General features: G+C 59.6%; 53 protein-coding genes (2 of these 53 cut by a window edge). 28 read left to right on the plus strand and 25 right to left on the minus strand.

Annotation, left to right across the window (positions count from 1 at the left end; all coding sequences use genetic code 11):
* On the plus strand, positions 1-230 hold the final stretch of the coding sequence (locus F6R97_RS19990; RefSeq protein ID WP_315866976.1) for an ABC transporter substrate-binding protein. The gene continues 547 nt to the left of window position 1, outside the view; only the last 230 of its 777 coding nucleotides appear in the window; its start codon lies beyond the left edge, outside the window; the stop codon is at positions 228-230.
* A 118-nt stretch (positions 231-348) separates the two neighbouring features.
* On the opposite strand, the gene F6R97_RS19995 is transcribed toward F6R97_RS19990, so the two are convergent.
* The 5 genes from F6R97_RS19995 to F6R97_RS20015 form a co-directional block, all read right to left on the minus strand.
* Entirely contained in the window at positions 349-990 is a 642-nt protein-coding gene (locus tag F6R97_RS19995; RefSeq protein ID WP_038981650.1) for a transcriptional regulator, read from the minus strand.
* Between the two features lie 92 nt (positions 991-1,082).
* Positions 1,083-2,210, minus strand: a complete 1,128-nt coding sequence (locus F6R97_RS20000; protein ID WP_315866977.1) for an FAD-binding oxidoreductase — start codon at positions 2,208-2,210, stop codon at positions 1,083-1,085.
* Between the two features lie 153 nt (positions 2,211-2,363).
* Entirely contained in the window at positions 2,364-3,311 is a 948-nt protein-coding gene (locus F6R97_RS20005) for an ornithine cyclodeaminase family protein (protein WP_315866978.1), read from the minus strand.
* Positions 3,312-3,450: 139 nt separating this feature from the next.
* A complete protein-coding gene (gene rhlB / locus F6R97_RS20010; RefSeq protein WP_217854429.1) occupies positions 3,451-4,938 on the minus strand; it encodes an ATP-dependent RNA helicase RhlB in 1,488 nt (495 codons plus the stop codon).
* Between the two features lie 85 nt (positions 4,939-5,023).
* Positions 5,024-5,680: an alpha/beta hydrolase gene (locus F6R97_RS20015; RefSeq protein ID WP_038981654.1), complete on the minus strand. Its 657-nt coding sequence runs from the start codon at positions 5,678-5,680 to the stop codon at positions 5,024-5,026.
* Positions 5,681-6,150: 470 nt separating this feature from the next.
* Here F6R97_RS20015 and F6R97_RS20020 point away from each other — a divergent pair, with 470 nt between their 5' ends.
* From F6R97_RS20020 to F6R97_RS20035, 4 genes are all read left to right on the plus strand, one after another.
* The gene (locus tag F6R97_RS20020) at positions 6,151-7,182 is read left to right on the plus strand and encodes an amino acid ABC transporter substrate-binding protein (RefSeq protein WP_038981655.1); all 1,032 of its coding nucleotides are present in this window, start codon (positions 6,151-6,153) and stop codon (positions 7,180-7,182) included.
* Between the two features lie 65 nt (positions 7,183-7,247).
* The gene (locus F6R97_RS20025; RefSeq protein WP_038981656.1) at positions 7,248-8,429 is read left to right on the plus strand and encodes an amino acid ABC transporter permease; all 1,182 of its coding nucleotides are present in this window, start codon (positions 7,248-7,250) and stop codon (positions 8,427-8,429) included.
* Between the two features lie 10 nt (positions 8,430-8,439).
* The gene (locus F6R97_RS20030) at positions 8,440-9,537 is read left to right on the plus strand and encodes an amino acid ABC transporter permease (RefSeq protein ID WP_038981657.1); all 1,098 of its coding nucleotides are present in this window, start codon (positions 8,440-8,442) and stop codon (positions 9,535-9,537) included.
* An 11-nt stretch (positions 9,538-9,548) separates the two neighbouring features.
* Positions 9,549-10,313, plus strand: coding sequence for an amino acid ABC transporter ATP-binding protein (locus tag F6R97_RS20035; protein ID WP_038981658.1), 765 nt, complete (start codon positions 9,549-9,551; stop codon positions 10,311-10,313).
* A gap of 64 nt (positions 10,314-10,377) precedes the next feature.
* On the opposite strand, the gene F6R97_RS20040 is transcribed toward F6R97_RS20035, so the two are convergent.
* Together F6R97_RS20040 and F6R97_RS20045 are read right to left on the minus strand one after the other, a co-directional pair.
* The gene (locus tag F6R97_RS20040; protein ID WP_038981659.1) at positions 10,378-10,860 is read right to left on the minus strand and encodes a type II toxin-antitoxin system MqsA family antitoxin; all 483 of its coding nucleotides are present in this window, start codon (positions 10,858-10,860) and stop codon (positions 10,378-10,380) included.
* On the minus strand, positions 10,857-11,168 hold the full coding sequence (locus tag F6R97_RS20045) for a type II toxin-antitoxin system MqsR family toxin (RefSeq protein WP_048395423.1): 312 nt from the start codon (positions 11,166-11,168) through the stop codon (positions 10,857-10,859). The genes F6R97_RS20040 and F6R97_RS20045 overlap by 4 nt, the downstream gene beginning before the upstream one ends.
* A 165-nt stretch (positions 11,169-11,333) precedes the next feature.
* On the opposite strand from F6R97_RS20045, the gene F6R97_RS20050 reads away from it, so the two are divergent.
* From F6R97_RS20050 to F6R97_RS20070, 5 genes are all read left to right on the plus strand, one after another.
* The gene (locus F6R97_RS20050; RefSeq protein ID WP_038981661.1) at positions 11,334-11,993 is read left to right on the plus strand and encodes a FadR/GntR family transcriptional regulator; all 660 of its coding nucleotides are present in this window, start codon (positions 11,334-11,336) and stop codon (positions 11,991-11,993) included.
* Positions 11,983-13,299, plus strand: coding sequence for a CynX/NimT family MFS transporter (locus F6R97_RS20055; protein WP_050681772.1), 1,317 nt, complete (start codon positions 11,983-11,985; stop codon positions 13,297-13,299). The genes F6R97_RS20050 and F6R97_RS20055 overlap by 11 nt, the downstream gene beginning before the upstream one ends.
* 100 nt (positions 13,300-13,399) lie before the next feature.
* Complete coding sequence (locus tag F6R97_RS20060) at positions 13,400-13,870, plus strand: nuclear transport factor 2 family protein (RefSeq protein ID WP_050681796.1); 471 nt, start codon at positions 13,400-13,402, stop codon at positions 13,868-13,870.
* Positions 13,871-13,909: 39 nt separating this feature from the next.
* A complete protein-coding gene (locus F6R97_RS20065; protein ID WP_315866979.1) occupies positions 13,910-14,230 on the plus strand; it encodes a GIY-YIG nuclease family protein in 321 nt (106 codons plus the stop codon).
* Positions 14,231-14,318: 88 nt separating this feature from the next.
* Positions 14,319-15,254 carry a glutathione S-transferase family protein gene (locus F6R97_RS20070; protein ID WP_038981664.1) on the plus strand — a complete coding sequence of 312 codons (936 nt, stop codon included), beginning with the start codon at positions 14,319-14,321 and terminating at the stop codon, positions 15,252-15,254.
* A gap of 135 nt (positions 15,255-15,389) precedes the next feature.
* Here the strand turns inward: F6R97_RS20070 and F6R97_RS20075 are convergent, their stop codons facing one another.
* Positions 15,390-15,740, minus strand: a complete 351-nt coding sequence (locus tag F6R97_RS20075) for a glutaredoxin family protein (protein WP_038981665.1) — start codon at positions 15,738-15,740, stop codon at positions 15,390-15,392.
* Positions 15,740-16,744 carry a nucleoid-associated protein YejK gene (gene yejK, locus F6R97_RS20080; protein WP_038981666.1) on the minus strand — a complete coding sequence of 335 codons (1,005 nt, stop codon included), beginning with the start codon at positions 16,742-16,744 and terminating at the stop codon, positions 15,740-15,742. The genes F6R97_RS20075 and yejK overlap by 1 nt, the downstream gene beginning before the upstream one ends.
* A gap of 396 nt (positions 16,745-17,140) precedes the next feature.
* Here yejK and F6R97_RS20085 point away from each other — a divergent pair, with 396 nt between their 5' ends.
* On the plus strand, positions 17,141-17,422 hold the full coding sequence (locus F6R97_RS20085) for an HU family DNA-binding protein (protein WP_007905514.1): 282 nt from the start codon (positions 17,141-17,143) through the stop codon (positions 17,420-17,422).
* A 213-nt stretch (positions 17,423-17,635) separates the two neighbouring features.
* Here F6R97_RS20085 and rlmF read toward each other — a convergent pair whose 3' ends face one another.
* From rlmF to F6R97_RS20110, 5 genes are all read right to left on the minus strand, one after another.
* Positions 17,636-18,658, minus strand: a complete 1,023-nt coding sequence (gene rlmF / locus F6R97_RS20090) for a 23S rRNA (adenine(1618)-N(6))-methyltransferase RlmF (RefSeq protein ID WP_007905515.1) — start codon at positions 18,656-18,658, stop codon at positions 17,636-17,638.
* A 228-nt stretch (positions 18,659-18,886) separates the two neighbouring features.
* Positions 18,887-21,733 carry a valine--tRNA ligase gene (locus F6R97_RS20095; protein ID WP_048395430.1) on the minus strand — a complete coding sequence of 949 codons (2,847 nt, stop codon included), beginning with the start codon at positions 21,731-21,733 and terminating at the stop codon, positions 18,887-18,889.
* A gap of 255 nt (positions 21,734-21,988) precedes the next feature.
* Positions 21,989-22,369 (minus strand): hypothetical protein, encoded by a 381-nt coding sequence (locus F6R97_RS20100; RefSeq protein WP_048395432.1) that lies wholly within the window; start codon positions 22,367-22,369, stop codon positions 21,989-21,991.
* A gap of 8 nt (positions 22,370-22,377) precedes the next feature.
* On the minus strand, positions 22,378-22,806 hold the full coding sequence (locus F6R97_RS20105) for a DNA polymerase III subunit chi (RefSeq protein ID WP_008072051.1): 429 nt from the start codon (positions 22,804-22,806) through the stop codon (positions 22,378-22,380).
* Between the two features lie 60 nt (positions 22,807-22,866).
* Positions 22,867-24,357: a leucyl aminopeptidase gene (locus tag F6R97_RS20110; protein WP_315866980.1), complete on the minus strand. Its 1,491-nt coding sequence runs from the start codon at positions 24,355-24,357 to the stop codon at positions 22,867-22,869.
* A gap of 295 nt (positions 24,358-24,652) precedes the next feature.
* On the opposite strand from F6R97_RS20110, the gene lptF reads away from it, so the two are divergent.
* From lptF to pdxJ, 8 genes are all read left to right on the plus strand, one after another.
* Positions 24,653-25,771 carry an LPS export ABC transporter permease LptF gene (gene lptF / locus F6R97_RS20115; protein ID WP_038981671.1) on the plus strand — a complete coding sequence of 373 codons (1,119 nt, stop codon included), beginning with the start codon at positions 24,653-24,655 and terminating at the stop codon, positions 25,769-25,771.
* Positions 25,764-26,825 (plus strand): LPS export ABC transporter permease LptG, encoded by a 1,062-nt coding sequence (gene lptG / locus F6R97_RS20120; protein WP_038981672.1) that lies wholly within the window; start codon positions 25,764-25,766, stop codon positions 26,823-26,825. The genes lptF and lptG overlap by 8 nt, the downstream gene beginning before the upstream one ends.
* 171 nt (positions 26,826-26,996) lie before the next feature.
* Complete coding sequence (lepA, locus tag F6R97_RS20125) at positions 26,997-28,796, plus strand: translation elongation factor 4 (protein WP_038981674.1); 1,800 nt, start codon at positions 26,997-26,999, stop codon at positions 28,794-28,796.
* Positions 28,797-28,801: 5 nt separating this feature from the next.
* The gene (lepB, locus tag F6R97_RS20130; protein WP_038981676.1) at positions 28,802-29,656 is read left to right on the plus strand and encodes a signal peptidase I; all 855 of its coding nucleotides are present in this window, start codon (positions 28,802-28,804) and stop codon (positions 29,654-29,656) included.
* A 184-nt stretch (positions 29,657-29,840) separates the two neighbouring features.
* The gene (gene rnc / locus F6R97_RS20135; RefSeq protein WP_010463056.1) at positions 29,841-30,530 is read left to right on the plus strand and encodes a ribonuclease III; all 690 of its coding nucleotides are present in this window, start codon (positions 29,841-29,843) and stop codon (positions 30,528-30,530) included.
* Entirely contained in the window at positions 30,523-31,425 is a 903-nt protein-coding gene (gene era, locus F6R97_RS20140; RefSeq protein WP_008073130.1) for a GTPase Era, read from the plus strand. Before rnc ends, era begins: the two co-directional genes overlap by 8 nt.
* A gap of 172 nt (positions 31,426-31,597) precedes the next feature.
* Positions 31,598-32,284, plus strand: coding sequence for a DNA repair protein RecO (gene recO, locus F6R97_RS20145; RefSeq protein ID WP_048395438.1), 687 nt, complete (start codon positions 31,598-31,600; stop codon positions 32,282-32,284).
* A 50-nt stretch (positions 32,285-32,334) separates the two neighbouring features.
* Positions 32,335-33,081, plus strand: a complete 747-nt coding sequence (gene pdxJ, locus F6R97_RS20150; protein WP_315866981.1) for a pyridoxine 5'-phosphate synthase — start codon at positions 32,335-32,337, stop codon at positions 33,079-33,081.
* A gap of 128 nt (positions 33,082-33,209) precedes the next feature.
* Here pdxJ and mltF read toward each other — a convergent pair whose 3' ends face one another.
* Positions 33,210-34,670: a membrane-bound lytic murein transglycosylase MltF gene (gene mltF, locus F6R97_RS20155; protein WP_038981679.1), complete on the minus strand. Its 1,461-nt coding sequence runs from the start codon at positions 34,668-34,670 to the stop codon at positions 33,210-33,212.
* A gap of 274 nt (positions 34,671-34,944) precedes the next feature.
* On the opposite strand from mltF, the gene purL reads away from it, so the two are divergent.
* The 4 genes from purL (at position 34,945) to F6R97_RS20175 (ending at position 40,975) form a co-directional block, all read left to right on the plus strand.
* Entirely contained in the window at positions 34,945-38,841 is a 3,897-nt protein-coding gene (gene purL, locus F6R97_RS20160) for a phosphoribosylformylglycinamidine synthase (protein WP_315866982.1), read from the plus strand.
* A 5-nt stretch (positions 38,842-38,846) separates the two neighbouring features.
* On the plus strand, positions 38,847-39,158 hold the full coding sequence (locus F6R97_RS20165; RefSeq protein ID WP_038981681.1) for a YqfO family protein: 312 nt from the start codon (positions 38,847-38,849) through the stop codon (positions 39,156-39,158).
* 742 nt (positions 39,159-39,900) lie between these two features.
* A complete protein-coding gene (locus tag F6R97_RS20170) occupies positions 39,901-40,539 on the plus strand; it encodes a DUF6036 family nucleotidyltransferase (protein ID WP_315866983.1) in 639 nt (212 codons plus the stop codon).
* Positions 40,523-40,975 (plus strand): hypothetical protein, encoded by a 453-nt coding sequence (locus F6R97_RS20175; RefSeq protein ID WP_038981687.1) that lies wholly within the window; start codon positions 40,523-40,525, stop codon positions 40,973-40,975. Before F6R97_RS20170 ends, F6R97_RS20175 begins: the two co-directional genes overlap by 17 nt.
* A gap of 591 nt (positions 40,976-41,566) precedes the next feature.
* Here the strand turns inward: F6R97_RS20175 and nagE are convergent.
* The 7 genes from nagE to F6R97_RS20215 form a co-directional block, all read right to left on the minus strand.
* Entirely contained in the window at positions 41,567-43,282 is a 1,716-nt protein-coding gene (gene nagE, locus F6R97_RS20185) for an N-acetylglucosamine-specific PTS transporter subunit IIBC (protein ID WP_315866984.1), read from the minus strand.
* Between the two features lie 43 nt (positions 43,283-43,325).
* Positions 43,326-45,842 carry a phosphoenolpyruvate--protein phosphotransferase gene (gene ptsP, locus F6R97_RS20190; protein WP_038981691.1) on the minus strand — a complete coding sequence of 839 codons (2,517 nt, stop codon included), beginning with the start codon at positions 45,840-45,842 and terminating at the stop codon, positions 43,326-43,328.
* Between the two features lie 190 nt (positions 45,843-46,032).
* Positions 46,033-47,055, minus strand: a complete 1,023-nt coding sequence (locus F6R97_RS20195; RefSeq protein WP_315866985.1) for an SIS domain-containing protein — start codon at positions 47,053-47,055, stop codon at positions 46,033-46,035.
* Positions 47,036-48,142 carry an N-acetylglucosamine-6-phosphate deacetylase gene (gene nagA, locus F6R97_RS20200; RefSeq protein ID WP_315866986.1) on the minus strand — a complete coding sequence of 369 codons (1,107 nt, stop codon included), beginning with the start codon at positions 48,140-48,142 and terminating at the stop codon, positions 47,036-47,038. The genes F6R97_RS20195 and nagA overlap by 20 nt, the downstream gene beginning before the upstream one ends.
* Before the next feature lie 54 nt (positions 48,143-48,196).
* Entirely contained in the window at positions 48,197-48,928 is a 732-nt protein-coding gene (locus F6R97_RS20205; RefSeq protein ID WP_038981696.1) for a GntR family transcriptional regulator, read from the minus strand.
* Between the two features lie 433 nt (positions 48,929-49,361).
* Positions 49,362-49,865 carry a murein L,D-transpeptidase family protein gene (locus tag F6R97_RS20210; protein ID WP_038981698.1) on the minus strand — a complete coding sequence of 168 codons (504 nt, stop codon included), beginning with the start codon at positions 49,863-49,865 and terminating at the stop codon, positions 49,362-49,364.
* A gap of 65 nt (positions 49,866-49,930) precedes the next feature.
* Complete coding sequence (locus F6R97_RS20215) at positions 49,931-50,482, minus strand: NUDIX hydrolase (RefSeq protein ID WP_038981700.1); 552 nt, start codon at positions 50,480-50,482, stop codon at positions 49,931-49,933.
* Between the two features lie 146 nt (positions 50,483-50,628).
* Between F6R97_RS20215 and F6R97_RS20220 the strand changes: the two genes are divergently transcribed.
* The 5 genes from F6R97_RS20220 (at position 50,629) to purT (ending at position 53,901) form a co-directional block, all read left to right on the plus strand.
* Complete coding sequence (locus F6R97_RS20220; RefSeq protein WP_038981702.1) at positions 50,629-51,228, plus strand: CoA pyrophosphatase; 600 nt, start codon at positions 50,629-50,631, stop codon at positions 51,226-51,228.
* Positions 51,229-51,291: 63 nt separating this feature from the next.
* Positions 51,292-51,816: a gamma carbonic anhydrase family protein gene (locus F6R97_RS20225; protein WP_003221962.1), complete on the plus strand. Its 525-nt coding sequence runs from the start codon at positions 51,292-51,294 to the stop codon at positions 51,814-51,816.
* Positions 51,813-52,028, plus strand: a complete 216-nt coding sequence (locus F6R97_RS20230) for a DUF1289 domain-containing protein (RefSeq protein ID WP_050681784.1) — start codon at positions 51,813-51,815, stop codon at positions 52,026-52,028. The genes F6R97_RS20225 and F6R97_RS20230 overlap by 4 nt, the downstream gene beginning before the upstream one ends.
* Before the next feature lie 134 nt (positions 52,029-52,162).
* A complete protein-coding gene (locus F6R97_RS20235) occupies positions 52,163-52,630 on the plus strand; it encodes a VUT family protein (RefSeq protein ID WP_038981705.1) in 468 nt (155 codons plus the stop codon).
* 89 nt (positions 52,631-52,719) lie between these two features.
* The gene (gene purT / locus F6R97_RS20240) at positions 52,720-53,901 is read left to right on the plus strand and encodes a formate-dependent phosphoribosylglycinamide formyltransferase (protein WP_038981707.1); all 1,182 of its coding nucleotides are present in this window, start codon (positions 52,720-52,722) and stop codon (positions 53,899-53,901) included.
* A 112-nt stretch (positions 53,902-54,013) separates the two neighbouring features.
* Here the strand turns inward: purT and F6R97_RS20245 are convergent, their stop codons facing one another.
* The 3 genes from F6R97_RS20245 to F6R97_RS20255 all read right to left on the minus strand — a co-directional run.
* Positions 54,014-55,330 carry an MFS transporter gene (locus tag F6R97_RS20245; protein WP_038981709.1) on the minus strand — a complete coding sequence of 439 codons (1,317 nt, stop codon included), beginning with the start codon at positions 55,328-55,330 and terminating at the stop codon, positions 54,014-54,016.
* Positions 55,331-55,673: 343 nt separating this feature from the next.
* Positions 55,674-56,918 carry an HlyC/CorC family transporter gene (locus tag F6R97_RS20250; protein WP_315866987.1) on the minus strand — a complete coding sequence of 415 codons (1,245 nt, stop codon included), beginning with the start codon at positions 56,916-56,918 and terminating at the stop codon, positions 55,674-55,676.
* Positions 56,919-56,930: 12 nt separating this feature from the next.
* Positions 56,931-57,671 carry the 3' portion of an inner membrane protein YpjD gene (locus tag F6R97_RS20255; protein WP_030129838.1) on the minus strand. The gene runs 72 nt beyond the window's last position, so 741 of the gene's 813 nt are visible here — the last part of the coding sequence; its start codon lies off the right edge, out of view; the stop codon is at positions 56,931-56,933.

Below are 57,671 nucleotides of genomic sequence, written 5' to 3' on the forward strand. Positions count from 1 at the left end.
CCATTCCATTGAATGACTTTCTGTCGATGCCTCGTGGCAAAGGCTACGCGTTTGTCGGGCCGGAACTCAAGGATCCGAAATACGTGGGCGAGGGCGCCGGCATTGCCGTGCGCAAGGGCAATACGCAGTTGGTGGCGGATCTGAACAAGGCGATCGACGAGATTCGCGCCAATGGCGAGTATCAGAAGATTTCGCAGAAGTATTTCAAGTCGGATATTTACGGCGATTGATTAATCGCCATCGCGGGCAAGCCCGCTCCCACAGGTTCTGCGGTGTATTTTGTGCACGACACGGACACTGTGGGAGCGGGCTTGCCCGCGATGAGGCCGGAACAGTCACTACAAATTTTTAGCCCTTCAATTCCTTCAAATGCTTGTACACCGTCGCCCGCCCCATGTTCAGCACATTGGCCACATAGTTGGAGGCGCTTTTGCCTTTGAAGGCGCCTTCGGCGTGCAGCGCCAGCACCAGTTCGCGTTTGTGGTCGCGGGTCAGCACGTTCAGGCTCAACTGACGTTCGCGCAACCAGGCGTGCAGAAAGGTGTTGATCCGTTCCTGCCAGTCATCGCGAAACAGTGAGTCCGGTTGCGGGATCAGCTTGGTCGGCGACAGGAACAAATCCAGCGCCGCTTTCGCGTTCTCGAACAGCGAGATATTCAGGTTGATGCACAGCACCGCCAGCGGACGACCCTCGCTGTCGCGCAGCACGCTGCTGAGGCTGCGAATTTTCTGGCCGTCCCAGTTGAGCTTTTCGTACGGCCCGATGTTTCGTTCGCTGACCTCTTCGCTGAGCATGTCTTCCAGCGAGGAGTCGTCGCCGATTTCCCGTTTGGACAGGTTGTTGGCGATGTAATCGACCTTTTGCGTGCGCAGGTCGTGCAGCACCACCTCGGCGTGGGGGAAGAACAACGTGGCGATCGCATCGGCAATCGCGCGGAAGTTGTCCATGGACGTAGCGTCCAGGGCCGAGTCTTTTTCAGGTGCGTTCATACAGTGGAACTCCAGGCAGCGTCAGCGCCCCGTTAAAAAGGGGGCGCTGGAAGTTTGCCGCAATCGTGTGGACACGTCACCTGAGGGGAGGATCAGCCCAAGCGGGCGGGGGAGAGCATCTCGGCGTCCAGGCCGAAACGGGTGAGTTGCTCGGGCAAGGCTTCACCGCGTACCAGTGCAGCGCTGGCCTGGCCCATGGCCGGTGACGTCTGGATGCCGTAGCCGCCTTGCGCCGCGACCCAGAACAACCCCGGCACCTGCTGATCGAAGCCGGACAGCAAATCCCCGTCACGCACGAAACTGCGCAGGCCGGCCCAGGTGCGGGTCGGGCGGCGGATGGTCAGGGTGGTGGCTTCTTCGATCTGGTAAATACCCATGGCGATGTCCAGCTCTTCGGGCTGCACGTCGTGCGGTTCTACCGGGTCGGCGTTGGCCGGTGAACCGAGGAACATGCCGGCGTCGGGCTTCATGTAGAACGACTCATCAAGGCTGACCAGCATTGGCCAGTCATGGATATCCAGGCCCTCGGGGCCGGCAAAGATAAAGGCTGCCCGGCGCTTGGGTTGCAAACCCAGCGGTTTAGCGCCGGCCAGTTCGCCAATCTTGTCGGCCCAGGCACCGGCGGCATTGATGATGATCGGGGCGCTGAAGGTCTGAGTGTTGGTTTGAACCTGCCACAACCCAGCGGCATCACGGCTCAGACTCAGCACTTCGCTATCGGTATGGACCTCGCCTTTATTGCGCCGGATACCGCGCAGATAGCCCTGGTGCAGAGCGTCGGTATCGATGTCGCTGGCGGTCGGGTCGTAGATCGCGCCATGGACTTTTTCCGGACGCAGGATCGGCAGGCGCGCACAGGCTTCGCTGGCGCTGAGCAATTGCATTTCCGGCACCGTGGCTTTGGCGCTCAGGTATTGATTGTTCAATTCGGCCGGATCGCCGGTGAAGTCGACGGTCATCTCGCCGCGCGGGGTCAGCAATGGGTGTTCGCAGAAACCGGGCGGCGGCGCGTCGAAGAAGTCGCGGCTGGCCTGGGTCAATGCCCGAGCCTGCGGTGTGCCGTAGGCGGCGGTGAACAGCGCCGCCGAGCGTCCGGTGGAGTGATAGGCCGGATGGGATTCGCGTTCGAGCACAATCACCCGCCCGTGCTGCGACAGCCAGAAACCGGTGGAAGCGCCGGCAATTCCGCCGCCGATGATGATGAAATCTGCCTGGCTCATGAACGTCTCCTGTGGGGGCGCAAATGCCGAAATTGTTAGAGATCCTCTGTAGGAGCTGCCGAGTGAAACGAGGCTGCGATCTTTTGACTTTGCTTTTTAAAGGCAAGATCAAAAGATCGCAGCCTTCGGCAGCTCCTACAGGGGTTTGTGGTGTTAGCGCTGTAGTTGGTAAAGGGCATTGGCCAGTGCGATGTCTTCCAGGCCCAGGCCGATGGAGCGGAAGAACACCGTGCGATCGTATTCGGGGCGCTGGACTTTTTCGCTGAGCAAGTCGGGCAGGTCGCCGACAATCGAACGCTTGTCCCAGCCATGCTGCTCACCGGCGATCAGCATTTCACCGGCCGAGCCCGGGGTGGTTTGACGATAGTCACAGAACACCTGCATGTCATTGAGGCTCTGCGGCGGCACTTCATGGGCGCGTGGGGCGTTAGTGCTGATGGAGGTGATCAGCGCCGGTTTGCTTAAGTTCGACGGGTCGATCACCGGGCCGGCGGACGAGGTGCAGAGCATGATCACGTCGGCATCCTGAATCGCAGCTTCGCAACTGTCGGCGAGGGTCAGCCGTGGATCGAGGCTTTTGAGCTGTGCCAGCGCTTCGGGGCTCTTGCCATTCAGGCTCGGCGAATAAAGGCTGATGCTTTGCCAGTCCCGCAGGTCCTTGACGTAGTGCAGGTGCGCCTGAGCCACCTTGCCGCTGCCGATGATCGCCAGACGTTGGGCCTTCAACGGCGCGAGGGCATCGACCGCCACCGCCGTCGTCGCGGCGGTGCGAGCCGTGGTCAATTCACCGGCATCGCAGAGCAGCAGCGGCTGGCCGGTCTGCATCGACATCAGCAGCGTCCAGGCGGTTACCAGCGGGCCTTGCTCGCGCACGATGTAAGGCGAGGTCTTGACGCCATATACCCCGTCCTCGGCCAGCACACCCAGGTAGTTGATGAAGTCCCCGGCACCCTGCGGGAATTCCACCAGCTGTTGCGCCGGTTGCACGGCTTGTCCGGCGGCCAGGTCGCGGAACAGCTTACGCAGGATCTGCGGCACATCAACTTGTGCCAGCAGTTCGCGGGCTTGAGGTTGGGTGATCACGTAAGGCGTGCTGGGCATGGTCGGCTCCGGGCGCTAGAAGTAAACTAATTTGTCCATTATGGACTTTTAGTTGTCTCTAGCAAGTCCTGTTGAAAAAAGCCGGACGAAAAAAAAGCGCAGTCCGTTGCCGGCTGCGCCTCTTTCTGAATGGCCCGAGTTACGGGCGCTTGCGCTCAACCGCCCGCAGCAGATGCGTCGGTGGCGTTTCACAACTGATCTTGCGACCCAGCAGCGCCTCGATGGACGGTAGCTGGTAGGAGTCGTCTTCACCGGCAAAGCTGATGGACACGCCATCCGCGCCGGCACGGCCAGTACGACCGATGCGGTGCACGTAGTCGTCCGGGACTTCCGGCAGGGTGAAGTTGATCACGTGGCTGATGCCGTCGATGTGAATGCCGCGACCGGCAACATCGGTGGCCACCAGCACGCGGATCTTGCCTTCGCGGAAACCTTCCAGGGTCTTGATACGCTTGTGCTGCGGCACATCGCCAGACAGTTGCGCCGCGTTGACGCCATCGCGTACCAGGCGTTCTTCGATGCGCCGCACTTCGTCCTTGCGGTTGGCGAAGACCATCACCCGCTCCCAGCCGTTATCGTTGACCAAGTTGTAGAGCAATTTGTATTTGTCGGCACCGGCCACCGCGTAGATGTGTTGCTCGACGTTTTCGCTGGCCACGTTCTGCGCTTCGATCTCGACGATCGACGGGTCGGTGGTCCATTGCTTGGCGAGGTTCATCACGTCTTCGGTGAAGGTTGCGGAGAACAGCAGCGTCTGACGCTCGTTCTTCGGCGGAGTCTGGCGAATGATCTGACGCACTTGTGGGATGAAACCCATGTCGAGCATCCGGTCGGCTTCGTCCAGCACCATCACTTCGACCATGTCCAGGTGCACATCGCCGCGCTGGTTGAAGTCGAGCAAGCGGCCCGGAGTGGCCACCAGGATGTCGCAGTGACGGGCTTCGAGGTGCTTGAGTTGCTTGTCGAAGTCCATGCCGCCGACAAATGTCATGACGTTGAGGCCGGTGTACTTGGTCAGGTCGGCTGCGTCCTTGGCGATCTGCACCACCAGTTCCCGGGTCGGGGCGATGATCAGTGCCCGCGGTTCACCCATGTAGCGCTCTTTGGGCGGCGGGGTTTGCAGCAGCTGAGTGATGATCGAAATCAGGAAGGCAGCGGTTTTGCCGGTGCCGGTCTGGGCGCGACCGATGGCGTCTTTGCCCGCGAGGGTGAAGCCAAGCACCTGCGCCTGGATCGGCGTGCAATACGGAAAGCCCAGGTCCTGAATGGCGTGCATCAGTTCGGGGGCGAGTTTGAAATCGTGGAAGCGGGTTTTGCCTTCCTGGGGTTCGACGACGAAGTCTTCGAGTTTCCAGGGAATAACCGGCGCTTTTGGCTTTGGTTCGCGACGCGGTTTTGCCGGTTTCGGGGCTTCGCTGCGCGGCTGCTCAGAGGCGATGGCCGGGGCTGCGGGGGCGGTCGGTGTGGTCACCGGCTCGTGTTTCGGTGCCGCTACGGTTGCGGTCCGGCCAGGCTGATTACCGTCGGTGCGGTGGCTGGGAGTATGAGAAGGAGCGCTGGAGACTGGCGCGAGCTGCTCAGTCTCGCTTTTACCGAACATTTTCTTGAGTGCTTTGAGCACGGTCATCTCATCAATTGATTAAGGAATATACGCCGGCCAGTGTAATGCAAGAATCGGGCGCGGCGTAGTGGGATGGATCAATGGGTAGCTTTTAGCGCAAACGCTCGGCGAGCCAGACGCCAATGTCGCGGATTTCTTCGGGTAACACTTCGTGGCCCATTGGGTATTCCTGCCATGTCACGGTGACACCATGTTGCTTTAAATACTCGTACGCGGTCCGGCCCATGGAGTTTTGAACCACGTCATCGTACTGGCCGTGCAATGACAGCACCGGAATGCGTTGCTGGCTGGCGGAAAGCTCCAGTTCATCGCTGAATGTCGGCGCATAAGTAGAGAGCGCTAGTACGCCACCCAGCGGTCCCTGCCATTTCAAAAAGGCCGTGTGCAACACCACGGCGCCGCCTTGGGAAAAACCGGCGAGAAAGATGCGCGAGGCGTCTATTCCGCTGGCCTTCTGCTCTTCGATCAAATCAAAGACCCGTTGCGCGGACGCTTCCAGCTGCTCTCGGCTGATCGCGCGCGCCGGGCTCATGGCCAATATGTCGTACCAGCTCGGCATTTCGTAGCCACCGTTAATAGTCACGGCGCGAGTCGGTGCCTGGGGCAGGACGAAGCGAGTGGTCAACAGGATTTCCTGCAGCGCTTCAGCCACCGGCAGGAAGTCGTAGCGGTCGGCGCCCAGCCCGTGCAGCCAGATAACGCAGGCATCTGCGGGCTTTACGGGTTGCAGAATCAAGGGCTCGGTCATGGGTGCTCCATATGTGTGCGTGCGTTCTCATTTAAGTGCGAGCTCTGAGTGCGCGTCTGGTTGATCAGTTAAGAAGATGTCGCAAGGCTGAAAGTTTTGCTATTGACCTGTCGCTTAATCGCTTTAGCGAGCGGTCTGGTACGGGGTTTGCTATGGGGAAAGCTGTGCAACCAATCTCATGCCTGGCGGTAACACTATCAGTGTACGGCTGGTCGTGGGATAGCAAAGAATCCGGTGATGGATGTTCGCCAGTGGCCGCTACGGGCTTCGCGAACGTGAAAGGGCTACAGCCCGTTCGGCCGATTGGTGAGAAGGGAGTTATCCATGATGTGGATTTTCTCCTACTAGACTCATGGCGATGGTCCTTACGTCGGTTGACCCTAAAAAAAGCCAACAAGGGTCAGCAACGCCTCAAAAGGGTGCGACAGGGCTCAAGCTCCGACACAACAAGAGCAAAACTGGAGGTTTGAATGAAGATGTTGAAATCCACCCTGGCCGTCGTGACTGCAGCCGCAGTGCTCGGTGTCAGTGGGTTCGCTCAGGCGGGTGCAACCCTGGATGCAGTACAGAAGAAAGGTTTCGTACAGTGCGGTGTAAGTGACGGTTTGCCGGGTTTCTCGGTTCCGGACTCCACTGGCAAGATCGTCGGTATCGACGCTGATTTCTGCCGTGCTGTGGCCGCTGCCGTTTTCGGTGATGCGACCAAGGTCAAATTCAGCCAGTTGAACGCCAAAGAGCGCTTCACCGCGCTGCAGTCCGGTGAAATCGACATCTTGTCGCGCAACACCACCATGACCAGCTCCCGTGACGCAGGTATGGGCCTGAAATTCCCAGGCTTCATCACCTACTACGACGGCATCGGCTTCCTGGTGAACAACAAGCTGGGCGTCAAGAGCGCCAAAGAGCTGGATGGCGCGACCATCTGCATCCAGGCCGGTACTACCACTGAACTGAACGTTTCCGACTACTTCCGCGGCAACGGTCTGAAATACACCCCGATCACCTTCGACACCTCCGACGAAAGCGCCAAGTCGCTTGAATCCGGTCGTTGCGACGTGCTGACCTCCGACAAGTCCCAGTTGTTCGCCCAGCGCAGCAAGCTGGCCTCTCCGAAGGACTACGTGGTTCTACCGGAAACCATCTCCAAAGAACCGCTGGGCCCGGTCGTACGTAATGGCGACGACGAGTGGCTGGCTGTTGTGCGTTGGACTGGTTACGCCATGCTCAATGCTGAAGAAGCAGGCATCACTTCGGCGAACGTCGAAGCCGAAGCCAAAGCCACCAAGAACCCGGACGTCGCTCGTCTGCTGGGCTCTGACGGTGAGTACGGCAAAGACTTGAAAGTGAAGAAAGACTGGGTCGTCCAGATCATCAAGCAAGTCGGTAACTACGGCGAAGTGTTCGAGAAGAACCTCGGCAAGAAAACTCCGCTGGAAATCGACCGCGGGCTGAACGCTCTGTGGAACGCTGGCGGCATTCAATACGCACCACCAGTGCGCTGATGGTTCTATCACCCGGCGGGCCAACCGCCGGGTGATGTTCTGTTCCATTATTTCCGGGGCACTTCATGCAAAATTCAATCGGCGCACCAAAGCAGAGGCTCAGCCTCAGCGATCCACGAGTGCGTGCGTGGGTATTCCAGATCATCACCATTGTGGCGGTGGTCTCGCTGGGCTGGTTTCTGTTCGACAACACGCAAACCAACCTCCAGCACCGGGGCATTACCTCGGGTTTCGACTTTCTTGAGCGCAGTGCCGGTTTCGGCATCGCTCAGCACCTGATCGACTACACCGAATCGGACAGCTATGCCCGGGTGTTTGTCATCGGCCTGCTCAACACCCTGCTGGTCACCTTTATCGGTGTGATCCTGGCGACGATCCTGGGTTTCATCGTCGGTGTGTCACGGCTGTCGAAGAACTGGATCATTGCCAAGCTGGCGACGGTGTATGTAGAGGTCTTCCGTAACATTCCGCCGCTGCTGCAAATCCTGTTCTGGTACTTCGCTGTGTTCCTGACCATGCCAGGGCCGCGCAACAGCCATAACTTCGGCGACACCTTCTTTGTCAGCAGCCGCGGCCTGAACATGCCCGCAGCGTTGGCGGCGGATGGTTTCTGGCCGTTTGTGGTGAGTGTGGTCGTGGCCATCGTCGCGATCGTGCTGATGTGCCGCTGGGCCAACAAGCGTTTCGAAGCGACCGGCGTACCGTTCCACAAATTCTGGGTAGGCCTGGCGCTGTTCCTGGTGATCCCTGCGCTGTGCGCATTGATCTTCGGCGCGCCATTGCACTGGGAAATGCCGGAGCTCAAGGGCTTCAACTTCGTCGGTGGCTGGGTGCTGATCCCGGAACTGCTGGCGCTGACCCTGGCCTTGACGGTGTACACCGCGGCGTTTATCGCCGAAATCGTGCGTTCGGGCATCAAGTCAGTCAGCCACGGCCAGACCGAAGCGGCCCACTCGTTGGGGCTGCGCAACGGTCCGACCCTGCGCAAGGTGATCATCCCGCAAGCCCTGCGCGTGATCATTCCGCCGCTGACCAGCCAATACCTGAACCTGGCGAAAAACTCCTCGCTGGCGGCCGGTATCGGTTATCCGGAGATGGTGTCGTTGTTTGCCGGTACGGTGCTGAACCAGACCGGGCAGGCGATCGAAGTCATTGCCATCACCATGAGCGTGTACCTGGCGATCAGTATCAGCATTTCCTTGCTGATGAACTGGTACAACAAGCGCATTGCGCTGATCGAGCGGTAAGGAAAAGCGCATGACGACTCATACTTTCAAACCCGACATGCCACCACCGAGCAGTAGCATCGGTATCGTGGCGTGGATGCGGGCGCACATGTTCTCCAGCTGGATCAACACCCTGCTGACGCTGTTCGCGTTCTATCTGATTTACCTGATAGTTCCGCCTATCGTGAGCTGGGCGATTCTCGATGCCAACTGGGTCGGCACTACTCGCGCCGATTGCACCAAGGAGGGCGCCTGCTGGGTGTTCATCCAGCAGCGCTTTGGCCAGTTCATGTATGGCTACTACCCGGTGGACTTGCGCTGGCGCGTGGATCTGACCGTGTGGCTGGCGGTGATTGGCGTGGCGCCGCTGTTCGTCGCACGCGTTCCACACAAGGCAATCTACGGCCTGAGCTTTTTGGTGCTCTATCCGATCATTTCCTACACCTTGTTGCACGGTGGCTGGTTTGGTCTGACCGAAGTGCCGACCAGCCAGTGGGGCGGCCTGATGCTGACCCTGGTGATCGCTACCGTCGGTATCGTCGGCGCATTGCCGCTGGGTATCGTTCTGGCCCTGGGCCGGCGTTCGAACATGCCGGCGATTCGCGTGGTCTGCGTGACCTTCATCGAATTCTGGCGCGGCGTGCCGTTGATCACGGTGCTGTTCATGTCTTCGGTGATGTTGCCGTTGTTCCTGCCCGAAGGCATGAACTTCGACAAACTGCTGCGGGCGCTGATCGGCGTGATCCTGTTCCAGTCGGCCTACATCGCTGAAGTGGTGCGTGGCGGTCTGCAAGCGATCCCCAAAGGTCAGTACGAAGCGGCTGCAGCGATGGGCCTCGGTTACTGGCGCAGCATGGGCCTGGTGATTCTGCCGCAAGCCCTGAAGCTGGTGATCCCTGGCATCGTCAACACCTTCATTGCGCTGTTCAAGGACACGAGCCTGGTGATCATCATCGGCCTGTTCGACTTGCTCAACAGCGTCAAGCAAGCCGCCGCCGACCCGAAATGGCTGGGCATGGCCACTGAAGGCTATGTGTTCGCGGCCTTGGTGTTCTGGATTTTCTGTTTTGGTATGTCCCGCTACTCCATGCATTTGGAACGTAAGCTGGACACTGGCCACAAGCGTTAGGAGCGTAGTTTATGAGTGAAGCGATCAAACAGCCTGTGAGCCCTGAAGGCATTATTCAGATGCAGGGCGTGAACAAGTGGTACGGCCAGTTCCACGTGTTGAAAGACATCAACCTGAACGTCAAGCAAGGCGAGCGTATCGTTTTGTGCGGCCCATCGGGTTCCGGCAAATCCACCACCATCCGTTGCCTCAATCGTCTGGAAGAACACCAGCAGGGCCGCATCGTGGTCGATGGCGTGGAACTGACCAACGACCTCAAGCAGATCGAATCGGTCCGCCGCGAAGTCGGCATGGTGTTCCAGCACTTCAACCTGTTCCCGCACCTGACCATCCTGCAGAACTGCACTCTGGCGCCGATGTGGGTACGCAAGATGCCCAAGCGCAAGGCCGAAGAAATCGCCATGCATTACCTGGAGCGCGTACGCATTCCGGAGCAGGCGCATAAATACCCGGGGCAACTGTCCGGCGGTCAGCAACAGCGTGTGGCGATTGCCCGTGCCCTGTGCATGAAACCGAAAATCATGCTCTTCGACGAACCGACTTCGGCACTCGACCCAGAGATGGTGAAAGAGGTTCTGGACACCATGATCGGCCTGGCCGAAGACGGCATGACCATGCTCTGCGTGACCCACGAAATGGGCTTCGCCCGTACCGTGGCCAACCGCGTGATCTTCATGGACAAGGGTGAAATCGTTGAACAGGCGGCGCCGAATGACTTCTTCGACAATCCGCAGAATGAGCGTACGAAGCTGTTCCTGAGCCAGATTTTGCATTGATGCCAGACTGACTCGCAAAAACAAACCCGGCCTCGCGCCGGGTTTGTTTTTTGTATTCTGGAGCTCAGGACACGGTGAGCGTTTCATGTTCCTTGTGCACCGTATCCTTGAAACCCCTCAAGTCCGCCCCTTCACCCAGGGTTCTCGCATCCGCGAGCAAGTGCGGATAGCGATCAAGCAAGCGCATCAGCACCATCAGCGCCTTGGGCGGGAGTAATTCGCCGCGCTCGTAACGGGAAAACGCGTTGTGTCCACCACCGGATAACAGCAGCACCGCTTCTTTTTGCGATAGATGCAGCTTGCGGCGGATGCGCTTCATTTCGTTGCCGATCATTTGTCTTCCGGCGATGACCAGCTCGTCGCACGCATCGGAATAGCGCTCCGAGCAACCGGGGTCGAGTATGACTTCTCCGCATGCTTGGCACTCCCATCCGGATAAATCATCGACCCGGCGCTCCATACCCTTGACGCTCATGGTTTCGCCGCGACCTTCGAAGTGCCTCATTCCCTCTCGCGCGCCGCAGCTGAAGCATTGTTTTGTATTCATGGGTTTTTCTCCTTGAAGGAGATCACCGGAGGTTCACTGCCTGAGCAATAAGTGACCTTGATGTAAATCTCCAGATCGTGCGAAGTGATGTGGTACACGTCTTGCCAAATCCGATGATCGCCATAGGTAGTCATCGATTTGTACAACATCTTGCTGTGCAATTCGAAAATGACTTCTTGCATTTCCCTGATGCTAAAGCCCAGGTCTCTGCCGTTTTTCCGTGCCGTCTTGGTAAACGCGTTTTTCCCGAGCCGCCTGACATCCTCCTTGATCACCACCAGGTTGTAATGGGGTGTGTGCTTCTCCATAAGAAACCTTGAACCTGTTCTAGAAATTACCCTTAAAGGGTAATTTTGACCAATCGAAAATCCCGCTCCATTCCTTCTCTCTGACCGTAGGCGGTTGCCGTCCTACACGAAGCTGACTAACATGTCAGAAAATTCATCCTATGATTGGATGAAAGGGCGAACTCCATGTCAGACATTTCTCCATTAATTAAACGATCCCTGGTCGATCAGGCTCTGGACCAGTTACGCCTGCGCATCAATCAAGGCGTCTGGACGGTCGGCCAGCGCTTGCCCACCGAGCCGGAACTGGCAACTGAGCTGGGCATCAGCCGCAATACCGTGCGCGAAGCCATGCGCGTGTTGGCGTTTTCCGGGTTGATCGAGATTCGCCAGGGCGACGGCAGTTATCTGCGGGCGGTGATCGATCCACTGGACACCATGAAGGCGCTGTCCCGTTGCACTCAGGAACAGGCTCGGGAAACCCGGCACATACTGGAAGTCGAAGCCATCGGCCTCGCAGCGTTACGCCGCACCGATGAAGACCTGGTGGCATTGCGCGAAGCGCTAGGCGTCAGCGGCAGTCACTACCACGGCGATCTCGACACCTACATTGCTTGCGATCTGGTGTTTCACCGTCGGCTGGTGGATGCGGCGCACAACCCGACCCTCAGCGAGCTGTATCGCTACTTCTCCAGCATCGTCGGCGCGCACTTGCGCCAGACCCTGAACATCTCTCCCCGACGCCAAGCGGTGTTCGACCTTCATGTCGAACTGCTCGATGCCGTCGAGCAACGCGACCCGGAACGGGCCAAAGCCTTGTCGAGGCAGCTGATCAATGAACCTTGAAACCGAGAACCCCATGTCCACCCAGCAAGCCAGCAACAGCAGCATCACTGAGCTCAAGCGCACGGCGGAGCTCGAAGAGCTGTTGATCGACGCCGAGGCCGATGACGAGCAGGTTCAGCAAACTCATCCGATCCTTCAGCGGCCCTGGCTGTTGTTGCTCGGCCTGATTCTGGTGGCGCTGAATCTGCGTCCGGCGTTATCGAGCATGGCGCCGATGCTCAGCGAGATCTCGAAGACGCTGGGGTTATCGGCTGCCCAGGCCGGGTTGCTGACGACCTTGCCGGTACTTTGCCTCGGTCTGTTCGCGCCCTTGGCGCCGGTGCTGGCGCGACGTTTTGGGGCCGAGCGAGTGGTGTTGGGGATTCTTCTGATGCTGGCCGGCGGGATCATTTTGCGCAGTTCGTTCGGCGAGATCGGCCTGTTCGCTGGCAGCGTGCTGGCCGGTGCCAGCATCGGGGTGATCGGTGTCCTGCTGCCCGGCATTGTCAAACGCGACTTCCCGAAACAGGCCGGCACCATGACCGGCGTCTACACCATGGCCCTGTGCCTGGGCGCGGCCATGGCGGCTGGGGCGACCGTGCCGTTGAGCGAACATTTCGACAAAAGCTGGGCCTTGGGCCTCGGTTTCTGGGTGCTTCCAGCGTTGGTCGCGGCGATTTTCTGGCTGCCGCAAGTTGGCCAGAAGCACGGCGCGCATCATGTTGCCTATCGGGTCCGAGGGCTGTTGCGTGATCCGCTGGCCTGGCAAGTGACCTTGTACATGGGTCTGCAATCGTCTTTGGCCTACATCGTGTTTGGCTGGCTACCGTCGATTCTGATCGGCCGCGGTCTGACACCAACCCAGGCTGGTCTGGTGTTGTCGGGTTCGGTGATTGTCCAGTTGATCAGCTCGCTGGCCGCCCCCTGGCTGGCGACGCGCGGCAAGGATCAGCGACTGGCGATCGTGATCGTCATGGCAATGACCCTCGGCGGTTTGTTCGGTTGCCTTTATGCGCCGATCGATGGCTTGTGGGGTTGGGCGATCCTGCTGGGGTTGGGGCAGGGCGCCACGTTCAGCCTGGCGTTGACCCTGATCGTGCTGCGTTCGCGGGATGCTCATGTCGCGGCCAACCTGTCGAGCATGGCCCAAGGCTTCGGTTACACCTTGGCGTCCATGGGGCCGTTCGCGGTCGGCGTGGTGCATGACTGGACCGGTGGCTGGAACGCCCTGGGCTGGATCTTCGGCGTCATCGGCCTCGGTGCGATCATCGCCGGGCTCGGAGCCGGGCGTTCGTTGTACGTTCAGGTTCAAAGCGAAAAAATCTGATTCGCACACACTGTCGGTATTCGGAGTGCGAATGCTGATGGTGTTTCGTCCGTTGGCAGATTATCGTGCTGGCAATCTGCCTATTCTCCGGAGCCTGTCCATGAGTGATGCCCACAACGCCTTGATCACCCGGTTCTACCAAGCTTTCCAGCAGTTGGATGCCGAGGCCATGAGCGCCTGCTACACCGACGATGTGGTGTTCAGTGATCCGGCGTTCGGCGAACTGCGCGGGCGTGATGCCGGCGACATGTGGCGCATGCTCACCACCCGGGCCAAGGACTTCTCCCTGACCTTCGATAACGTGCGCAGCGATGAGCGCACGGGCGGTGCCCATTGGGTGGCGACCTACCTGTTCAGCCAGACCGGCAATACCGTGGTCAACGACATCCAGGCGCGTTTCGTGTTTCGCGACGGCAAGATCTGCGAACATCACGACAGCTTTGATCTGTGGCGCTGGTCGCGTCAGGCGCTGGGTTTCAAAGGGCTGTTGTTGGGCTGGACGCCGGTGGTGAGAAACGCCGTTCGTGCCCAGGCCTTGAAGGGGCTGAAGGCATTTCAGGCCAGTCGCTGATAAGATCGCGGCTTGTTTCCTACAAGCCTTGATCGTCACGTGAGCACCTCGAGCGAATCTTCCGTCATTGCCGCCGAACCGCCGCTGCCCGTCAGCAAACCCTGGTTCGTCTACCTCGTTCGCGCGGCCAATGGTTCGCTCTACTGCGGGATCAGCGATGATCCCGTCCGCCGTTTCGCCACCCACCAAAGTGGCAAAGGCGCACGCTTCTTTCTGTCCAGCCCGGCCGTGGCACTGGTCTACACCGAAGTCTGCCGCGATAAAAGCGAAGCACTGCGTCAGGAACGATTGATCAAAAAACTCAAGAAAAGCGCCAAGGAATGTCTGGTGGCGAGCGCGGCTGCAGGCTTATCAATCTGACTGATAAGCGCCCATCAGGCAGATGGGTAGGCTGCTTGTGGATTGCGCGTTAAGCTGCTGGCTCCTTATCCGAGCGGCGGAGCCGAGCATGTCCGAGTTGATTCTTCATCACTACCCGACGTCCCCTTTCGCCGAAAAGGCCCGCTTGCTGCTGGGCTTCAAGGGGCTGTCCTGGCGCTCGGTGAACATCTCGCCAGTGATGCCAAAACCCGATCTGACGGCGCTGACCGGCGGCTATCGCAAGACGCCGGTATTGCAGATTGGCGCTGATATCTATTGCGACACCGCGTTGATGGCTCGTCGCCTGGAGCAGGAAAAAGCCTTGCCGGCGTTCTTCCCGGAAGGTCAGGAAATGATCACCGCAACCTTCGCGGCGTGGGTCGATTCGGTGGTGTTCCAGCATGCGGTCAGCCTGGTGTTCCAGCCGGCGTCGGTGGCGGTGCGCTTTGGCAAGTTGTCGCCGGAAGCGATCAAGGGGTTCCTGGCCGATCGCGCCGGCTTGTTCAGCGGTGGCAGCGCCACACGGTTGTCCGCCGAGCAGGCTCGGCACCAATGGCCAACGATCATGGCGCGTCTGGAGCAGCAACTTCAGCGTGAGCAGGGGGACTTCCTGTTCGGTGAGCCATCGATTGCCGACTTTGCCCTGGCCCACTCGTTGTGGTTCCTCAAAGCGACGCACGTGACGTCACCGTTGGTGGATGCTTATCCGGGTGTTTTGGCGTGGTTTGGTCGTGTGATGGGGTTTGGTCATGGCGCGTTCAGCGAGATGACGTCCGAGGAAGCGCTGGAGATAGCCCGCAATGCCACACCGGCCGCGTTGCCGGATGAGCAGTTTGAGGAGCCAAACGGGTTTGAGGTTGGTCAGCAAGTGGTGATCGCTGCGACCGATTACGGGGTTGATCCGGTGGCGGGTGAATTGCTGTTTGCGGGTAGCGAAGAATTGATTTTGCGTCGCGAAGACGAGCGGGCCGGCGTTGTGCATGTGCACTTTCCGCGGTTCGGGTTTCGCATCGAAGTGCAGTAGGTGCTAACCACTCATTTTCTGGTCATGCACTAACCTGTGGGAGCTGGCTTGCCTGCGATAGCGGAGTGTCAGGCAACATCAATGTTGCTGGGCTGACGTCATCGCAGGCAAGCCAGCTCCCACAAGGGACGGTGGTTACTTCAGAGCGGCAAGAACCTTGTCCGGGTCATACCCGCGTATCAACGTCCCGTTCACATCGATCAGCGGAATTCCGCGTCCGCCCAGCGCCTCGTAGGCTTTACGCGCCTGGGCATCTTTCTCGATATCGAATTCCTTGTACGCAATGCCCTTCTGGTCGAGAAAGCGCCGGGTCAGCTTGCAGTAGCCGCACCAATCGGTGGCATAGAGCACGACGTTGGCCTTGGCCTGGGTCTGCTCAGACACCACTTGCGAGGGGTGAAACACCCGCTCGATCTTGCCCCAGTTCTGGTAAACAACGACCACCAGCAAGATCAGCAAGCATTTCTTCAATACGCCGCCGAGCATCAGTTGCGTCGCTTGAGCTGGTCGGTCAATTGGGTCGGCAGGCCTTTGATAATCAGCGTACCAGCTTCTTCGTCATATTCGATCTTCGAACCCAGCAGGTGCGCTTCGAAGCTGATGGACAAGCCCTCGGCGCGGCCGGTGAAGCGGCGGAACTGGTTCAGGGTGCGCTTATCCGCAGGGATCTCAGGCGACAGGCCGTAGTCCTTGTTGCGGATGTGATCGTAGAAGGCTTTAGGGCGCTCTTCGTCGATCAGTTCGGATAATTCTTCCAGGCCCATGGGCTCGCCCATTTTTGCTTGGCTGCTGGCGTAATCCACCAGGGTCTTGGTCTTTTCGCGCGCGGATTCTTCCGGCAGGTCTTCGCTTTCGACGAAGTCACTGAAGGCCTTGAGCAGGGTACGGGTTTCGCCGGGGCCGTCGACGCCTTCCTGGCAGCCGATGAAGTCACGGAAGTACTCCGAAACCTTTTTGCCGTTCTTGCCTTTGATGAACGAGATGTACTGCTTGGACTGCTTGTTGTTCTGCCACTCGGATACGTTGATTCGCGCTGCCAGGTGCAACTGGCCAAGGTCCAGGTGTCGCGAAGGGGTCACGTCCAGCTGATCGGTCACTGCCACGCCTTCGCTGTGGTGCAGCAGGGCGATGGCGAGGTAATCGGTCATGCCCTGCTGGTAATGAGCAAACAGCACGTGGCCGCCCACAGAGAGGTTCGACTCTTCCATCAGCTTTTGCAGATGTTCCACCGCCACCCGGCTGAAGGCTGTGAAGTCCTTCCCGCCGTCGAGGTATTCCTTCAGCCAGCCGCTGAACGGATGCGCCCCGGACTCGGCATGGAAGAAACCCCAGGCCTTGCCTTGTTTGGCGTTGTAGCTCTCGTTGAGATCGGCAAGCATGTACTCGATAGCGCTGGACTCGGCCAGTTCGGAATCGCGGGCATGAAGAACTGCGGGTGTGCCGTCGGGTTTTTTGTCGATCAGGTGGACGATGCAATGACGGATCGGCATGGGCTTCTCGGCTGATTGAAGAGAGGAGGGCGTGCTCCCCCGAAAAAGCGCTCAGTGTACCGCAACCACTGGTTTTGGCGTGGTGCCAAGGGCAATTTGCAGCTGTCCGCCGGCCCTTATGCAGTTTTTTGCCGATTTAGAGCAATAAAGCTGACCAAATGGGTAGCTAGAGGCGGATATTTCCCCGTCTCTGTGCTAGTTTTGCCCGGTCTTACGCGAAGTCACTGCGTTAAGCGTGCATTCAGCATTTGTCAGGTCGAACCAAACCCTGATTTCGGTATCTATAACCCCGACTCGTCGTGGTTATGGCCGAGGGTGCCAGATCCAGAAGATCGGGCTCGATGGCTGACACTGCACTCTGCAATCCATATGAATTTGATAGGGAAGGAACATTACATGGCTCTTACTAAAGACCAACTGATCGCCGACATCGCTGAAGCTATCGACGCGCCAAAAACCACCGCGCGTAACGCTCTGGACCAACTGGGCCAAATCGTTGCTGATCAGCTGGAAAACGGCGGCGAAATCACCCTGCCAGGTATCGGCAAGCTGAAAGTGACTGAGCGTCCTGCCCGTACCGGCCGCAACCCTTCGACTGGCGCTGCCATCGAAATCGCTGCCAAGAAAGTTATCAAGCTGGTTGTGGCCAAAGGCCTGACCGACGCTGTTAACAAGTAAGACTTGTTATAAAAAAACCGTGCTCCGGAGCAATCCGGGCACGGTTTTTTTGTGCCATAAATTCTTCAAACACCGCAGATCCCTGTGGGAGCGGGCTTGCCCGCGAAAGCAGTGTGTCAGGCGTCAAAGAAGGCGACTGACACGCCGCCATCGCGGGCAAGCCCGCTCCCACAGGGATTTCAGCGCTCAGTAATTTGACTTGTCAGCAATTACTCAGCTTTTACGCGCCCAACGTTCGCGCCAGACCTGCTGTTCGGATTTGGTCTGGAACGTCCAGGCGACGAAGCGGCTTTGCTTCTGCCCTTGGGACATTTCCACGACCTGGCTTTCCAGCACACCGGCCTTTTTCAACGCCGTCTGGATCGCCGGCAGGTTCGAGGCTTTCGAGACCAGGGTGCTGAACCAAAGCACTTTGTGTTGGAAGTGCGCGCTCTCGGCGATCAGTTGTGTCACAAACCGTGCTTCGCCGCCTTCACACCACAATTCGGCGGACTGGCCGCCAAAGTTCAGCACCGGCAGTTTGCGTTTTGGGTCGGCGCGGCCCAATGCGCGCCATTTACGCTCGCTGCCCTTGGTGGCCTCGTCCATCGAGGCGTGGAACGGCGGGTTGCACATGGTCAGGTCGAAGCGTTCGCCGGGTTCGAGCAGGCCCAGCAGAATGTGCTTGGGATTGCTTTGCTGGCGCAGCTGGATGGCCTTGTTCAGCCCGTTGGACTGCACGATGGCTTTGGCGGCGGCCACGGCCGTCGGGTCGATTTCCGAGCCAAGGAAGTGCCAGCGGTAGTCGCTGTAGCCGATCAACGGATAGACGCAGTTGGCGCCCATGCCGATATCGAGCACCTTGACCGGCGCACCGCGAGGAATCTCGCCATCGTTGACGCTGGCCAGCAGGTCGGCCAGGAAGTGCACGTAGTCAGCGCGGCCCGGCACCGGTGGGCACAGGTAATCGGCCGGGATGTCCCAATGGGCAATGCCGTAGAACGACTTGAGCAGCGCCCGGTTGAACACCCGAACCGCGTCCGGGCTGGCGAAGTCGATGCTTTCCTTGCCATACGGGTTGATGATCACGAACTTCGCCAGTTCCGGCGTGGTTTTGATCAGCGCCGGGAAGTCATAACGACCCTGATGGCGATTGCGCGGATGCAGGCTGGCCTTCTCGCGGGGTTCCACGGCTTTGGCCGGGGTAGCGGAGTCAGGCTTCTTGCGCGCAGGTCTTGGTGTGCGGGGGGCGTTCATGGGCGTTGTCGATTCGGGTATGGCTAAAAGTGGCGGGTATTGTCCCACAGACAATGACTGCGCGGGGGATCCCGTAGGAGCGAGGCTTGCCCGCGAAGAACGATAACGCGGTGCAACAGATAGACCGCGTCATCGTTCTTCGCGGGCAAGCCTCGCTCCTACAAAGCGAAACAGGCGGGCATGAAAAAGGGAGGCCTTCTGGCCTCCCTTTTTCATTGCGACTTGCCGTTACAAACTGGCAATCCGCGCATGTTGCTCGGCCAGCTTGCCCAAAGCCTGTTCAGCTTCAGCCAGTTTGGCACGTTCCTTCTCGATGACTTCGGCCGGAGCCTTGTCAACGAAACCGGCGTTGGACAGCTTGCCGCCGACTCGCTGAACTTCACCCTGCAGACGCAGGATTTCCTTGTCCAGACGAGCCAGTTCGGCGTCCTTGTCGATCAGGCCGGCCATTGGCACCAGCACTTCCATCTCGCCGACCAGTGCGGTGGCGGACAGCGGTGCTTCTTCGCCGGCCTTCAGAACGGTGATCGACTCCAGACGCGCCAGCTTCTTCAGCAGCGCTTCGTTCTCGGTGAGACGGCGCTGATCTTCGGCGCTGACGTTTTTCAGGAACAGGTTCAGCGGCTTGCCCGGACCGATGTTCATTTCGCCACGGATGTTGCGCGTGCCGAGCATCAGGCCCTTGAGCCATTCGATGTCGTCTTCGGCGCCCTGATCGATGCGTGCTTCATTGGCCACTGGCCAAGGTTGCAGCATGATCGTCTTGCCTTCGATACCGGCCAGCGGCGCGACGCGCTGCCAGATTTCTTCGGTGATGAACGGCATGAACGGGTGCGCCAGACGCAACGCGACTTCCAGCACTCGAACCAGCGTGCGACGGGTGCCGCGCTGACGTTCGACCGGTGCATTTTCATCCCACAGCACAGGCTTGGACAGTTCCAGGTACCAGTCGCAATACTGGTTCCAGATGAACTCGTACAAGGCTTGTGCGGCCAGGTCGAAACGGAACTGATCGAGCTGACGAGTCACTTCGGCTTCGGTGCGTTGCAGCTGCGAAATGATCCAGCGATCCGCCAGGGACAGCTCGTAGGCTTCGCCGTTCTGACCGCAGTCTTCGCCTTTGTCCAGCACGTAGCGCGCAGCGTTCCAGATCTTGTTGCAGAAGTTGCGATAGCCTTCGACGCGGCCCATGTCGAACTTGATGTCACGACCGGTCGACGCCAACGAGCAGAACGTGAAACGCAGGGCGTCGGTGCCGTAGCTGGCGATGCCGTCGGCGAACTCGTCGCGGGTCTGCTTCTCGATCTTCTTCGCCAGTTTCGGCTGCATCATGCCGGAGGTGCGTTTCTGCACTAGCTCTTCCAGCTCGATGCCGTCGATGATGTCCAGCGGGTCCAGGACGTTGCCCTTGGACTTGGACATCTTCTGGCCCTGGCCATCACGCACCAGACCGTGCACATAAACGGTCTTGAACGGAACCTGCGGCGTGCCATCTTCGTTTTTCACCAAGTGCATGGTGAGCATGATCATCCGGGCAACCCAGAAGAAAATGATGTCGAAACCGGTCACCAGCACGTCGGTGGAGTGGAATTTCTTCAGGAATTCGGTCTGCTCCGGCCAGCCGAGCGTGGAGAAAGTCCACAGGCCCGAACTGAACCAGGTGTCGAGAACGTCGTTGTCCTGTTGCAGTGCAACGTCCGGGCCGAGGTTGTTCTTGGCACGCACTTCGGCTTCGTCGCGACCGACGTAGACTTTGCCCGACTCGTCGTACCAGGCCGGAATCCGATGGCCCCACCACAGCTGACGGCTGATGCACCAATCCTGGATGTCGCGCATCCACGAGAAGTACATGTTTTCGTATTGTTTTGGCACGAACTGAATGCGGCCGTCTTCAACCGCAGCGATGGCCGGCTCAGCCAATGGCTTGGTGGAGACGTACCACTGGTCGGTCAGCCACGGCTCGATGATGGTCCCGGAGCGGTCGCCTTTCGGCACTTTCAGGGCGTGATCGTCGACGCTGACCAGCAGGCCGGCGGCTTCGAACGCTGCCACGATCTGCTTGCGCGCTTCGAAGCGGTCGAGGCCGGCGTATTCGGCCGGGATCTTGCCGTCGATGCTTTCGTTAAGCGTGCCGTCGAGGTTGAACACCTGACAAGCCGGCAGCACGTGGGCGTTTTTGTCGAAGATGTTCAGCAGCGGCAGGTTGTGGCGCTTGCCGACTTCGTAGTCGTTGAAATCGTGGGCCGGGGTGATTTTCACGCAACCGGTGCCGAATTCAGGATCGCAGTAATCGTCGGCGATGATCGGGATGCGGCGGCCAACCAGCGGCAGCTCGACAAATTTGCCGATCAGAGCTTTGTAGCGTTCGTCGTTCGGGTTAACCGCCACGGCGGCGTCGCCGAGCATGGTTTCCGGACGCGTGGTCGCGACGATCAGGTAATCGTTGCCTTCAGCGGTTTTGGCGCCGTCGGCCAACGGGTATTTCAGGTTCCACAGGAAACCTTTTTCGTCGTGGTTTTCCACTTCGAGGTCGGAAATCGCCGTGTGTAGCTTGGTGTCCCAGTTGACCAGACGCTTGCCGCGGTAGATCAGGCCGTCTTCGTGCAGGCGCACGAACGCTTCTTTTACCGCTTCCGAGAGGCCGTCGTCCATGGTGAAGCGCTCACGGCTCCAGTCCACGGACGAGCCGAGACGGCGGATCTGACGGCTGATGTTGCCGCCGGACTGATCCTTCCATTCCCATACTTTCTCGAGGAATTTTTCGCGGCCCAGATCGTGGCGATTCTGGCCTTGGGCTTCGAGTTGGCGTTCCACCAGCATTTGCGTGGCGATACCGGCGTGGTCGGTACCCGGCTGCCACAGGGTGTTGCGACCCTGCATGCGGCGGAAACGGATCAGGGCGTCCATGATCGCGTTGTTGAAGCCGTGACCCATGTGCAGGCTGCCGGTGACGTTCGGCGGCGGGATCATGATGGTGTAGGACTCGCCCGCGCCTTGCGGGGCGAAGTAATTCTCAGACTCCCAGGTGTTGTACCAGGAAGTTTCAATGGCGTGCGGCTGGTAGGTCTTATCCATGCGCGGCGGGACCCTATTGGCATTTATTCAGGAAAAGCCGGCAAGTATAGCGGGGCGTGGGGCGTAGGGCGAGCAGGTGCAGACAGGGCGCAGATCAATAACAACGCGAATCAAATGTGGAGGCAATTTGTGGGGCGGGGGGCTAACCCTGTAGGAGCTGCCGCAGGCTGCGATCTTTTGGCGTCTTCAAGAACACTGAAGATCAAAGTCAAAAGATCGCAGCCTGCGGCAGCTCCTACATTGGAATGGTGGTGTTTATTCGTACTGGCTGAGCAACCGTTCCATCCGCGCATCAAGACGGCGTTTGATTTCGGTTTCGATGTGCGGGGCGAAGTCGTCGATCACGTCTTGCATGATCAATAGCGCGGCGGCGCGCAGTTCGCTGTCCAGGTGCAGCAGGGCGTCGGGGCCTTTGCTGGCGGCAGCCGACGGTTGCGCGGCTGGTGGTGTCGTTTCGACCGGTTGCGGCGCATTGCCGACGGTGTCGAACAGCATGGGGATCTGTTCCTGATCACCTTCAATGACCGTGTCGGTCAGCAACGGCGGTTGCAGGTTGTCATCGCCGAGCAGTTGGCGGATCGACTCGAGGTCATCCAGTAGATGCGCGGAATTTTGCTGCGGTTTTGGAGTGTCCATCGGAATGCTCAGAGTCGCTGTAAACGGTGATCTTGCAGAGGATAGCCCTGTTCGCGGTAGAAACGGAAACTCTCCCGCGCAGCCGAACGAATCGTCGGATCTTCCACCACCACTTCCGCCACGCGGGCGAACTGTTTGGCAAATACCGGGACTTTCAGGTCCAGATTGACTAGCAGATCCTGATGTTGACCGCAGTCATCGCCAAGACCCAGGACAATCAAACCCTCCGGCTCGCTTTCAGCGGGACCGTGGGGCACGAAGCTTTCGCCCTTGAAGGCCCACAAACGTGCATCGAGGTCATCACGCTGGGCGGCATCGCTGCAGTGCAGGTAAATGCGATGGCCCATGCGCCAGGCTTTTTCGGTGAGCTTGCAGGCGAAATCCAGCCGTGCCGAAGGATCGGCGCTGGGCAGGATATAGAAGTCGACTTTGGTCATTGCGGTTCCTGAGCCCTGAGCGGCGCCACCCGAAAGTGACGCCGCCCAAGGTCATCGGTTTCAGGCTTTGGCGCGGTCCAGCAGGTATTGGGTCAGCAGGGGAACCGGACGGCCAGTGGCGCCCTTGTCCTTGCCGCCGCTGGTCCAGGCTGTGCCGGCGATGTCCAGGTGCGCCCAGTTCAGGTTCTTGGTGAAGCGCGACAGGAAGCAGGCGGCGGTGATGGCGCCGGCTTTCGGGCCGCCAATGTTGGCGATGTCGGCGAACGGGCTGTCCAGCTGCTCTTGATATTCATCGAACAGCGGCAGTTGCCAGGCGCGGTCGTCGGCGGATTTGCCGGCGCTCAGCAGTTGGCCGATCAGCTCGTCGTTGTTGCCCAGCAGGCCCGACGTGTGGGAACCCAGTGCGACGACACAAGCGCCGGTCAGGGTGGCAATGTCGATCACCGCTTGTGGCTTGAAGCGTTCGGAGTAGGTCAGGGCATCGCACAGCACCAGACGGCCTTCGGCGTCGGTGTTGAGGATTTCCACGGTCTGGCCGCTCATGGTGGTGACGATGTCGCCCGGGCGCGAAGCGTTGCCGCTCGGCATGTTCTCGGCGCAGGCCAGGATGCACACCAGGTTAATTGGCAGTTTCAACTCAAGCACGGCACGCAGGGTGCCGAACACGCTTGCCGCGCCGCCCATGTCGTACTTCATTTCGTCCATGCCGGCGCCCGGTTTCAGGCTGATGCCGCCGGTGTCGAAGGTGATGCCCTTGCCGACCAGTGCGTATGGCTTCTCGGATTTCTTGCCGCCGTTGTATTGCATGACGATCAGACGCGGCGGCTGGGCGCTGCCCTGGCCAACGGCGTAGAACGAGCCCATGCCCAGGTCCTTGATCTTCTTCTCATCGAGGACTTCGACTTTCAGGCTCTTGAATTCTTTGCCCAGATTCTTGGCTTGCTCGCCCAGGAACATCGGGTGGCAGATGTTTGGCGGCAGGTTGCCCAGGTTACGGGTGAAGGCCATGCCATTGGCGATCGCAGTGGCGTGGGCCACGGCGCGTTCGACTTCAGCCTGTGCGGCCTTGATGGTCACCAGGGTGACTTTCTTCAGGGAGAGCGGGTCGGCTTTCTGGCTCTTGAACTGGTCGAAGGTGTATTCGCCATCTACCAGGGTTTCTGCCAGCAGGCGGGTCTTGCCATAGCTGTCGCGGCCTTTGACCACGACTTCGTCCAGGGCCAGTACTGCATCGCTGCCGCCCAGGCCTTTAAGGGTGTTGAGGATGCCGGCGATGATTTTGCGGAACGGGCGATCGCCCAGCTCTTCATCCTTGCCCACGCCCACCAGCAACACGCGCTCGGCCTTGAGGTTGGGCAGGCTGTGCAGCAACAGGCTCTGGCCGACTTTGCCGGCCAGATCGCCGCGCTTGAGTACGGCGCTGATGGCGCCACCGCTCAGTTCGTCGAGTTGTTTGGCAACAGTGCCGAGCTTGCGGCCTTCGCCGACGGCAACCACCAGCGTGGCAGTCTTCAACGTTTCCGGGCTAACGCTTTTTACAACCAGTTCCATGTCCGGGTCCCTGAATTAATGGTCCAAGTGCGCGATGCGCAGAGGCTTGCTTATATAAGTAGAAATACGCCGGTGCAGTGCCAGCGACAAAGGCCGCAGTTTGAACCTCGCTGCCTGCGCCTGACAACCCTCGGCTGCACGAACTTCAGCGGTTCACGCGCCTGCTTGAGCATGCGCAGTGACAGGCGGACCCAATCACAGGATAATGCGCATCTTTTTCGGCGGCTCTGCCCTGCGGGCCGCTGATACGTTTGTTTGTTTGGCCGCTTAGCCTGACAACCCTGGAGTGTCTGGTTTGATTGTCTTCCGTTACCTATCCCGCGAAGTCCTGTTGACCTTGAGTGCCGTCAGCGCCGTGCTGCTGGTCATCATCATGAGCGGACGCTTCATTAAATACCTCGCCCAGGCGGCTTCCGGCCAGCTGGATCCGGGTTCACTGTTCCTGATCATGGGCTTCCGTCTGCCGGGGTTCCTGCAGTTGATCCTGCCTTTGGGGCTGTTTCTCGGGATTTTGCTGGCCTACGGTCGCTTGTACCTCGACAGCGAAATGACCGTGCTGTCCGCCACTGGCATGAGCCAACAGCGACTGTTTCGCATCACCTTGTTTCCGGCCACGCTGGTTGCGCTGATGGTGGCATGGCTGAGCCTGAGCCTGGCGCCACAAGGTGCCAACCAGTTCCAGTTGCTGCTGAACAAACAGGACGCACTGACTGAGTTCGATACTCTTGAACCCGGCCGCTTTCAGGCCCTGCGCGACGGTACTCGGGTGACCTACACCGAGCAATTGTCGGATGACCGCATCAATCTGAGCGGCGTGTTCATTTCGCAGAAAAATATAAACTCCGACAAAAAGGATCGCGGGATTTCCGTACTGGTGGCCGAGAAGGGCCGTCAGGAAATTCGCCCCGACGGCAACCGTTATCTGATCCTCGATAACGGCTACCGCTACGACGGTAATCCGGGTCAGGCCGACTACCGTGCCATCAAATACGAGGAGTACGGCGTATTGCTGCCCAAGCCGGACGTCAGCGACGAAGTCACCGATCGCGATGCGATGACCACTCGTTCCCTGCTGGGCAGTGACGACATCCGTTCGCGTACCGAACTGCAATGGCGTCTGTCTCTGCCGCTGCTGGTCTTCATCGTGACCCTGATGGCGGTGCCGCTGTCGCGGGTCAATCCGCGCCAGGGCCGTTTCCTCAAGCTGCTGCCGGCGATTCTTCTTTATATGGCTTACCTGACCATCCTGATTGCCGCTCGCGGCGCCCTCGAAAAGGGCAAGATTGCGCCGGCATTGGGCTTGTGGTGGGTGCATGCAATCTTCCTGGCCATCGGCCTGGGCTTGCTGTACTGGGAGCCATTGCGCTTGAAGATGGCGAGTCGCCGCAGTGCGCTGGAGGTGGCCCGTGGATAAGCTCGATCGCTACATTGGTAGCAGCGTGTTCATGGCGATCCTGGCGGTATTGGGGATCATTCTGGGTCTGGCAACGTTGTTTGCCTTCATCGATGAGATGGGCGACGTCAGCGATACCTACACGCTGGCGGATGTCCTGAGCTACGTGCTGCTGACCGCTCCACGCCGTCTGTACGACATGCTGCCGATGGCGGCGCTGATCGGTTGCCTGATCGGCCTCGGCAGTCTGGCCAGCCACAGCGAATTGACCATCATGCGCGCTGCGGGCGTATCGCTCGGGCGGATCGTCTGGGCTGTCATGAAGCCGATGCTGCTTCTGATGGCGGTGGGGCTGGTGATTGGCGAATACGTCGCGCCGGCCACGGAAGTCACCGCTCAGGCCAACCGCTCGCTGGCCCAGGGCAGTGGCGACGCGCAAAGCGCCAAGCACGGTCTGTGGCACCGTCAGGGTGACGAGTTCATTCACGTCAACTCTGTGCAACCCAATGGCCTGCTGTACGGCGTGACCCGTTATCGCTTCGACGATCAACGCCACATGCTGTCTTCGAGCTTCGCCAAGCGCGCGGAATTCGACACGGATCACTGGCAGCTGAGCGACGTCACGACCACGTTGTTCCATGAAAAGAACACCGAAGTGGTGACGACTCCGGTGGAGCGTTGGGAAGTAGCCCTGAGCCCGCAACTGCTGAGCACTGTGGTGATGGCGCCTGAATCTCTCTCGATCACCGGTCTGTGGAGTTACATCCACTACCTGGCTGACCAGGGCCTGAGCAACGGTCGTTACTGGCTGGCGTTTTGGGTCAAGGTGTTGCAGCCGCTGGTGACCGCTGCATTGGTGCTGATGGCGATTTCCTTCATCTTCGGCCCGCTGCGTTCGGTGACCCTCGGTCAGCGGGTCTTTACCGGTGTGTTGGTGGGCTTCACCTTCCGCATCGTTCAGGATTTGCTCGGGCCTTCGAGCCTGGTATTCGGTTTCTCGCCGCTGTTTGCGGTGCTGGTACCGGCCGGTGTCTGTGCCCTGGCCGGGGTCTGGTTGTTGCGCCGGGCCGGTTGATCGCGGGTTATTCCCGAGATTGCTTGTCACTCAAAACGCCCCGGTCGCAAGACCGGGGCGTTTTTGTACGCGCCGTCTGACCTGCAAACGTGACGCTTGCGCCGTGGATCAGGTACAATTCCCGGCTATTTTTCGGCGGGCTATGCCTGCAGCCTTTTTGAGTGTTGATCCGTGAGTGATTTGAGTCATATCCGCAATTTCTCCATCATCGCCCACATTGACCATGGCAAGTCGACGCTGGCCGATCGCTTCATCCAGATGTGCGGCGGCCTTGCCGAGCGCGAAATGGAAGCCCAGGTGCTGGACTCCATGGACCTGGAGCGTGAACGCGGGATCACCATCAAGGCCCACAGCGTCACCCTTTATTACACCGCTCGCGATGGCATCAAGTACCAGTTGAACTTCATTGACACCCCGGGCCACGTTGACTTCACCTACGAAGTCAGCCGGTCGCTGGCGGCCTGTGAAGGTGCATTGCTGGTGGTCGATGCCGGTCAGGGCGTTGAAGCGCAGTCGGTTGCCAACTGCTACACGGCGATCGAGCAGGGCCTGGAAGTCATGCCAGTCCTGAACAAGATCGACCTGCCACAGGCCGATCCGGACCGCGTCAAAGAAGAAATCGAAAAAATCATCGGCATCGATGCCACCGATGCGGTCGAGTGCAGCGCCAAGACTGGCCTGGGCGTCGACGAAGTGCTCGAACGTCTGGTTCACACCATTCCTGCGCCGACCGGCAACTACGAAGATCCGCTGCAAGCGTTGATCATCGACTCCTGGTTCGACAACTATCTGGGCGTTGTTTCCCTGGTCCGCGTGCGTCACGGTCGTGTGAAGAAAGGCGACAAGATTCTGGTCAAATCCACCGGCAAGATCCACCTGGTGGACAGCGTCGGTGTCTTCAACCCGAAACACACCGCCACCGTTGACCTGAAGGCCGGCGAAGTGGGCTTCATCATTGCCGGCATCAAGGACATTCACGGTGCACCGGTCGGTGACACCTTGACCTTGAGCTCCACGCCAGACGTTGACGTGCTGCCAGGATTCAAACGCATTCAGCCGCAGGTGTACGCCGGTCTGTTTCCGGTCAGCTCCGACGACTTCGAAGATTTCCGTGAAGCCCTGCAAAAGCTCACGCTCAACGACTCGTCCCTGCAGTACACCCCGGAAAGCTCCGACGCCCTGGGCTTCGGCTTCCGTTGCGGGTTCCTCGGCATGCTGCACATGGAAATCATCCAGGAGCGCCTGGAGCGCGAGTACGACCTGGACCTGATTACCACCGCGCCGACGGTAATTTTCGAGCTGCTGCTGAAAACCGGCGAAACGATTTACGTCGATAACCCGTCGAAGCTCCCGGACCTGTCGTCGATCGAAGACATGCGTGAACCGATCGTGCGGGCCAATATCCTTGTGCCGCAAGAGCACCTGGGTAACGTCATCACCCTGTGTATCGAAAAGCGTGGCGTGCAGCACGACATGCTGTTCCTCGGTACCCAGGTACAAGTGACCTACGATTTGCCGATGAACGAAGTGGTCCTCGACTTCTTCGACCGTCTGAAATCCACCAGCCGTGGCTATGCTTCGCTGGATTACCATTTCGACCGTTATCAATCAGCTAATCTGGTGAAACTGGATGTGCTGATCAACGGTGACAAGGTCGACGCCCTGGCGCTGATCGTGCACCGCGACAATGCGCACTACAAAGGTCGCCAGTTGACCGAGAAGATGAAAGAACTGATTCCGCGCCAGATGTTCGACGTCGCGATCCAGGCCGCCATCGGCGGGCAGATCATTGCGCGGACTTCCGTCAAGGCACTCAGAAAGAACGTATTGGCCAAATGCTACGGCGGTGACGTTAGCCGTAAGCGCAAGCTGTTGGAAAAGCAAAAGGCCGGTAAAAAACGCATGAAGCAGGTCGGTAACGTGGAGATTCCACAGGAAGCCTTCCTTGCAGTGCTCAGGTTGGATAGTTAGGTCCTATGTCACTAAATTTCCCGCTGTTGCTGGTCATCGCCGTGTTCGTCTGCGGCTTGTTGGCGTTGCTCGATCTGCTGTTCCTGGCGCCACGGCGCCGGGCTGCCATTAACTCTTACCAGGGTAGCGTCAGCCAGGCTGACATGGTGGTGGTCGAGAAACTGAACAAAGAGCCGCTGCTGGTCGAATACGGCAAGTCGTTCTTTCCGGTGTTGTTCATCGTGCTGGTGCTGCGTTCGTTCCTGGTGGAACCGTTCCAGATTCCTTCCGGCTCGATGAAACCGACCCTGGACGTCGGCGACTTCATTCTGGTGAACAAGTTTTCTTACGGTATCCGCTTGCCGGTGATCGACAAGAAAGTCATCGAAGTCGGTGATCCGCAGCGCGGCGATGTCATGGTGTTCCGCTACCCGAGCGACCCGAACGTCAATTACATCAAGCGTGTGGTAGGCCTGCCGGGTGACCAGATTCGCTACACCGCTGACAAGCGTCTGTTCGTCAACGGTGAGTCGATCGCCGAACAACTGGTCGGCTCCGAGCCGGGCACGTTGGGCAGCGCCGAGCTCTACAAGGAAAAACTCGGCATCGCCGAGCACCTTATCCGCAAGGAAATGAGCCGCTACCGCGCAGCGCCGGATCGTTCGTGGACCGTGCCTGCCGGGCACTACTTCATGATGGGCGACAACCGCGACAACTCGAACGACAGTCGCTACTGGGATGATCCGAGTATTCCCAAGGATCTGCTGGGCATGGTTCCCGACAAGAATATCGTCGGCAAGGCCTTCGCAGTCTGGATGAGCTGGCCGGAACCCAAACTCAGTCACCTGCCGAATTTCTCGCGGGTTGGCCTGATCAAGTAATCACACACGGCGCTGTTGAACACAGCGCCGAATGCATTTCTGGAGTCGGCATAACCGGTGACAGAAGCATGAAAACAACGATATTCAGGACGTTATTTTTGAACACAGCGTTAATTGTCCCAAGCCTGCGCCGCACCACGGCGATGGCGGTGGAATCCAGCCACGAACTCAGCGTGGGTAAACCGTGAGCGTCTCCTTAAGCCGTCTAGAGCGTCAGCTCGGCTACACCTTCAAGGACCAGGAACTGATGGTCCTGGCCCTGACTCACCGCAGCTTTGCCGGGCGCAACAACGAACGCCTGGAGTTCCTCGGTGATGCCATCCTCAACTTCGTCGCTGGCGAGGCGCTGTTCGATCGCTTCCCGCTGGCCCGCGAAGGCCAGTTGTCGCGCTTGCGCGCACGCTTGGTGAAAGGTGAGACCCTGGCCGTACTGGCCCGTGGTTTCGACCTGGGCGAATACCTGCGCCTGGGCTCCGGCGAGTTGAAAAGCGGCGGTTTCCGCCGCGAGTCGATTCTGGCCGATGCCCTGGAAGCGCTGATCGGTGCGATCTACCTGGACGCCGGCATGGACATGGCGCGTGAGCGCGTGCTGGCCTGGCTGGCCGGGGAGTTCGAAGGCTTGACGCTGGTCGACACCAACAAAGATCCGAAAACCCGCCTGCAGGAATTCCTGCAGTCCCGTGGTTGTGAGCTGCCACGTTACGAAGTGGTGGATATCCAGGGTGAGCCACATTGCCGGACGTTCTTCGTCGAATGTGAAATCACCTTACTGAATGAAAAAAGCCGAGGTCAGGGTGTGAGTCGTCGTATTGCCGAACAGGTAGCGGCCGCAGCAGCACTGATTGCCCTGGGTGTGGAGAATGGCAATGACTGATTCAACCGCAACTCGCTGTGGCTATGTTGCCATCGTCGGCCGTCCCAACGTGGGCAAGTCCACGCTGCTGAACCACATTCTGGGTCAGAAGCTGGCGATCACCTCGCGCAAGCCGCAGACCACCCGTCACAACATGCTCGGCATCAAGACCGAAGGCGCCGTTCAGGCGATCTACGTCGATACCCCGGGCATGCACAAGGGTGGCGAAAAGGCCCTGAACCGTTACATGAACAAGACCGCTTCGGCGGCGTTGAAAGACGTCGACGTGGTGATCTTCGTGGTTGACCGCACCAAGTGGACCGACGAAGACCAGATGGTCCTCGAGCGCGTTCAATACGTGACCGGCCCGCTGATCGTGGCGCTGAACAAGACCGACCGTATCGAAGACAAATCCGAGCTGATGCCGCACCTGAGCTGGTTGCAGGAACAGCTGCCGAACGCGCAGATCATGCCGATCTCGGCCCAGCACGGGCACAACCTGGACGCGCTGGAACGAGTGATCGCCGAGCACCTGCCGGAAAACGATCACTTCTTCCCGGAAGATCAGATCACTGACCGCAGCAGCCGTTTCCTCGCCGCCGAACTGGTGCGCGAGAAAATCATGCGCCAGTTGGGCGCCGAGCTGCCTTACCAGATCACCGTGGAAATCGAAGAGTTCAAGCAGCAGGGCAAAACCCTGCACATCCACGCCTTGATCCTCGTCGAACGTGACGGCCAGAAGAAAATCATCATTGGCGACAAGGGCGAGCGCATCAAGCGTATCGGCACCGAGGCGCGCAAGGACATGGAGCTGCTGTTCGACTCCAAGATCATGCTCAACCTGTGGGTTAAGGTTAAGGGCGGCTGGTCCGACGACGAGCGTGCGTTGCGTTCGCTGGGTTATGGCGACCTGTAACACCGGTCTGCGCTGCACCGTAGAACCCTGTGGGAGCGGGCTTGCCCGCGATGAGGATGTAACATTCAGCAGAGATGTTGAATGTAAGTCAGCCATCGCGGGCAAGCCCGCTCCCACATTGGTTTTGGGTTGTTTTTAAAACTGCGCTCCGTCATTGAGAACCCTGACTTCCATGTCTCAAGCCCCCATCGGCCAACCCGCCTACGTCCTCCACAGCCGCGCCTACCGCGAAAGCAGTGCGCTGGTGGATTTCCTTACACCGCAAGGTCGGCTGCGGGCGGTGTTGCGTAGTGCGCGGGGCAAGGCCGGGACATTGGCGCGGCCGTTCGTTCCGCTAGAAGTCGAGTTCCGTGGTCGGGGTGAGTTGAAAAACGTCGGTCGCATGGAAAGCGCCGGTGTTTCCACCTGGCTCAACGGCGAGGCGCTGTTCAGCGGCCTCTACCTCAACGAATTGCTGATCCGTCTGCTACCGGCCGAAGACCCTCATCCCGCGGTTTTCGATCACTACGCCGCGACCTTGCTCGCCTTGGCCGAAGGCCGTCCATTGGAGCCTTTGCTGCGCTCCTTCGAATGGCGTCTGCTCGACGACCTCGGTTATGGCTTTGCATTGAACACCGACATTCACGGCGACTCCATCGCGCCGGATGGCCTCTACCGTCTACAGGTGGACGCGGGTCTGGAGCGGGTCTATCTGCTGCAACCCGGTTTGTTCAATGGCATCGAACTGCTGGCCATGGCCGACGCTGACTGGTCCGCCCCTGGCGCGTTGTCTGCTGCCAAGCGCCTGATGCGTCAGGCGCTTGCTGTCCATCTGGGCGGTCGTCCGCTGGTCAGTCGCGAGTTGTTTCGCAAGCCGTAGTCTCCCCGTATGCTGTGCACCGAACTTTCCCTTATTTCAGGAGCGCTTCCGTGACCACCAGCAATCGCATTCTTCTTGGCGTGAACATCGACCACGTTGCCACCCTGCGTCAGGCCCGGGGTACTCGTTACCCGGATCCGGTCAAGGCAGCGCTGGACGCGGAAGAGGCGGGCGCTGACGGCATCACCGTGCACTTGCGCGAAGACCGCCGGCACATTCAGGAGCGCGACGTGCTGCTGCTCAAGGACGTGCTGCAAACCCGCATGAACTTCGAAATGGGCGTCACCGAAGAAATGATGGCGTTCGCCGAACGCATCCGTCCGGCGCACATTTGCCTGGTCCCGGAAACCCGTCAGGAGCTGACCACCGAAGGCGGTCTGGACGTGGCAGGGCAGGAGGAGCGGATCAAGGCGGCGGTGGATCGTCTGGCGAAGATCGGTTGTGAAGTGTCGCTGTTCATCGACGCAGACGAGCGGCAGATCGAAGCGTCCCGTCGTGTCGGTGCGCCGGCCATTGAATTGCACACCGGGCGTTATGCGGATGCCGAGACGCCAACCGAAGTCGCTGAAGAACTGAAGCGCGTGGCCGATGGCGTGGCATTCGGTCTGGCCCAAGGGCTGATCGTCAATGCCGGTCACGGTCTGCACTATCACAACGTCGAGGCGGTTGCGGCGATCAAGGGCATCAACGAGTTGAACATCGGCCATGCGCTGGTGGCCCACGCGTTGTTCGTCGGGTTCAAGTCGGCGGTGTCGGAGATGAAGGCGCTGATTCTGGCGGCTGAGTTGAAAGGTTAGATCGGCGGCGCTGCCATCGCGGGCAAGCCACGCTCCCACGGGTCCGGGTTGAACGACAATTGTGTGTTCGACGCGGACCTGTGGGAGCGTGGCTTGCCCGCGATGGCGTCTTTGAAGGCGGCGAAGATTTAAAGCGGAGGGGTTTCCTGGCTCGGCTTGGTCTTGTCGACCCCCGGCACATGCAGGTTGCCCTCGGCGACCTGATTGCCTTCGAGCTGCGGCTGCGTCACCCACGTCAGGATGTCGTAGTAACGACGGATGTTCGCCACGAAATGCACCGGCTCGCCGCCCCGGGCGTAGCCATAGCGAGTCTTGCTGTACCACTGTTTCTGCGACAGGCGCGGCAGGATTTTCTTCACGTCCAGCCACTTGTCCGGGTTCAACCCTGCCTTGGCCGTCAGTTTGCGCGCGTCATCCAGATGACCACTGCCAACGTTGTAGGCTGCGAGCGCGAACCACGTGCGATCCGGCTCCTGGATCGATTCATCCAGTTGCTCCTTCATGTAGGCCAGGTACTTCGCGCCGCCCATGATGCTCTGTTTGGGGTCCAGGCGATTGGACACGCCCATGGCTTGCGCCGTGTTCTGGGTCAGCATCATCAATCCGCGCACGCCGGTCTTCGACGTGACTGCCGCTTGCCACAGCGATTCCTGATAACCGACCGCGGCCAACAAGCGCCAGTCGACTTTCTCTTTCTTGGCGTACGTCTTGAAATGCTGTTCGTACTTGGGCAACCGCTGTTGCAGATGCTGGGCGAAGGTGTAGGCGCCCATATAACCCAGCACGTCGACGTGCCCGTAATAGCGATCCTTGAGGCGTTGCAGGGTGCCGTTTTTCTTCACTTTGTCGAGATAGGTATTGATCTCGTTGAGCAGGCTGTTGTCTTCGCCGGCGGCCACGGCCCAGCTCTGATTGCTGGCGTCACCGAGATCGAAGGCGACCCGTATGTTGGTGAAGTACACCTGGTTCATCGCGACTTCGTTGGAATCGACCAGGGTCAGGTCGATCTGGCCTTCATCGACCATGCGCAACAAGTCGACCACTTCAACCTGGTCGGATTCTTCGTACTGGATGCCAGGGAATTTCTTTTTCAGCTCCGCCAGTTGCTCGGCGTGGGTGCTGCCCTTGAGCACCATGATCTTCTTGCCGACCAGATCGCCTGCGTCGGTCGGCCGTGACTGACCGTTGCGGTAGATGATCTGTGGGGTGACTTCAAGGTAAGAGTGAGAGAACCGCACCTGCTGTTTGCGTTGCTCGCTGCTGACCAGACCGGCAGCAGCCAGCACCGGGCCATTGGGCTTGCCCACCTGATTGAACAGGTCGTCGAGATTGTCGGCGGTTTCGATCTTGAGTTCGACCCCCAGATCGTCGGCGAAACGCTTCACCAGCTCGTATTCGAAGCCGGTTTCACCGTTGCGATCCTGAAAGTAGGTGGCGGGACTGTTACGGGTAACCACCCGCAGCACGCCATCCTCCTTTACGCGCTCCAGCGTGTTGGGTTTATCAACACAGCCACCGAGCACCAGGAAGAGTCCGGTTGCGATCAGCCATTTGGCGTACCGCGGACGCAAAGCCGTTGGGGAAAACATCTGCGCAGTATACGCAAAGGACCACGAGCGCCATATCTCGACAGCGAAGGGCTTGTCTGCTAGAGAGTCTAAAACCCGCTTGGAGCCCGCAGGAATGGGCCCGAACAGCATTTTGTGACAGAAAAAATAACCCTCGGAGCGCTCCTGTTCAGGGCCCGAATACCCGGCCCGACGTTCGGGTGCAGCCGTGCGTACCGTTTCGGGTGCTGTCGCGGGCGGTTTAGGCTAGAATGCACGGCCTCAAAGCACACCCCTTCCCGAGGCTGTCCCGAAGATGTTGATCCTGCGCGGCGCTCCTGCCCTTTCTGCCTTTCGCCACAGCAAACTCATTGAGCAACTGAGCCAGAAGGTTCCGGCTGTCAGTGGCTTATATGCTGAATTCGCTCACTTCGCCGAAGTTACCGGCGTCCTGACCGGCGACGAACAGCAGGTGCTCGCGCGCCTTCTGAAGTACGGCCCAAGCGTTCCAGTACAAGAGCCAACCGGTCGTCTGTTTCTGGTGTTGCCACGTTTCGGCACTATCTCGCCGTGGTCGAGTAAAGCCAGCGACATCGCTCGCAACTGCGGCCTGACCAAGATCCAGCGCCTGGAGCGCGGCATTGCGTTCTACGTCGCCGGCCAGTTCAGCGACGCCGAAGCGCAGCTGATCGCAGGCGCGCTGCATGACCGCATGACCCAGATCGTATTGGACAACCTTGAACAAGCCGCCGGCCTGTTCAGCCATGCCGAACCCAAGCCCCTGACCGCGATCGACGTGTTGGGTGGCGGCCGCGCCGCGCTGGAAAAAGCCAACACCGAGCTGGGCCTGGCCCTGGCCGAAGACGAGATCGACTATCTGGTCGCTGCCTTCGTCGGCTTGAAGCGCAACCCGCACGACATCGAGCTGATGATGTTTGCCCAGGCAAACTCCGAGCACTGCCGTCACAAGATCTTCAACGCCAGTTGGGATATCGACGGTCAGAGCCAGGAAAAAAGCCTGTTCGGCATGATCAAGAACACCTATCAGATGCACAGCGAAGGTGTTCTGTCGGCTTATAAGGACAACGCCTCGGTAATCGTCGGCTCCGTTGCCGGCCGTTTCTTCCCGGACCCTGAAACCCGTCAGTACGGCGCGGTGCAGGAACCGGTGCACATCCTGATGAAAGTCGAAACTCACAACCACCCGACCGCGATTGCCCCGTTCCCGGGCGCGTCCACCGGCTCTGGTGGCGAGATTCGTGACGAAGGCGCAACCGGTCGCGGCGCCAAGCCCAAGGCTGGCCTGACTGGTTTCACCGTGTCCAACCTGCAAATCCCGGGCTTCGAACAGCCGTGGGAAGTGCCGTACGGCAAGCCTGAGCGCATCGTTACCGCGCTGGACATCATGATCGAAGGCCCACTGGGTGGCGCCGCGTTCAACAACGAATTCGGTCGTCCGGCCCTGACCGGCTATTTCCGTACCTTCGAACAATCGATCACCACCCCGCGTGGCGACGAAGTTCGCGGTTACCACAAGCCGATCATGCTGGCCGGCGGCATGGGTAACATCCGTGCCGAACACGTACAGAAAGGCGAGATCACCGTTGGCTCCAAGCTGATCGTTCTTGGCGGCCCGGCAATGCTCATCGGCCTGGGCGGCGGCGCTGCTTCCTCCATGGCCACCGGCACCAGCTCGGCGGATCTGGACTTCGCATCCGTACAGCGCGAAAACCCGGAAATGGAACGTCGCTGCCAGGAAGTCATCGACCGTTGCTGGCAGTTGGGTGACAAAAACCCGATCAGCTTCATCCACGACGTCGGCGCGGGCGGTCTGTCCAACGCCTTCCCGGAACTGGTCAACGACGGCAACCGTGGCGGTCGCTTCGAACTGCGCAACATTCCAAACGACGAGCCGGGCATGGCCCCGCACGAAATCTGGAGTAACGAATCCCAAGAACGCTACGTTCTGGCAGTCGGCCCTGCGGACTTCGAACGCTTCCAGGCGATCTGCGAACGTGAGCGTTGCCCGTTTGCCGTGGTCGGCGAAGCCACTGCCGAACCGCAGCTTACTGTCACGGATAGCCACTTCGGCAACAGCCCGGTGGACATGCCGCTCGAAGTGCTGCTGGGCAAAGCCCCGCGCATGCACCGTTCGGCCGTTCGCGAAAACGAGCTGGGCGACGATTTCGATCCGTCGACCCTCGAGATCGCCGACTGCGTCGAGCGCGTTCTGCATCACCCGGCCGTGGCCAGCAAAAGCTTCCTGATCACCATCGGCGACCGCACCATCACCGGCCTCGTGGCCCGTGATCAGATGGTCGGCCCGTGGCAGGTTCCGGTGGCTGACGTTGCCGTCACCGCCACCAGCTTCGACGTCTACACCGGTGAAGCCATGGCCATGGGCGAGCGTACTCCGCTGGCTCTGCTGGACGCTCCGGCGTCGGGCCGCATGGCCATCGGCGAAACCCTGACCAACATCGCGGCGTCGCGCATCGCCAAAATCTCCGACATCAAACTGTCGGCGAACTGGATGTCTGCCGCCGGTCACCCGGGTGAAGACGCGCGCCTGTACGACACCGTGAAAGCAGTCGGCATGGAATTGTGCCCGGACCTCGGCATCACCATTCCGGTGGGCAAGGACTCGATGTCCATGGCCACCCGCTGGAACGACGACGGCGTCGACAAGACCGTGACCTCGCCGATGTCGCTGATCGTGACCGGTTTCGCGCCCGTGGCTGACATCCGTCAGACCATGACCCCGCAACTGCGCATGGACAAGGGCACCACCGACCTGATCCTGATCGACCTCGGTCGCGGTCAGAACCGCATGGGCGCTTCGATCCTCGCTCAGGTTCACGGCAAACTCGGCAAGCAGGCCCCGGACGTCGATGACGCCGAAGACCTGAAAGCCTTCTTCGCTGTGATCCAGGGCCTCAACGCCGACGGTCACCTGCTGGCTTACCACGACCGTTCCGACGGTGGTTTGCTGACCAGCGTGGTGGAAATGGCCTTCGCCGGTCACTGCGGTCTGAGCCTGAACCTCGACGGTCTGGCAGAAACCTCCGCCGACATCGCTGCAATCCTGTTCAACGAAGAACTGGGTGCTGTGATCCAGGTTCGCCAGGACGCCACTCCAGATATCCTCGCGCAGTTCAGCGCAGCTGGCCTGGGTGACTGCGTGTCGGTGATCGGTCAGCCGATGAACAACGGCGAGATCAGCATCACGTTCAACGGCGACACCGTGTTCGAAGGTCAGCGTCGTCTGCTGCAACGTCAGTGGGCTGAAACCAGCTACCAGATCCAGCGTCTGCGTGATAACGCCGACTGCGCCGAACAAGAATTCGACGTGCTGCTGGAAGAAGACAACCCGGGCCTGAGCGTCAAGCTCAGCTACGACGTCAACCAGGACGTCGCCGCGCCTTACATCAAGAAAGGCATTCGCCCTCAGGTTGCCGTGCTGCGTGAGCAGGGCGTCAACGGTCAGGTGGAAATGGCGGCCGCGTTCGACCGCGCCGGTTTCAACGCAATCGACGTGCACATGAGCGACATTCTGGCCGGCCGTGTCGACCTGAACGAGTTCAAAGGTCTGGTGGCTTGCGGTGGTTTCTCCTACGGCGACGTATTGGGTGCCGGTGAGGGCTGGGCCAAGTCCGCGCTGTTCAACAGCCGCGCTCGCGATGCCTTCCAGGGCTTCTTCGAACGTAACGACAGCTTCACCCTCGGCGTGTGCAATGGTTGCCAGATGATGTCCAACCTGCACGAGCTGATCCCGGGCAGCGAGTTCTGGCCGCACTTCGTGCGTAACCGTTCCGAGCAGTTCGAAGCTCGCGTGGCGATGGTGCAGATCCAGGAGTCGAACTCGATCTTCCTGCAAGGCATGGCCGGTTCGCGCATGCCGATCGCTATCGCACACGGTGAAGGTCATGCCGAGTTCGCCAGCGAAGAAGCGTTGCTGGAAGCCGATCTGTCGGGTTGCGTGGCGATGCGTTTCGTCGATAACCATGGCAAGGTCACCGAAAACTATCCGGCCAACCCGAACGGCTCGCCGCGCGGGATCACCGGTTTGACCAGCCGTGACGGTCGCGTGACCATCATGATGCCGCACCCGGAGCGTGTATTCCGCGCCGTGCAGAACTCGTGGCGTTCGGAAGACTGGAACGAAGACGCACCTTGGATGCGTATGTTCCGTAACGCGCGCGTCTGGGTTAACTAAGCGCCGTGTACAAGCTCAGCTTTTTTGTTCCGGCCAGTCATGTCGAGGTGGTCAAAAGCGCTGTGTTCGCTGCCGGTGGTGGACGGATCGGGGCTTATGATCACTGCGCGTGGCAGGTGTTCGGGTTGGGTCAGTTTCGTCCACTGGATGGCAGTCAGCCGTTCATTGGCGAAGCGGGGCAGGTCGAGCAGGTTGAGGAATGGAAGGTTGAGCTTGTGGTCAGCGATGAGTTGATTCGGGCGGTGGTGGTGGCTCTGAAAGAGAGCCATCCCTATGAGACGCCGGCTTATGAGGTATGGCGGTTGGAAGATTTCTGATCTTCCTGGCCGCTGAAATGAGAAACCCGCTGAAAGTGATTTCAGCGGGTTTTTTATTGGCTGCGATTTAGGGCGTGGCGGCCTTAGGGCCGACCAGGTTCTTGTTGGTTGAGTACATATCCATTTCTGCGGTAATGGCGGCTTATGGTTTCGCCCTTACGGCGAGTCCCTTTTGGCAAACGCCCCAAAAGGAACCAAAAGGTCTCGCCCCAAGCGTCCGGCCCCTCGCTGAGGCTCGGCGTTCCTTCGCTCCGGTATCCATCTGGGGGCATCGCCCTACGGTCTGCTTCGCTACGACCTACATGCGATGGGTTCGACTGCGTCGAACGGCGCTGCGCGCCAATCCCCAGATGAACACCTCCGCTCAGCCTCCCGAAGGGGCGGGTGGATCAAAATCAAAAGCCAGATCAAAAGCGGCAGGCGAGCTAACGCTCGGCCTGTTGAGTGGTGAGAGGCGGGTGCACACCGCTCCACTGTGGGAGCGGGCTTGCCCGCGATGGCGGCCTGACAGCCGACCAATCTCTCTCAGACATACACCGCCCCCCTTGTAGGAGCGAGGCTTGCCCGCGAAGACGGCCTTACAGGCAACGATGTTTATTGATCAGAAAAAACATCAGAACCTTCCCACAATACTTTCAGGTTGTCCGTCGGAAGTGGCCTCTCTAACGTTTCGGTATCGCTGCCAATTCAAGCTGCCAGATAGTTTGTCAGGCGCCCATATCAGTGATTGAGGTTCAAAAAAATGATATTGCCTGACGTAATCACTCCCCGCGTTAATACGAGCACGACGTTGGGACGGGCCTTGATTTCGATGTTCAAATCCGTCGAAGCAGAGCTGGCACTTGAGAGCGCAGAATCAGGGGCGGTGAAAGTCATCGTGTTCGGTGGGTGCGCCGTTCACCTCTACACAAATCATCGTGTTTCCACAGACGTCGATGCCGAGATTTATGAAGCTTCTGTCCCTGAAGGCCTCCATCTTCAGACCTTGCTCGCGGAGGTTCCTGAGCAATTTGTCGATGAGCGAACCGGTCGATTGATGGAGCTGAACTATGACCTTCAATACAACACAAGTTTTGGTCCCATTCACGAGGATTACTGGGGACGGAGTATTCCTCTCATAGAGTTCCCGGTTGAGTCTCCGTTGCACGTTCACATTGCGGCACCTATCGACATTGCCATCTCCAAACTGGGCAGGGCCACAGATCAAGACGTTGGCGATATCATGATGCTTCTCCGGGCTGGCTTCATAGTGACCACCGAGCTTCGTCGACTGGCATTGCAGGCGATTGATGTATATGTTGGCAACAAAGAGCCACCAGCATCCGTTCTTACCCATATTTTGCAAGACTACTTGGAGAATACAGATGACGAAGCCCGCTAACGGCCACGTCCTCTCATCCGCCTTGGACACATTGGTCAAACGTCCTCTAAATCAAGCAGATGACGCGGCGCTTGTGAGCGCGGCTAAAGCTGTTTGGTACTCGAAATTGAATCTTGAAAGTGAGGTGACAGCGTTCCTGAACTGCCACTCTGATGAGGTGGAAGTTCGACGTGCAGGTTATCTGCTCGAACGATTCACTCGCTTTGCCTGCGTGTCTGATAGCCGCGTGTCGGAAACCCTTAACGCTATTGAGCTTTTTGCACACTCGACTTCCAAGCATGAAGTGATACCGCAAGCAACCGTACCGCTTCGTCGGCGCCGTGATGAACTCGCCATTGCTTGGGGGCTGAATGAAGGCCTTGGCTTGAAGGCTCAATCCCTCATGCCTTTCCAGACTAGGCACTACGAAGCTGAGCAGCGCGCAACGTTTTCCTGAGCTTAAGCTGCATGGCAAGAACCCGGCCTAGGTCGGGTTTTTGCTGTCCGCTTGGATAAGTGATGGCGTTTATTCATCAGGCAAAACATCAGAACCTTCCCACAATACTTTCAGGTTGTCCGTCGGAAGTGGGTTCTCTAACCTTTGGCTGTCGCTGCCAATGCAGTGACCGGGACTGCAAGCCCGAAGAATTGTTAGGCGCTTATAGGCGCCGCATCAATAAGTGATGTCGGTCGCTCCAATTTTTTAGGAGCTCCACCATGATCAAAGACAATCCCGATCTCCCAGAAACAGACGTAGAAGATGTGGAAACAAACATGGAAAACGAATCCGTTTCCCCCTACGCCTGCCTCAATTCCAAAAAGCTCCACGACGCCGCAATCCGTGCACTCGATCACTATCTCGCGCCACCTTCCCAAAAGAAGGCCAAAGCCGGCCAGCGTCCAAGCACGATCTTCGTGGTCGTGAGGGCCTCTTCGCGGGCAAGCCTCGCTCCTACAGGGGAGTGGTGTCGATATTTAACATGCGACCGACACATAACCCGTAGGAGCGAGGCTTGCCCGCGAAGACTGACTTCAGATCGACAACGACCTAAACCCTGGCACTCACCTCGCTGCGATTAACCAATGCTTCCAGCGCACAACTCAAACTCGGCGCTTTGTCGCCAATCAGCAAATGCCAAACCCCGCCCTCCAACTGACTGACACCCATGCAACCAAGCGCCTTCAACTGACCCTCCGACAACGCCTTGCCATCCGCCAGCTGCAACCGAATCCGGGTCATGGCCACGCAATCCATTTGCAGCACATTGTCGCCGCCGCCCAGTGCCTTCAGCCATTGCTGGGCTTCTGTGTTCGCCACAGTGGCAGTTTCAGGAACGTCGACAACGGCAGCGGGGGAGGCGATAACCGCTCGCCCCAAGGCCGGCATCGCCAACCGGATCTCATCGGCAATGCTGTCTGCCATCGGCCCAACTACGACCTGCAAACTTCCACCTTTACCCGGACGAACAACAGCCATCGCCCCCAGTGCTTTCAAGTCCGCATCGGATGCCTTGTTGCGATCAACCATGTCCAGCCGCAACCGTGTCGTACATGCACCTACCGTGATCAAATTCTGCGCACCACCCAGCGCCTTGATGTAAGCCCCGGCGCGCTCATTCTCGGCGACTATCACCTTGTCACCGGTCGGCACATCTTCACGCCCAGGCGTCTTCAAATTGAATCGACGAATACAGAAATCAAACACCACGTAGTAGATCAGCGCATACGCCAGCCCCACCGGAACCACTCGCCAGCCATTGGTGGATTCACCCCAGCCCAGAACCATGTCGATGAAGCCGCCTGAGAAGGTAAAGCCCAGGTGAATGTTCAGCAAATTGGTGACGGCCATCGACAACCCGGTCAGCAGCGCGTGAAGCAAAAACAGCATCGGCGCGAGGAACATGAAGGCGAATTCGATTGGTTCGGTCACACCCGTCAGAAACGAGGTCAGGGCCATGGACAAGAAAATCCCGCCCATGACTTTGCGCCGTTCCGGCAAGGCGTTGCGGTACATCGCCAGGCAGGCGGCGGGTAGGCCGAAGATCATCATCGGGAACATGCCGGTCATGAACTGGCCACCTTTCGGGTCGCCGGCAAAGTAGCGCGACAGGTCGCCGGTCACCAGGGCGCCCGTGGTCGGGTCGGTGAAGTTGCCGAATACGAACCACGCCATGTTGTTGAGGATGTGGTGCAGGCCGGTAACGATCAGCAGGCGGTTGAACACGCCGAAGACGAAAGCACCGAAGCTGCCGCTCTCCATCATTAATGCGCCGAAGCCATTGATGCCGTGCTGGATCGGCGGCCAGATGAACCCGAACACGACGCCGAGGCCGACGGCGGCGAACCCGGTGACGATCGGTACAAAACGCCGACCGCCGAAGAACGCCAGGTACTCCGGCAACTTGATGTCTTTGAAGCGGTTGTACAGCGCGCCGGCCATCAGGCCGCTGACGATCCCGGCGAGCATGCCCATGTTGATGCTCGCATCGAGCACCTTGAGGGTGGAGATCATCACCAGATAGCCAATCACTCCGGCCAGGCCTGCGGTGCCGTTGTTGTCCTTGGCGAAACCGACCGCGATGCCGATGGCGAAGATCAATGCCAGGTTGGCGAAGATCACCTGACCGGCGTCGTGGATGATCGCGATGTTCAGTAAGTCGGTGTCGCCCAGGCGCAGCAGTAACCCTGCAATCGGCAGGATCGCGATCGGCAGCATCAGAGCGCGACCGAGGCGCTGCAAGCCTTCGATGAAGTATTGGTACATGGCGAATCTCCCTGGGTTCTTGTTGTTTTTGTACTGTCGTCGCTCAGCTCAGAGGCCATTGCTGGTGACAGGCGTGACGCACCGCGCTGGCGCTGCTCAGCTTGAGCAGGTCCTGGCTGATGCGTCGGCATTCGCTGGCGTCGAGGTGGCGGACGCGGTCCTTGATTTCGCCGATCTGCACCGGGCTCACCGACAACTCGCTGACCCCCAGGCCAATCAACACTGGCGTGGCCAACGGATCGGAAGCGAGGGCGCCGCAGACGCCGACCCAACGGTTATGCACCGCCGCACCGGCGCAGGTTTGGGCGATCAGTCGCAGCAATGCCGGGTGCAGCGCATCGACCCGCGAGGCGAGGCCGGCGTGGTCGCGGTCCATGGCCAGGGTGTATTGGGACAAGTCGTTGGTGCCGATGGACAGGAAGTCCGCGTGTTCGGCCAGTTGCTCGGCCAGCAATGCGGCGGCCGGGACTTCGATCATCACGCCCAGTTCCGGGCGTTGGGTCAGGCCGAGTTCCCCGCACAGCGCATCGAGGCGCTGGCGGATGTGCAGCAGTTCATCGACTTCGGTGACCATCGGCAGCAGGATCCGGCAGCGGGACAACGGGCTGATCTGCAGCAGTGCACGCAGTTGCTGATCCAGCAGTTCCGGACGGACCTGAGCCAAGCGAATGCCGCGTAAACCGAGCACCGGATTCGCTTCGACCGGAAGCGGTAAATAGTCGAGTTGCTTGTCGCCGCCGACGTCGATGGTGCGGATGATCACCGACTTGTCGCCCATGGCATCGAGCACGGCCTGATACGCGATGCGTTGTTCCTGTTCGTCCGGCGCGGTATTGCGGTCCACAAACAGAAATTCGGTGCGCAGCAGGCCGACGCCATCGGCCCCATTGGCCAGTGCATCAGCCGCTTCAGCGCTGGAAGCGACATTGGCGGCGACTTCGATGTGCAAACCATCAAGCGTCAGTGCCGGGGTGTGAGCCTGAGCCTGTTGAAGGGCGCGACGTTGTTGATGATCGAGTTGCGCCTGATGCACCTCGGCCAGGCGCGCGGCGTTGGGCGTCAATTCGAGACGTCCGCCGTCGGCATCCAGCACCACCGCTTGGCCTTGCTCCTGATCCAGCAGCGTCGAACCCAGCGCAACCATGCACGGCAAGCCTTTCCCGCGAGCGAGAATCGCCACATGGGAAGTCGCGCCGCCTTCGGCCATGCACAATCCGGCCACACCTTGCTGGCTCAGTTGCAGCAAGTCGGATGGCGTCAGCTCATGGGCCGCGACGATGGCGCCGGCCGGTACGTCGTACTGCCAGGTTTCACCGAGCAGGGCGCGCAACACGCGTTGTTTGAGATCGCGCAGGTCGTTGGCGCGTTCGGCCAGCAACGGGCTGCCGAGTTGTTGAAGGACCTCGCACTGCACGTCGATGGATTGGCTCCAGGCGTGAGTCGCAGCGGTGCCGTGGTCGATGGATTGATAAGCCGCGTCAAGCAGCGCCGGGTCTTCGAGCAGCGCCAGGTGCGCGGCGAAGATGGCTTCTTCGTCAGTATTCTTGTGCTTCTTCGCTTGGGCCAGAGTGGCGTCGATGTCGCTGCGGACCCCAGTCAGTGCAGTGTCCAGACTTTGCCGTTGTTGCTCGCGATCATGATTGCCGGCATCCATCGGCAGACTGATCGAGTTCAGACGAAACAACGGCCCTGCCACCAAACCGGGCGCTGCGCACACGCCATGCAGCACGCCCGCTTCGGCAGGGCGATTGCGTTGGACCATCGGTGCTGGCGCAGCGGCATGGCTGTCTTCGGCCAGGGCTGTGGATAACGCCGCCAACAGGGCTTGCAGCGCGGCCTCGGCGTCCGGTCCCTGGCAACTGACTTTGATTTCATCCTGCTCACCGACGGCCAGCGCCATCAGGCCGATCAAACTGTCGCAGGCCGCCGATTTGCCGGCGAAGTGCAGTCGGGATTTGCTCTTGAACTGTTGGGCGGTCTGGCGGATCAGCGCGGCAGGCCGGGCGTGCAGGCCACCGCGATGGGCGACATGAATATGCCCCTGAACCTCGATGCCGACGACCTCAATGTCGATCTGCACACCGTTGGCCACTTTCGGCACGATGTGCAGTAGCGGATCGCCGACCTTCACCGATTTCAGCGTAATCGGCCGCGCCTGAAAGTCCTGGCTATTGGTCAGGATCATCAGGCTGACCAGGCTTTTGCACTGCTGCGCGACCTGGTCCAGGTCATAACGCAACAGCGGCTGGCCATTGCTGACGCGCGCACCTTCCTTGACCAGCATCGAGAAACCGACGCCCTGTAACTCGACCGTATCGAGGCCCAGGTGCAGCAGCAACTCGGCACCGTTATCGGCGCGCAAGGTGATGGCGTGACCGGTGCGGGCGACGTGGGTCACGACTGCTTCACAGGGCGAATACAGGGTGTCGTTCAGCGGATCGATGGCGATCCCGTCGCCCATCGCGCCACTGGCGAACACCGGGTCCGGGACTTTCGCGAGTGTGAGCACCGGGCCGCTGAGCGGGGCGCTGAGGGTCAGCTCTTTATTGTTGTTGTGCATGGCTCGGTCTCATCAGTAAAAACTACGGTTCGGATCAACTCGCCCTGTACGGATTAACGTGTCCTCTGTAGGAGCTGACGAGTGAAACGAGGCTGCGATCTTTTGACGTTGTTTTTAAAGAGCAAGATCAAAAGATCGCAGCCTCGTTTCACTCGACAGCTCCTACAGGGTTACTCACCCGCCATTCGAATTAGTGCGTGCGCGTCACTTTGCTCAAATGACGCGGCTGGTCCGGGTCCATGCCTCGGGCGACGGCCAAGCCTGCGGCCATGACGTAGAAACTCTGGATCGCCAGAATCGGGTCCAGGGCCGGGTGTTCGGCGCGGCTCAGGGTCAGGTCGCGTTCGGCGACGTCATCCGGCGCGGCCAGTAGCACGCGGGCGCCGCGTTGGCGCATGTCCGCCGCAAGGCTCAGCAACCCGGCCTGCTCGGCGCCGCGTGGTGCGAAGATCAGCAGGGGATAGTTCTCGTCGATCAACGCCATCGGGCCATGCCGCACTTCAGCGCTGCTGAAGGCTTCGGCCTGGATCGCCGAGGTTTCCTTGAATTTGAGGGCCGCTTCCTGGGCGATGGCGAAACCGGCGCCACGGCCGATCACCATCAAGCGCTGACAATCACGCAACGCATCGATGGCCAGGCTCCAGTCTTGTTTTGCCGCTTCGCGCAGACCTTCCGGCAGGGCAAGGCCTGCTTCCAACAACTCCACGTCTTCTTTCCAGTGGGCAATCAGGCGGGCGCTGGCGGTGAGGGTGGCGATAAAACTCTTGGTCGCGGCGACGCTGCTTTCGGTGCCGGCGCACAGCGGCAGGCTGAATTCGCAGGCGGCTTCCAAAGGCGAGTTCTCGGCGTTGACCATCGAAATGCTCAGGGCGCCGCGCTTGCGTAGCAGACGCAGGCTGTTCACCAGATCCGGGCTTTGCCCCGACTGCGAGAAGGCGAACGCGACCTGGCCGCTGACCTTCAGCGGCGCTTGCTGCATGGTCACCACCGACATCGGCAACGACGCCACCGGAATGCCCAGTTGCTGCATGGTCAGGTAGGCAAAGTAGCTTGCGGCATGGTCGGAGCTGCCGCGAGCGACAGTCATCGCTACTTGCGGCGGCTGACGACGCAGGCGCCCGGCGATTTCGATCATCTGCGGGTCGAGCTGCTGCAATTGAGCTTGCACCGCCTCGAACGAGGACAGCGCCTCTTCAAGCATTTTTGAAGTCAATGTCTTCTCCTTCGACCATGACGGCGGTCAGTGTGAGTGAGCGATCCAGCCGCACGCAGTCGGCCCAGGCGCCGGGTTGCAGGCGTCCGCGTTCTTGAAGGCCGAGGTAGTCGGCGGGGAATTGCGAAAGTCGTTGCGAGGCTTCGGCAATCGGCAAACCGATCTTCACCAGATTGCGCAAAGCCTGATCCATGGTCAGGGTGCTGCCGGCCAGCGTGCCGTCGGGCAGGCGCACGCCGCCCAGGCATTTGGTCACGGTGTGGCTGCCGAGTTTGTATTCGCCGTCCGGCATGCCGGCGGCGGCGGTGGAATCGGTGACGCAGTACAGGCACGGGATCGAGCGCAGGGCCACGCGGATCGCGCCGGGGTGCACGTGCAGCAAGTCTGGAATCAGCTCGGCGTACTTGGCGTGGGCCAGCGCCGCGCCGACGATGCCCGGCTCGCGGTGATGCAGCGGGCTCATGGCGTTGTAGAGGTGGGTGAAACTGCTGGCCCCGGCCGCAAGCGCGGCGACGCCTTCCTCGTAACTGCCCAGCGTATGGCCGATTTGCATGCGCACGCCGCGAGCGCTGAGGGCGCGGATCAAACCGTCGTGGCCGGCGATTTCCGGGGCGATGGTGATCACCCGGATCGGCGCCAGCGCCAGGTATTCTTCGACTTCGGCCATCAATGCGGTGTGAGCGAAATTCGGCTGGGCGCCGAGTTTGCCCGGGTTGATGTACGGGCCTTCCAGATGAACGCCGAGGACTCGGGCGCTGCCTTTTGGCCGCTGCTCGCAAAACTCTCCGACGTCCTTGAGCACTCGCGAAATCTCTTCGTTCGGCGCTGTCATGGTGGTCGCCAGCAGCGACGTGGTGCCAAACCGCACGTGGGTTTTGGTTATGGTTTCGAAGGCGGGCGCGCCTTCCATGATGTCTTTGCCACCGCCGCCGTGAACATGCAGGTCGATGAAACCCGGCAGCAGGTAAGGCAGGTCGTTGTCCGCCGGATCGCACGGCTGGCCTTCGATGGACACGACCTTGCCGTGTTCGTGGATCAGCCGGCCGCGAACCCAGCCGTGGGCGGTGAGGATGTTGTCTTCGGACATGATCGGTTCTCGTTTGCTCGTTTTGACAACGAAGCTCTTTATCTGCGGAGCTCTTTATCTACGAAGCTCTGCGACAAAGTCGTAGTAGTCGTTGCGGCAATAGGTGTCGGTGACTTCGATTGGCGTGTTGTCTTCCATATAGCCGACCCGGGTCATCAGCAGCATGGCGGTGCCAGGAGCGATGCCTACCAGGGCGGCGAATTCGTCCGAGGCGTTGATCGCCTGAATGTGTTGCAGGGCGCGGACTACCGGTTTGCCGATGCCGTCGAGGTATTCGTAGAGTGAATCGCCCACCGCTTGCGGCTTGGGAATGATCGAGGCGGGCAGGGTGCTCATCTCGATCGCCATCACCGTGTCGTCGGCTTTGCGCAAGCGTTTGAGCCGCGCAACCTTGTCGTTGGGCGACAGGCCGAGGCGGATCAATTCTTCGTGGGTCGGCGGGGTGATTTCCCGTTCCAGCCATTGCGAGCCGGGGACGAAACCCTTGAGCCGGAGCATTTCGCTAAAGCCCGAGAGGCGTGACAGCGGTTGTTCCAGGCGTGGCGTGATGAACGTGCCAGAGCCTTGATTGCGCCGGATCAGGCCTTGCTCGAACAGCACTTCCAGCGCTTTGCGTGCGGTGACGCGAGAGATACCCAGCAGTTCGCTGAGATTGCGTTCCGATGGCATCGCCTGTTCGGCTTTCCACTGGCCGGCATGGATCGCCGCTTCCAGATTGCGCGCCAGTTGCAGGTACAACGGCGTGGGCTGGGTGTCGTCAGGGCGTAGGGCCTGGAGGTCATTCATTTAGGTTTGGTCCGATGCGGATGTAGGACTGTTGTCGCCCGGTTGTGGGGCGAAAACTAATACCACTTAAATACCATGTCAATGCCAGTACTTTGCTGTGGGCGCAGCAAAGCTTGCCCTGCATGATGGTCTTTAGGGGGCTTTGTTCTAAGTGGTATTAGGGGCGGGGATTTTAAAAGCAAAGATCGCAGCCTGCGGCAGCTCCTACAGATGGGATTGGTATCTACCCTGTAGGAGCTGCCGCAGGCTGCGATCTTTTGAATTTATTTTTTCGAGGCCGACCGAAGGTAGTCACTCGATCGTTCCCACGCTCCGCGTGGGAATGCAGCCCGGGACGCTCCGCGTCCCACTTAAAGCCGAACGCGGAGCGTCCGTAGTGGCATTCCCACGCGGAGCGTGGGAACGATCATCATCAGCCTTGAAGTTTCACCCGTTACGGCCGAATCTCAATCATCGTGCCATCCGGCACCAAGCCCCAAACCTCGCGCATGTCCATATTGCGCATGGCGATGCAGCCGTCGGTCCAGTCCAGCGTATGGAACAGGTCTTCCGGGTTGTCTTCGGTGTCTGGGGTGCCGTGGATCATGATCATGCCGCCAGGCTCGACGCCTTCGCGCCGGGCGCGGGCGGCGTCGCTGATATTAGGGTAGGAGATGTGCATCGCCAGGTTGAAGCGGTCGCTGATCTTGCGCCAGTCCACCCAATAAAAGCCTTCGGGGGTACGTTTGTCGCCCTCCATCAGCTTCGGCCCCTTGGGGCGTTTGCCCAGGGAAATGCGATAGGTCTTGATCGGCTTGCCGTCATTGATCAATTGCAATTGGTGGGCAGATTTCAGAACCAGAACTTTTTCGATGACTTTGCCGTCCAGCGTTTCCGTGGAGGAAGCCTGGCTGACAGCGACGAACGACAAGCAAAAAACGGCAAGCAACCAGCGCATTGAAACGATATCCCTAAGAGGTGTCGCGATTATTGATTTTATAGATGCTTTTACGTGTAGGCGCGTTAAATGATGGCGGGCTGGACGAGCGGTGGGATCGATTCGGACCGCACGGGGTAGACCTCGGTCCGCCGGTCAGCGAAGAAGCATTCTAAGGTACGCCCCACCGTGCGGAAAGCCAGTTCGCCCCAAGGGATGTCGGCTTCTTCGAACAGTTGCACTTCCAGGCTCTCGGGTCCCGCGGAAAAATCCAGATCCACCAGCTCGGCGCGAAAGAACACATGCACCTGGCTGATGTGTGGCACGTCGATCAGCGTATAGATGCTCAGGTTGCGCACCCGGGCACAGGCTTCTTCGGCGGTCTCGCGAATGGCGGCCTGTTCGATGGTCTCACCGTTTTCCATGAAACCGGCAGGCAGGGTCCAGTAACCGAGCCGTGGTTCGATGGCGCGACGGCACAGCAACACCTTCGAACCCCAGGTCGGCACGCAACCGGCGACGATATTGGGGTTCTGGTAATGGATGGTATGACAGCTATCGCAGACAAAACGCAGGCGCGAATCGCCTTCGGGAATGCGCTGGGTTACCGGGTTGCCGCATTGGCTGCAAAATTTCATGCTTGGGTTCCTGAATGCTGCGCCTATCTTGGCGTGCAGCGGTGTCGGTCGGCAAGTTGTCGTTTCGCGACATGAGGCTGTTCGGGGCTTGGGCGGCCGGTGTGATTGGTGCATGATGCAGGGTAAGGCACAGATCGAGAAGACTCATGCTGGACGAGCTACTGCACCGGGTAAGCAATCACACGCCGCGTACGCTGGAAACCGACCGACGTTTCCCCGAAGCCGCGGTATTGGTGCCTATCACGCGCAGTGACGAACCGGAATTGGTGCTAACCCTTCGCGCCAGCGGGCTCTCGACCCATGGCGGCGAAGTTGCCTTCCCTGGCGGTCGACGCGACCCCGAAGACCCAGACCTGATTTTTACTGCCCTGCGCGAAGCCGAAGAAGAAATCGGCCTGCCACCGGGGCTGGTCGAAGTGATCGGCCCGCTGAGCCCACTGATCTCCCTGCATGGCATCAAGGTCACGCCCTATGTCGGCGTGATTCCGGATTTCGTCGAATACCAGGCCAACGATGCCGAGATCGCCGCGGTGTTCAGCGTGCCGCTGGAGTTCTTCCGCAAAGACCCGCGCGAGCACACCCACCGCATCGACTATCAGGGCCACAGTTGGTACGTGCCGAGCTACCGTTACGGCGAGTACAAGATCTGGGGCCTGACGGCGATCATGATTGTCGAGTTGATCAACCTGCTCTATGACGCGAAAATCAGCCTGCATCAACCACCCAAGAGTTTTATCAAAACCTGAAGCCATCGCGCGTATGGCGTGAACCCGTGAACCCGCGGCAGTCTGAGCCTTGAGGAAAATAAGATGAAATACCGCCTGGGCGACGCCCGCGTCGATACCCATCCGCAGAGTTGGGTCGCCCCCAATGCCGTGCTGGTGGGCAAGGTCAAACTGGAAGAGGGCGCCAACGTCTGGTTCAACGCCGTGTTGCGTGGCGACAACGAATTGATCCTGATTGGCAAGAACAGCAACGTGCAGGACGGCACCGTCATGCACACTGACATGGGCTACCCGCTGACCATTGGCACCGGCGTGACCATCGGCCACAACGCCATGCTCCACGGCTGCACGGTGGGCGATTACAGCCTGATCGGCATCAACGCGGTGATTCTCAACGGTGCGAAAATCGGCAAGAACTGCATCATCGGCGCCAACTCGCTGATCGGTGAGGGCAAGGAAATTCCGGACGGATCGCTGGTCATGGGCTCACCGGGCAAAGTCGTACGCGAGTTGACCGAGCCGCAAAAGAAGATGCTCGAAGCCAGCGCCGCCCACTACGTGCACAACTCGCAGCGTTACGCGCGCGATCTGGTCGAGCAGGAAGAATGAGCACCACTGAACGACCGGTTCCGTCGCCGTGCGTGAGCATTTGTGCGCTGGATGAGGATGACATTTGCACCGGGTGTCAGCGCACGGTGGAAGAAATCACCCGCTGGAGCCGGATGGACAACGCAGAGCGGCGCAAGGTGTTGGGGTTGTGTCATGAGCGGGCGAAGTCGAGCGGGTTGATCTGGATGTTGGGTAAAACACCAGACCTGTAGGAGCTGACGAGTGCAACGAGGCTGCGATCTTTTGATCTTGCCTTTAAAAAACAACGTCAAAAGATCGCAGCCTCGTTGCACTCGTCAGCTCCTACGGTACCCTGTGCACAAAATTGACAGGTATTCCCCGCCCCATGCTCTTCCTGATCGCCTACATCAGCAGCGTCGTGCTGATCAATTACGCCTTTTCCAGCGCCCCGCACCTGGACATCATCTGGTCGGCCTGGGGTGGTCTGGTGTTCGTGCTGCGCGACATGGTGCAAACCCGCTTCGGTCACGGCGCGATCGCGGCGATGCTGGTGGCGTTGGTGCTGTCGTACGCCACCTCCGACCCGTCCATCGCGCTGGCCAGCGCCATCGCATTCGCTGTGTCCGAGTGTATCGACTGGCTGGTGTTCAGCATCACCAAGCGTCCATTGCATGATCGCCTGTGGATAAGTTCGGCGCTGAGCATCCCGCTGGACACCTTCATCTTCTTCGGCATGATTGATGCGTTCACTCCGGCCGTGATCCTCACCGCCATGGGTTCGAAGTTCGCAGGTGTGACGGTCGTGTGGCTGATCATGGCCTGGCGCTTGCGTAATCAGGCCGTCGTCAGCTGAAGCCAAACCCTCAGGTTCATGTAAAATGCCGCGCTTTCTCCCCATGGGAAGCGCGCTTCCCTCGATGATCCGCTTCTTGAGGACCTGAGATGACCCGTATCGGAACTCCATTGTCGCCAACCGCGACCCGCGTATTAATGTGTGGCTGTGGTGAGTTGGGCAAGGAAGTGGTGATCGAGCTGCAACGCCTGGGCGTTGAAGTGATTGCCGTCGATCGCTACGCCAATGCGCCGGCCATGCAAGTCGCCCATCGCAGCCATGTGATCAACATGCTCGACGGCGCCGCCCTGCGTGCTGTGATCGAAGCTGAGAAGCCGGACTTCATCGTGCCGGAAATCGAAGCCATCGCCACCGCGACCCTGGTAGAACTGGAGTCCGAAGGCTTCACCGTGATCCCGACCGCTCGCGCCGCACAGCTGACCATGAACCGCGAAGGTATCCGTCGCCTGGCCGCCGAAGAGCTGGGCCTGCCGACGTCGCCGTACTACTTCGCCGACACCTTCGAGGACTACAGCAAGGCTGTCGAAGACCTGGGTTTCCCATGCGTGGTCAAACCGGTCATGAGTTCCTCGGGCAAAGGCCAGAGCCTACTGCGCAGCGTCGATGACGTGCAGAAGGCCTGGGATTACGCTCAAGAAGGTGGCCGCGCCGGTAAAGGTCGCGTGATCATCGAAGGCTTCATCGACTTCGACTATGAAATAACCCTGCTGACCGTGCGTCACGTTGGCGGCACTACGTTCTGTGCGCCGGTTGGCCACCGCCAGGAGAAGGGCGACTATCAGGAATCCTGGCAGCCACAAGCCATGAGCCCGATTGCTCTGGCTGAATCCGAGCGCGTTGCCAAAGCCGTGACCGAAGCCTTGGGTGGCCGTGGTCTGTTTGGCGTCGAGTTGTTCATCAAGGGTGATCAGGTCTGGTTCAGCGAAGTTTCGCCGCGCCCGCATGACACCGGTCTGGTGACCCTGATTTCCCAGGACTTGTCGCAGTTCGCGCTGCACGCACGGGCGATCCTGGGCCTGCCGATTCCATTGATCCGTCAGTTCGGGCCTTCGGCTTCGGCGGTGATTCTGGTGGAAGGGCAGTCGACTCAAACCGCATTCGCCAATTTGGGCGCTGCGCTGAGCGAGCCGGATACTGCGTTGCGTCTGTTCGGCAAGCCTGAGGTGAATGGTCAGCGTCGGATGGGTGTGGCGTTGGCGCGTGATGAGTCGATCGAGGCTGCCCGGGCTAAAGCGACCCGTGCTTCCCAGGCTGTTGTTGTAGAGCTGTAACCGAGTCGCGGCTATCGCGGGCAAGCCCGCTCCCACAGGGTTTTCGGTTGATCACAAAATTTGTGTACACCTGAAATCCTGTGGGAGCGGGCTTGCCCGCGATGGCGTTTTATCAGGCCACCCGATTCAAATCGTTATGCCGCGTTTCCTTCAGGCATAGCACCGCGATCAGGCTCAGCAGCGCCGCCCCCGACACATACCCGCCGACATAACTCAAACCTCCCATCGCCACCAGTTTCTGTGCAAAGAACGGCGCCGCCGAGGCTCCGACAATCCCGCCCAGGTTGTAGGCCGCCGATGCGCCGGTATAGCGCACGTGGGTCGGAAACAGCTCTGGCAGCAGCGCGCCCATCGGTGCAAACGTCACGCCCATCAGAAACAGTTCGATGCACAGGAACAGCGCCACGCCCCAGGTCGAGCCTTGGGTGAGCAGCGGTTCCATCAAAAATCCGGACAGAACCGCCAGCACACCACCGATGATCAGCACCGGTTTGCGCCCGAAACGATCACTCGCCCAGGCCGACAGCGGTGTCGCGGCCGCCATGAACAGCACAGCGAAACACAGCAGAGCGAGGAAGGTTTCTCGGGTGTAGCCGAGCGTCGACACGCCATAGCTCAGCGAAAACACCGTCGAGATGTAGAACAGCGCGTAGCACACCACCATCGCCCCGGCACCCAGCAGCATCGGCGTCCAGTATTGGCTGAACAGCTCGACCAACGGGATTTTCACCCGTTCCTGGCGAGCCATGGCATTGGCGAACACCGGGGTTTCGTGGAGCTTGAGGCGCACATACAGGCCGACCATCACCAACGCGGCACTGAGCAGGAACGGAATCCGCCAGCCCCACGAACGGAACTGCTCGTCGTTCAGGCTCATGGCCAGGGTCAGGAACAGACCGTTGGCCGCGAGAAAGCCGATCGATGGACCGAGTTGCGGAAACATGCCGTACCAGGCGCGCTTGCCTTTGGGTGCGTTCTCCGTGGCCAGCAACGCGGCGCCGCCCCATTCACCGCCCAATCCCAGACCTTGGCCGAAGCGCAGCACGCAAAGCAGGATCGGCGCCCAGGCGCCAATGCTGTCGTAACCCGGCAGCACGCCAATCAGCGTGGTACACACGCCCATCAGCAGCAGGGAAGCGACCAGTGTCGATTTACGCCCGATGCGGTCACCGAAGTGGCCGAACAGCGCCGAACCCAGTGGCCGTGCAAGGAAGGCGATGCCGAAGGTGAGGAACGCCGACAGCATCTGGGCGGTGCCGGAGGTCTGCGGAAAAAACACCGGCCCGATCACCAGAGCTGCCGCCGTGGCATAGACGTAGAAGTCGTAGAACTCGATGGCCGTGCCGATGAAACTCGCGGTGGCTACTCGGGTGGCGGAGTTGGTTGGTTGGACAGGCGCGGTGTCGCTGAACGTTGTGCTGGTCGTCATGCGGTAATCCCTGACAGTCATGTGCCCCAGTGGAGCGAATTATTATGGTCGAATACCCAGGGATGTGGGCTGAGATACGGTCGCTGTTCAAGGTAGGAACAGTCGTCGCAGTGGTGCGGATATTGTCGATGATCTGGCCGGAACCTGCTGCGCGCGGGGTAAGCACGTGGTTCGGCGGGGGCTTGGGTAAGCGGCTTGATTATAGGAAGGCGGCTAACGATCGAACAAGGGCATAGATATTGAAAAAGATCGCAGCCTCGCTTCGCTCGACAGCTCCTGCAGAGGAGCGCATTCCAAACTGTAGGAGCTGTCGAGCGAAGCGAGGCTGCGATCTTTTAACTATCTAACGGCTGGAGGCAATCGCAGGCGTCGAACTGGTATGCCAGATCAGCACGCGCGTGACGCGATTGTCTTCCGTCTCCAGAATCTCCAGCCGATAACGCCCGATCTTCAGGCAAACCGCACTGTCCGGAATCGTTTCCAGCGCCTCGGTCACCAACCCGTTGAGGGTTTTCGGGCCATCGCTGGGCAAGTGCCAGCCAAGGCTTTTGTTCAATTCGCGAATCGACGCCGCACCCTCGATGACCAAACGCCCATCGGTCTGCGGATGGATGTGCGGGTTATCCAGGCTGTGCTGGCTTTCGAATTCACCGACGATTTCTTCGAGAATGTCTTCCAGGGTCACGATGCCCAGCACTTCACCGTACTCGTCGACCACCATGCCCAAGCGCCGCTGCTGCTTGTGGAAGTTCAGCAATTGCAGCTGCAGCGGGGTGCTTTCCGGTACGAAGTAAGGTTCGTGACTGGCTGTCAGCAGCGCTTCCCGGGTCAGGCTCGAATCCGCCAGCAAATGACGGATCTGTCGAGTGTTAAGCACCGCTTCGACCTGGTTGATATCGCTGTGGAATACCGGCAGGCGGGTGCGTCTGTTATGGCGCAGTTGTTCGATGATTTCTTCGAGGGAATCGTCCAGATTGATTCCGTCGACGTCGCTGCGCGGTACCAGAATATCGTTGACCGTGATGTTATCCAGCGCGTGGATACCTGACAGCGAATGCGGGCGACTGGCTGCGTGTTCGTGATCGTCGCGCCGATCTGACGGTATCTCGTCTTCGCTTTGCTGCACCACGTTGATTTTGCGGGCGAATGGTCGCATCAGCAGTTGGCTGATGGCATTGAGTAACCAGGCCGCCGGGTAGACGATCTTCAAGGGTATGCCGAGCAGTGTGTTGCCCAGTGTCAGGACGGCATCCGGATAGCGCACGGCAAGGGTGCGCGGCAGGTAGTCGGCGAACACCAGCAGCACCGCGCTGGTGCCGAGGCAGGCAATCCATACACCGTTTTGCGCCCAGGTGAAAATCGCCAGCAAGGTGCTGATGACCACCACCAGCGCGCGGCACAGGGTGTTGCAGAGGATCAGGCTGTTGAGTGGGAAACTCAGCTTGGCCACCGGTTTGTCGCTCGAGCGCGAGGCCGTTCGCTGGGCCAGCAACTGCTGTTGTGCAATTTCGATGGCGGTAAACAGCCCCGACCATAAAATCAGCAGGGCCAGCACCGCGAGCATCGGCCCTATGGGCAAGTCGTCCATTAATGCCGCCCGTCAGATATGCAGAATGTATTCGCGGACCAGCTTGCTGCCGAAATACGCCAGCATCAGCAGGCAAAAACCGGCAAGGGTCCAGCGGATGGCTTTGTGTCCGCGCCAGCCGAGGCGGTTACGCCCCCAAAGCAGCACGCTGAACACGATCCAGGCCAGGCACGCCAGCAGGGTTTTATGCACCAGGTGCTGGGCGAACAGGTTCTCGACGAACAACCAGCCGGAGATCAGCGACAACGACAGCAGGCTCCAGCCGGCCCAGAGGAAACCAAACAGCAGGCTTTCCATGGTTTGCAGCGGCGGGAAATTCTTGATCAGCCCGGACGGATGCTTGTGTTTGAGCTGATGGTCCTGAACCAGCAGCAGCAATGCCTGGAACACCGCGATGGTGAACATGCCGTAAGCGAGGATCGACAAGAGGATGTGGGCGAGGATGCCTGGTTCTTCGTCAATGATCTGCACCGTACCGGCGGGGGCGAACTGTGCCAGCAGCACGGTGGCGGCGCCCAACGGGAACAGCAATAGCAGCAGGTTTTCCACCGGAATCCGCGAGCAGGCCAGCAGGGTCAGGGCGATGACCGCTGCGGCAATCAGGCTGGCGGCGCTGAAGAAGTCCAGGGCCAGGCCGATCGGTGTCAGCAGATAGGTGATCAGGCTGACGCTGTGGGCCAGCACGGCCAGCACACCGAGCGTGACCAGCAGGCGCTTGTTCGCCTTGGCGCCGGTGGCCAGACGGGTGCCCTG

Source organism: Pseudomonas sp. JV414 (assembly GCF_032424305.1).
Taxonomy (GTDB): Bacteria; Pseudomonadota; Gammaproteobacteria; order Pseudomonadales; family Pseudomonadaceae; genus Aquipseudomonas; species Aquipseudomonas lini.

Coding starts and splice junctions, on each gene's coding strand:
- F6R97_RS19995 (WP_038981650.1), bottom strand. CDS start 990: ATGAACGCACCTGAAAAAGACTCGGCCCTGGACGCTACGTCCATGGAC.
- F6R97_RS20000 (WP_315866977.1), bottom strand. CDS start 2,210: ATGAGCCAGGCAGATTTCATCATCATCGGCGGCGGAATTGCCGGCGCT.
- F6R97_RS20005 (WP_315866978.1), bottom strand. CDS start 3,311: ATGCCCAGCACGCCTTACGTGATCACCCAACCTCAAGCCCGCGAACTG.
- rhlB (WP_217854429.1), bottom strand. CDS start 4,938: ATGACCGTGCTCAAAGCACTCAAGAAAATGTTCGGTAAAAGCGAGACT.
- F6R97_RS20015 (WP_038981654.1), bottom strand. CDS start 5,680: ATGACCGAGCCCTTGATTCTGCAACCCGTAAAGCCCGCAGATGCCTGC.
- F6R97_RS20020 (WP_038981655.1), top strand. CDS start 6,151: ATGAAGATGTTGAAATCCACCCTGGCCGTCGTGACTGCAGCCGCAGTG.
- F6R97_RS20025 (WP_038981656.1), top strand. CDS start 7,248: ATGCAAAATTCAATCGGCGCACCAAAGCAGAGGCTCAGCCTCAGCGAT.
- F6R97_RS20030 (WP_038981657.1), top strand. CDS start 8,440: ATGACGACTCATACTTTCAAACCCGACATGCCACCACCGAGCAGTAGC.
- F6R97_RS20035 (WP_038981658.1), top strand. CDS start 9,549: ATGAGTGAAGCGATCAAACAGCCTGTGAGCCCTGAAGGCATTATTCAG.
- F6R97_RS20040 (WP_038981659.1), bottom strand. CDS start 10,860: ATGAATACAAAACAATGCTTCAGCTGCGGCGCGCGAGAGGGAATGAGG.
- F6R97_RS20045 (WP_048395423.1), bottom strand. CDS start 11,168: ATGGAGAAGCACACACCCCATTACAACCTGGTGGTGATCAAGGAGGAT.
- F6R97_RS20050 (WP_038981661.1), top strand. CDS start 11,334: ATGTCAGACATTTCTCCATTAATTAAACGATCCCTGGTCGATCAGGCT.
- F6R97_RS20055 (WP_050681772.1), top strand. CDS start 11,983: ATGAACCTTGAAACCGAGAACCCCATGTCCACCCAGCAAGCCAGCAAC.
- F6R97_RS20060 (WP_050681796.1), top strand. CDS start 13,400: ATGAGTGATGCCCACAACGCCTTGATCACCCGGTTCTACCAAGCTTTC.
- F6R97_RS20070 (WP_038981664.1), top strand. CDS start 14,319: ATGTCCGAGTTGATTCTTCATCACTACCCGACGTCCCCTTTCGCCGAA.
- F6R97_RS20075 (WP_038981665.1), bottom strand. CDS start 15,740: ATGCTCGGCGGCGTATTGAAGAAATGCTTGCTGATCTTGCTGGTGGTC.
- yejK (WP_038981666.1), bottom strand. CDS start 16,744: ATGCCGATCCGTCATTGCATCGTCCACCTGATCGACAAAAAACCCGAC.
- F6R97_RS20085 (WP_007905514.1), top strand. CDS start 17,141: ATGGCTCTTACTAAAGACCAACTGATCGCCGACATCGCTGAAGCTATC.
- rlmF (WP_007905515.1), bottom strand. CDS start 18,658: ATGAACGCCCCCCGCACACCAAGACCTGCGCGCAAGAAGCCTGACTCC.
- F6R97_RS20095 (WP_048395430.1), bottom strand. CDS start 21,733: ATGGATAAGACCTACCAGCCGCACGCCATTGAAACTTCCTGGTACAAC.
- F6R97_RS20100 (WP_048395432.1), bottom strand. CDS start 22,369: ATGGACACTCCAAAACCGCAGCAAAATTCCGCGCATCTACTGGATGAC.
- F6R97_RS20105 (WP_008072051.1), bottom strand. CDS start 22,806: ATGACCAAAGTCGACTTCTATATCCTGCCCAGCGCCGATCCTTCGGCA.
- F6R97_RS20110 (WP_315866980.1), bottom strand. CDS start 24,357: ATGGAACTGGTTGTAAAAAGCGTTAGCCCGGAAACGTTGAAGACTGCC.
- lepB (WP_038981676.1), top strand. CDS start 28,802: ATGTCACTAAATTTCCCGCTGTTGCTGGTCATCGCCGTGTTCGTCTGC.
- era (WP_008073130.1), top strand. CDS start 30,523: ATGACTGATTCAACCGCAACTCGCTGTGGCTATGTTGCCATCGTCGGC.
- recO (WP_048395438.1), top strand. CDS start 31,598: ATGTCTCAAGCCCCCATCGGCCAACCCGCCTACGTCCTCCACAGCCGC.
- mltF (WP_038981679.1), bottom strand. CDS start 34,670: ATGTTTTCCCCAACGGCTTTGCGTCCGCGGTACGCCAAATGGCTGATC.
- purL (WP_315866982.1), top strand. CDS start 34,945: ATGTTGATCCTGCGCGGCGCTCCTGCCCTTTCTGCCTTTCGCCACAGC.
- F6R97_RS20170 (WP_315866983.1), top strand. CDS start 39,901: ATGATATTGCCTGACGTAATCACTCCCCGCGTTAATACGAGCACGACG.
- F6R97_RS20175 (WP_038981687.1), top strand. CDS start 40,523: ATGACGAAGCCCGCTAACGGCCACGTCCTCTCATCCGCCTTGGACACA.
- nagE (WP_315866984.1), bottom strand. CDS start 43,282: ATGTACCAATACTTCATCGAAGGCTTGCAGCGCCTCGGTCGCGCTCTG.
- ptsP (WP_038981691.1), bottom strand. CDS start 45,842: ATGCACAACAACAATAAAGAGCTGACCCTCAGCGCCCCGCTCAGCGGC.
- nagA (WP_315866986.1), bottom strand. CDS start 48,142: ATGTCCGAAGACAACATCCTCACCGCCCACGGCTGGGTTCGCGGCCGG.
- F6R97_RS20205 (WP_038981696.1), bottom strand. CDS start 48,928: ATGAATGACCTCCAGGCCCTACGCCCTGACGACACCCAGCCCACGCCG.
- F6R97_RS20210 (WP_038981698.1), bottom strand. CDS start 49,865: ATGCGCTGGTTGCTTGCCGTTTTTTGCTTGTCGTTCGTCGCTGTCAGC.
- F6R97_RS20215 (WP_038981700.1), bottom strand. CDS start 50,482: ATGAAATTTTGCAGCCAATGCGGCAACCCGGTAACCCAGCGCATTCCC.
- F6R97_RS20220 (WP_038981702.1), top strand. CDS start 50,629: ATGCTGGACGAGCTACTGCACCGGGTAAGCAATCACACGCCGCGTACG.
- F6R97_RS20225 (WP_003221962.1), top strand. CDS start 51,292: ATGAAATACCGCCTGGGCGACGCCCGCGTCGATACCCATCCGCAGAGT.
- F6R97_RS20230 (WP_050681784.1), top strand. CDS start 51,813: ATGAGCACCACTGAACGACCGGTTCCGTCGCCGTGCGTGAGCATTTGT.
- F6R97_RS20235 (WP_038981705.1), top strand. CDS start 52,163: ATGCTCTTCCTGATCGCCTACATCAGCAGCGTCGTGCTGATCAATTAC.
- purT (WP_038981707.1), top strand. CDS start 52,720: ATGACCCGTATCGGAACTCCATTGTCGCCAACCGCGACCCGCGTATTA.
- F6R97_RS20245 (WP_038981709.1), bottom strand. CDS start 55,330: ATGACGACCAGCACAACGTTCAGCGACACCGCGCCTGTCCAACCAACC.
- F6R97_RS20250 (WP_315866987.1), bottom strand. CDS start 56,918: ATGGACGACTTGCCCATAGGGCCGATGCTCGCGGTGCTGGCCCTGCTG.